Consider the following 48,384-nt stretch of genomic DNA (forward strand, 5'->3'; position numbering starts at 1 on the left):
TTCGAATCCTCCTGAGTGCGCCATATACCGAAAGGGCCTGCAGAAATGCAGGCCCTTTTTCTTTGCCTTCGAAAAAGCTCGGTTGCTCATCGCTTCGCCTTGCCCATCACGCAGCCGTCCTCATCGAAAGTGACGACGCGAGCGCCGTGTTTCTTATCCGCTTCGTAGTGATAGCGCAGCGTCTCGTTGTGCTGGCTGACCCTGTCGGGTCGTCCCAGGGCGCTCTCCACGTCGCTGCGCGTCATGCCTGTCCTGATGCGCCCCTCGATGATCGCCTTGCGCCGAGCGCTGCCGGTGACGCGGTTGCCGCAGCCGTTCTGCTGCTCGCCGACCACCACGACGGACGCTCGCTCGACTACCTTGCTCGCGCCTCTGCTGCGCGCCACAGGCTTCTGCACGACGATTTTCTGCGGGATCGCCGTCGGTACCGATTCGCCGCTGCCGGGTGTGGGATTGCTTGCTTCCTGGATTTCCTGCTGGCGCTCCACGGGGCAGCCATACTGGCTGAACAGCACGCTGCCATCGGCCGCCGTGCAGCGGAACACCGAGGCCGCCTCGCTGGTCGGTACCAGAGGAATCAGGAGTGAGCAGAGCAAGGCGGGCAGGCGCATGGTTTCCTCCGGGATGGCGGGCCTGCCTGGAGCCTAGGAGTGGAATTTGTCAGTCGGGGCCGGGTGTCCTGTGGGAGCTTTCGGGCGTCGAACCGGGCAGTGATTCAGCAGTGAACTTTCGCCTGCAAGCGATTGTTCTTGCCGCCATTTTGTAACGCCTAATACACCCCGGAGTGTTATCATTTCCCGCATCTGCCCTCGATGGGCGCATGGGACACCACCATGGACTTACCCAGTAGTTACTCAGAACCCCGATTGCGTACACACGACCTGATGTATTGATCCCCTCTGGCCCGTTCTGCCACTGGGGGTGGAGCGTGCTATGACCGAAGTAGAAGCCAAGAAGCCGCAGGAAAGCCTGCAGGACCGCCTCAACCAGGTGGTCGACCTGCTGCACAAGCACAAGCTGGTGGAAGACCTGACGCACCGTCAGGAAGGCCAGCATCAAGACCTCGTCGAAAACCTCGTGCACCGCCAGAACCTGGCGGAGCTCCAGCGCAAGCTGGACGAGCTGCACCCGGCCGACATCGCCCATATCCTCGAATCCCTTCCGCTGGACGACCGCCTGACGGTCTGGCAGTTGGTCAAGGCCGAGCGCGACGGCGACATCCTTCTCGAAGTATCGGATTCCGTGCGGGAAACCCTGATCGCCGACATGGACGATCACGAGATCCTTGCCGCAGCCAGGGAGATGGACGCCGACGAACTGGCGGACCTGGCGCCGGAACTGCCTCGCGACGTCGTTCATGAGCTCATGGAGACCCTCGATCAGCAGCAGCGCGAGCGTGTTCGTTCAGCTCTGTCCTACGAGGAGGATCAGGTCGGCGCGCTGATGGACTTCGAGATGGTCACCATCCGCGATGACGTCAGCCTGGAAGTGGTGCTGCGCTACCTGCGCCGCCTGAAGGAACTGCCTGGCCATACCGACAAGCTCTTCGTGGTCGACTATGACGGCGTGCTCAAGGGTGTGTTGCCGATCAAGCGCCTGCTGGTAAACGATCCGGACAAGGACGTAGCCGAAGTCATGGCCACCGACCCGGTGACCTTCAGCCCCGACGAAGACGGCTACGACGCCGCCCAGGCGTTCGAACGTTACGACCTGATTTCCGCCCCGGTGGTGGACAAGAACGGCAAGCTGATCGGCCGACTGACCATCGACGAGATGGTCGACCTCATTCGTGAGGAAAGCGAAAGCGAAGTCCTCAACATGGCCGGTCTGCGCGAGGAGGAAGACATCTTCGCCTCGGTGTGGAAGTCGGTCGGCAACCGCTGGGCCTGGCTGGCCACCAACCTGGTGACCGCCTTCATCGCTTCGCGGGTGATCGGCCTGTTCGAAGGATCGATCGAGAAACTGGTGGCGTTGGCCGCGCTGATGCCCATAGTCGCCGGCATCGGCGGCAACTCCGGCAACCAGACCATCACCATGATCGTCCGTGCCATGGCTCTGGACCAGATCCAGACCAGCAGCGCCAACCGCCTGCTGCGCAAGGAGCTCGGTGTAGCGCTGGTGAATGGCCTGGTATGGGGCGGTGTGATCGGCCTGGTTGCGTTCTACCTGTACGGCAACTGGGAACTGGGCGCGGTCATGACCGGCGCCATGACGCTGAACCTGCTGCTCGCGGCGCTGATGGGCGTGTTGATTCCGATGACACTGCTGCGTCTGGGGCGCGATCCGGCGATGGGTTCCAGCGTGATGATCACCGCCATGACCGACAGCGGCGGTTTCTTCATCTTCCTCGGACTGGCCACGCTGTTCCTGATGTGACGCCAGCTCCGCCGAAAAGCCGCCTGCCAGGCGGCTTTTTTGTGCCTCGCGTTCCCGTGGCAGCCGTAAACCGCGAGCATGAAAAAGCCGGCTCGAGGCCGGCTGTTTCGAGTGTCGCGAAGGACTCAGGCGTCGTTCTGTGCCATTTCGGCATCGTGCGCGATCAGGGCGATCAGCGCGTTCTGCTGGCGGTGGGTCAGCTGGCGGAAGCGTTGCAGCAGTTCACGTTCGTGCAGACTGAGTTCGGGGCTGTCCAGACGGATACCGAGGTTGTCCTGCAGCGCGCCTTCCTGCAGCAGGCTCTGTTCGAGACGCGCAATGATCTCGGAGTTCATGCTGCGGTGGTGGCTGCGAGCGACGTCGGCGATACGCTCACGCATGCCTTCGGGCAGACGTACGACGAATTTGTCAGCAGTACGGCTGGAGTAGGTGGGGGTTGCCTGTTTCAATGGGCGCATACTTTAAACCTGTAAGTCAGGGAGGCCGATGCCATGGGTCAGCGTTGGTTCAGGCCCTTTGACAGCGATTTCCAATGGCCGTTCAGCGCGTCGTCAAAGCTTTTGAAAAATAATCCAATAACTTGACGTCAAACCTTCGGCATATTGTGTCTCGGGTGAAGGCTAAATGCCAGCACCAATCGTCCGAAATGAGACCGCTTAGGCAGACCCTTCTTTGGATGGGACCTGAAGGGAAAAATGGCGATATGCCGCTTCCCTCAGCGTAGTCGATAGGTGTAAAGCCCCTGTCTGCCGTTGGGCAGTCTGATAAGGGTATTTCGTCGCGGATGGGCATGATGGCACAGCTCGAAACAGCGAGGTGGGCAGCCATTCGAAGGGGGATTTGGCAGGATGTTTTCACCGATATCGCACAAGGCGCGGAGTATTATCCCCCGCGCGGGTCAGAATTGAAGTAGTGCCGAGCCGCCGGCGAACCGAGAGTCATATGATCCCTGGCAGACTGATTTACCTGATGGGCCCTTCCGGCTCCGGCAAGGACAGCGTGTTGCAAGCCGCCAGCGTTCCGCTGGCGCAGATGGATTGCCGGATCGTCCGACGTGTCATCACCCGCTCTGCCGAGGCGCGCGGGGAAGAAGCGCATTCGGTGAGCGCCGAAGAATTCAACGCCCTGGAGCGCTCCGGCGCCTTCGCCATGAGCTGGCGCGCCAACGGCCTGCACTATGGCATTCCTCGCGACATCGACGACTGGCTCGCCGCGGGCCACGACGTGCTGGTCAATGGCTCGCGGAAATACTTGCCCGAGGCGCGCCGTCGTTACCCACAGTTGATCGCGGTGCTGCTGAGGGTCGATTCCGCAGTGTTGCGTCAACGCCTGATCAGGCGAGGCCGGGAGACGCCGGTGGAAATCGAAGAGCGCCTCGCGCGCAATGCGCACTTCGCCGATGGCCTGCCCGGGCCGCTGGTGGAGTTGGACAACTCGGTGTCCCTGCAGGTGACGGTCAGCCATTTGCTCGATCTGCTCGCCCCGCCGGACGCCCAGGCCGGCTGAGGTCAGCCCAGGCTCAGCGACAGACTGACGCCGTGGGGCTCGAAACCCATCGCTGCGTAGAAGCGGTGCGCCATTTCCCGGTCCTGGTGGCTGGAAAGCGCCAGCTTGTAGCACTTCCAGTCCCGCGCCCATTCCACGGCCCGGCCAATGAGCGCCTGGCCGATGCCCTGGCCGCGCGCGCGGCTGTCCACCACCATGTCCTCGAGGATCGCCGAGCGGGCGAAACCGTGGGCGATGTGTTCGATCAGGTGCAGGGTGCAGGTGCCCAGCAGGGCGCCATCGCGCTCGGCGACCAGCGTCACCCGCGACGGCTGTTGGTTGTCCAGCGCAAGCGCCAGCAGTGCGGTGTCGGGCAGCGGGTCGCTCGTGCCCAACTGCTGGAGCAGCGGCGCGAGGGCCGCCGCATCACCGGCCGAAGCGACGCGTACATCGAAGGTGGCAAAGGGGGAATCGGGCAGGACGCCGTCGTCTGTGGTCATGGTCTTTCTCCGGCTGACGGCGAAATTATGAACCGGGTCGGTGGCGGCGGCATGACAAATCGTCCGTCGGTGGTTAACATGCCGACCCGATTGTCCCGGTAGCTCAATTGGATAGAGCGTCCCCCTCCTAAGGGGAAGGTTGGAGGTTCGACCCCTCTCCGGGACACCAGAACGCCAAGGCCCGCATCTGCGGGCCTTTGTCGTTTCCGGCTGTCGCTCAAGGCGAGTAGGTCACCCGGTTGCGCCCTTTGTGCTTGGCCTCGTAGAGCGCCTGGTCGGCCTTGATCAGGGCCTGGCTCAGGGTTCCATCGGCCGTGACATGGGCCAGGCCCAGGCTGATGGTGACCTTGGGCGTGCCGGGCAGCTCGGCTGTGAGGCGGCGCAATTTCTCGACCCGCGACTGTGCGTCCTCCGCGCTGATCCCCCACAGGTACAGGCCGAACTCCTCGCCGCCCAGGCGCGCGAACTCGAAGTCCTGCATTTCCTCCTTGATGGTGCGCGCGACCCGGGCAAGCACTTCATCGCCTACGTCGTGCCCATAGGTGTCGTTGACCCGCTTGAAGTGGTCGATGTCGACCATCGCCAGGTAGCGCTGCTCGCCGTCACCCTCCAGGCGCTGGCCTACGCGAGTCAGGAAGGAGCGGCGGTTGGGGATGTTGGTGAGCACGTCGAGGTAGGCCTGATCCAGCAGCAGCCTTGCCATGGCGTAGTTGTACAGCTTGGCCTTGCTCAGGTGGTGGAAGATGTAGATCGACAGCGCACTGATGAACAGCGGGTAGCAGACCAGCATGCTGCGCCGTGCGTCCAGGGCCGGCACGTCGCCCAGCAGTGGGTTGAGGAAGGTCCAGGTCACTGCCAACACCGAGTAGAAAGCGACAGCGTTGAGTGGCATAGCGGTGGCGCTATAGAGCACCGTGGCGGCGGCGATCACCAGCCAGGCCGGCCGGAGGATTTCCGGCAGGCCGTCGATCACCAGCCGCGCGCCGAAGCTGAAGGTGATGACGAAGGCCAGGTTGAGCCAATGGAAGTGCGTGGCCTTGCGCACGAAACTGGCCATCACGGTGATGAGGAAGAACATGCCGAGGAAGATCACCGAGACATAGGTGAAGCCCTGGCCGGCCTGGAAGCTCACGATGAGGTCGAAGAGCAGCCACATGCCGGCGCTCACGGCAAAGATCAGCAGGCTGAGCCCATGGAGTCGCTCGAAATCGTGCTGAAGGAATTCAGCCCTGATCCCGGCCGGGACGCTTTGCTTGAGTACTTCGGATTCAATGGTCTTGAACATGAACCGCCCTGGGGGTGTGGGGTCGCTGGCGCGAGCATAGCCGAACCCCAATCGCCCCGCCCAAGCGGGCGGGGCGAATCGTGGGGGCAATTTTTCGGCAATGTTTCAGGGCGTGGCGGAAGGACTGGGGTGGGCGCGCTGGTTGTCCAGCAGCACCTTGCCCCAGGGCCGGTAGCGCACCTCGAATACGGCGCTGGCGTGGCAGCCGGTGGACGCGCTGGAAGGCGCGGCAGGCTCGGCGCGGAACGGCTGGTCGGCGGTGCTGGTCTGGCGGAAGGCTTCGCGGACGATGCCGACCGAGCAAGGCAGGGCACCGGCGTAGGCCTGGCGCACGCGCTCGGGCAGCGCACCGGTGCCGGCGCCGTCCTGCCACAACACCTGCACGCCAAGCCCGGCGATCTGCCCCAGCCAGTCGCCATACACCTGCGGCGCCAGTTTGCCGCCGGAGAACGCGCTCAATTGCAGCGGCGCCTTGAGTTGTCCGGCGAAGTCCTTGAGCTGACGCTGCAGGGCCTGGCGGCGCTCGACGGCCTGGAAGTTCCAGTCGTCCAGCTCCATCGGCAGGTACCAGGCGGAAACCGGCAGTTTCCATTGCTCGCTGATCTTGCGCTGCTGCGCCAGGGAGCGGCCCAGCTGGTGCTGCCAGTAGGCTTCCAGGCTGGGCGTGTCCAGCTCGCTCTGGCGCTGGTAGTAGGCCGGATCCATGTACAGCCCGAGGACCAGTTGCAGGCCGTTGTCGTGGGCGCTTTTCAGAGAGCGTGCGAGCCAGCCGTTGGCGCCACCGAAGTCGGAGTCACCATAGGCGGTCCATTGCACGATCAGGGTCTTTGCACCCTGCGCCGCGCTGGCGCGCCAGACCTGCTGCCACTGCGTGTCGCTCAACGCGGCATCGACATTCAGCGGCTGATAGAACAGGCGTTCATCGGCCTGCGCCGAGACAGTGGAAAAGAGCAGGGCGAGCGCGAAAATCAGACGGCGCATCAGAAGTTCACCTCCAATCCCACCAGCCAGCCGTTGGCCTGTTCATAGAGATTGCCGGCCATGCCCAGCTGGTATTCGGTGCGCACGGTGACGTGGGCGCGGTAGGCGTTGTAGCGGTCCTCGCCGTACCAGTACTGCCAGCGCAGGCCGACGCCGCTGCGCAGGTCCTGGCGCCAGTCGTTGCTCGGGTCCTGGGCGGAGAATTCGGCAAAGCCGTAGGGCATGATCGTCTGCGGCGAATCCACGGGCAGCTTCCAGGTGTGGCCCTGCTGGTAGCGCGAGACCCACTGGTGATCGCCGGCATGGGTCCACCAGGCGAAGTCGGTGTAGAGGAAGCGCTCGCCCCAGTCGCTCTCGTCCACGCGCCAGTCGTTGCGGTACTCGCCCTGATCGAGGAAGGAGGCGGTGGCGCGCAGCAGGAAGTCGGTGGAGGTCTGGCCGTACTTGTCACGCTGGCGTACGTAGCGCTCGAACTTCTCCGGCGTACCGATCTCGTGCAGGCGGATGCCGTCGAAGGCGTCTTCGGAGTCGCCGTCGTTCTTCACCGTATTCTGCTTGTACAGCTCGCTGTAGAGGTTGAGGTTGTAGTCGCCGAAGGGCTTGTAGCGCAGGCCGAAACCGGCGGCGAGGGTCTGGGTGTATTGCTTGCGCCCTTCATTTCCGGCAATCGCCCGGCCATACACCGACAGGGTGCTGCCATTGCGGGTCGGTTCCTCGCCCAGCGCATGATCCCAGATGAACGTCTGCAGGTTCTGCGATTGCGCGCGTCGGCGGTCGCCGGTCTGGTTATCGCCATAGAGGATCGGCACCGTGGTGACGCCAGCGGGCGACCAGGTGCTGGCAATAGTCAGGTTGTCGCGCTGGGACATCACCTGGTGTGCGCGGCGCTGGCGGAAGCGACGGGCTTCCAGGCTGCCATATTCGTCGTCGGCGGCGACCGGGTCCTGTTCCAGGTCGATCACCCGGCGCAGTTCACGCCGGGCGGCGAAGCTGTCCTCAGCCTCGTCGTAGCGCCAGGCGAGGGTTTCGCCCAGGCGGAAGTCCTCGGGGTAGTCGCGGGTGGCGCGCTCCAGATAGGGGATTGCGGTACGCCGCTCTTCCGGCGTGTCGGTGCCGGCCAGGCGCATGCCGTAGTCGGCGCGGAAACGTGGGTTGTCCGGTTCGCGGCGTACTGCCTCGGCCAGCCAGAGCTTGCTCTGCTGCTTGTCGCCGGCCTTCTGTGCGCTGCCGGCGGCGTTGTAGAAATGCTGGCCGCCGGGCTCGTGTTTGAGCGCCTCGCGGTGTCGCGAAAGTGCCTGAGAATAGTCGCCGCGGGCGTCGGCGATGTTGGCGCCCAGGGCCCAGTCATCCGCGCTGCCCTTCTTCGCCTGCTGCCAGTAGCGCTCGGCGCCGGCATTGTCGTGGGTGAGCAGCGCGGCGCGGCTGGCGGTGAGGCGCGCGTTGTCGTTGAGTTCGTTGGCGGGCAGGGCGTTGAAGATGCGCAGCGCACCGGCCGGGTCACCGGCGGCTTCCAGGGCGTAGGCCAGTGGCAGCTGGCTTTGTTTGTCGCCGTGGGCGAGGGCGGCCTGGTAGTAGACCACCGCTTCGCCGGGGCGCGCGGGCATGGAACAGCGGCCCAGGGCTCGCAGTTCGCCGGGGGTGTTCGAATCCGGGCTCAGATAGCGTTGCAGGGCGTCGCAGCGCCCGGCTTCGGCCAGACGACCGAGCAGGTAGCCGCGCGAGACCGGGTCGGCCTTGGGCAGCAGGGCTTCGATGCGCGCGACATCCAGAGGTGTCTCGCTGCGCGCGTGGATGCTGGCCAGGCGTTGCAGCAGCGCAGGCGGCAGGTTGCCGCCGCGGCGGTCGTAGGCGCTTTCCAGCAATTGCCTGGCGCGCTCGGTTCGCCCGGCGTTGAGGGCGAGGTAACTGGCCTGATCAAGCGCCTTGAGGTCGCCGGTCTGGCGGTAGCGTTGCTCCCACAGTGCCGCTGCTTCGCCGGTGCGGCCACGGGCCTGCAGTAGCTCGGCGCGCTGGCGTACGGTATCGGGTGTCTGCGGCTGGCGCGAAAGCCAGGCCAGTGCCAGGTCGGTGCGCCCCTGGCGGCGCCAGGAGTCCACCAGTTGGTTGCGCCGGGTCGTGTCCCAGGGCTCGGGCAGGCGGGTGGTTTCCAGCAGGCCGGTAGCGTCCAGGCGTTGGGCCAGCACCAGCCAAGTCTTCGGGTCGTCAGCGGGCTTGCACTGCGCAAGTTTCTGCAGCGCTGCGGCCTGGTCATGGCGCGACAGCCATTCGGTGGTTTCCAGACAGGGGCGGTTCTGTGCGTCACTGAGTTTTTCCACCAGCGCCGTGTCGCTGCTGTCACGGGCGACCTCCAGCAGTTGCGCCTGGCGTGCCGGGTCGTTGCGGTCCTGCTCGGGCAGGGTGAGCAGCCAGCGCTTGGCGACCTCAGTCTGCTCGACGGCGATGGCCCGGTCGATGATCGCCAGTCGCGCCTGGCGTGCGGCCTTGGCATCCGGAGCCTGCTGGATCAGCTGCTCCAGCGCTTTTTCATCCAGGCGCTGGGCGTAGGCATTGGCCAGGCGCCGCCAATCCTCGGTCGAAAGCTGATGGGCCGTGGCCAGCGGGGCGAGCTGGGCGATGGTGGTGTCCCAGTCGCGCAGCTGTTCGGCCCAGTTGGCGCGGGCCTCGCGCAGCACCCGACCGTCGTTGCCCGGCGGCAGGGTGCCGAGCCAGTCCAGCGCCTTGGCGGCGCCCTGGGTCTGGCCGAGCTTGAGGCTGTAGGCCTGCCACAGGCGCACACGCTCATTGGCGTTGCTGGTGTGAGCCAGCCACTGGTTGACCTGGGCTTCAGGCGGCGGGCCGTTCTCGATCAGGTCCAGGCGCAGTTCGGTCAGGGCTTGCGCGCCAGTGACGGTGCCGGCCAGGGACTGGGCTTCCTGCTCGGCCTCGGCGAAACGCTGCTGCTTGGCCAGGGATTGGATCAGAAGGGAGCGCGCCTCGGTGTTGTTCGGCACACGGTCCAGCAGGTGGCGCATCAGGCGTTCGACTTCCGCCCAGTTGTTCTTCTTCGCTTCCTTGTAGCCCTTGTCGAGGTAGGGAAAGCTGCGGAAACGCTGGAATTCGCTGAGCTGATCGTCGGCGGCCTGCGCCAGTGGCGCGGCGATGCTCGCCAGGATCAGGCAATAAAGCAGGGGATGTTGCGGTTTCACACGGCCTCCCGGGCGATGCGATAGGCCTCGTGCTGCTCGCTGGCCTGTTCCTGGAGCGCTTCCTCGAGCACCTGCTGGGTAATCATTCCGCGCCTGATCAGGTGCTCGCCAAGGGAGTCCTGCTCCGGGTCGAAGTCGATCAAAGCCTGGTTGAACAGGCTGGGCGGGACCATCCCGCGCACCTGCAGCAGGGCGCCGAACATCACCACGTGCCCGCTGAGGCGCTCCATCAGGGCTTCGTCGCCCTGGCGCTGCCTGAGCACGTCGATGATGGCGCGGGTTTCGTCGGTCTGGTTACGGCCGCCGTACCAGTGCCGCAAACCGAGGGTGACGCGCCCCTGGGGAGCCAGGCGGCCGCGTACCGGGCGCTTGAGCTGACGACTGATGGCGCCAAGTGAGACCTGGCTGATCTGCTGTTCGCTGGCCAGCACCAGGGTGTCGCCTTCGATGGCCACCGGCAGCACCGCGTAGCGCAGGGCCAGCTTGCGCGGCAGCGCCTGGATCAGCTTCTCGTCGAGGGTGAAGGGGTTGAGGGGCGCCCATTCCTCGCCCAGTTCCTCAGCCAGGGTTTCCACCAACTGGGTGCTGGTGATCAACTCGCGCAGCAGCAGTTCGCGGCCCAGGCGCCGGCGCACCGGGCTGGTCAGTGCCGATTGCAGCTGTTCCTCGGTGATCAGCCCCTGCTGGATCAGGCGTTGGCCCAGCGGCGTGCGCTGTGGGCCGGCGAGCGCGGGGAACTCGTGGGTGGTCTTGTCCCAGGCCACCCGGCGCGAGTCGCCCATTTCCATCACCTGCTTGAGGGCGCGCAGGTTGGCGAAGAAGTTGACGAAGTTGCTCCACATCATCCGCGGCGCCGACAGCAGCCCCTCGAAGATGCCGTAGAAGCGGGTGACGAACCAGAAGCGCTGGAACAGCCGGTTGAGCAGCATCAGCCCGTTGAGGAACAGCAGTACCACCAGCAACCGGCTGCCCTCGAGGATCGACGGGAAGTGCCAGGCGTTGGGCGCCAGGGTGGTGATCAGCCACAGGGTGATCAGTACCAGGAACAACAGGTTGACCAGGAAGCTCAGCAGATAGGCGATCAGCCCTCGGCGGTCGCGCCAGAGGAAGTAGTTGAGCATGGTCTTGCTGCTCCAGCCCAGGTTGCGCGTGCCCTGGAAGACGATGCCGGTGATCCACCGGGATTTCTGCCGGATGGCGTGCTGCCAGGTGCGCGGGAAGTGTTCGCGCACGCAGATGACCTGGGAGAAACGCCGGTCCATGCCCGGCACCCAGTCGCTTTTCAGCGCCAGCTGCGGGTCGGTGATGGAGTAGCGGGCGAAGATGCACTTCATGCCCTTCTGCTTGAGGCGGAAGCCGATGTCGTAGTCCTCGGTGAGACTCTGCACGTCGAAGGCAATGCCGTCGCCATCTTCCAGCAGCGCGGCGATGGCGCGGCGACTGAAGCAGGTACCGACGCCGGCGCTGGGCACCTGGCCGGTCAGCGCCTCGCGCACCGGCACGTCCTTGCCGTGGTTCTCGGCGAACTCGTCGACGTAGTGGCCGGCGGTGAAGCCGGTCCACTCCGGGGCATAGGGGTACACCGGGATCTGGATCAGGTCCTTGGCCGGCAACAGGTAGTTGAACAGGCGCAGTTCCAGCGGCGAGATGACGTCTTCGGCGTCATGCAAAATGAAGCCGGAGAACTCGATGCGGGCATCGGCCTCGAAGCGCAGGATCGCGTCGATGATGTTGTTCAGGCAGTCCGCCTTGCTGGTGGGCCCGGGGCGCGCGCAGACCACCTTGTGCACGTTGGGGTAGTGCAGGCACACCGCGTCCACGTCGGCCTGGGTCTGCGGATCGTTGGGGTAGGTACCGACGAAGATCTGGTAGTTCTCGTAGTCCAGGGTGGAGGCCGCCAGGCGGGCCATCTCGCCCACCACGCCGACCTCGTTCCAGGCTGGCACCATGATCGCCAGCGGCTTCTCCGGGGCGGCAAAGAGACGTTCCTCGTCGGCCCGGTCGAAACGGTTGTAGATGCGGAAGCGCCGCACCAGCACCCGGCCCCAATACACCAGGTCGATGAACAGGTCGTCCAGGCCGAGCAGGAACATCAGCGCGGCCAGGATGATCGCCAGGTACTTCAGGGCATAGAGAACGTAAGTGAGGATATCGACCAGTTCCAGGCTCATTCGAACTCGCTTGCTGTGCGCGTTTCACCGAACCAGGAGAGCAGCCGGGCAACGATCTTCTCGCTGGCGTGGCCGTCGCCGTAAGGACTGAAGACCCGGCTCATCTGCTCGTAGACTTCCTCGTCGCGCAGCAGATGGCTGGCTTCGCTGACGATGCGGCTGGTGTTGGTGCCCACCAGCACCACGGTGCCGCCTTCCAGCACGGCCGGGCGCTCGGTGACGCGGCGCAGTACCAGCAGCGGTTTGCCCAGCGCCGGGGCTTCTTCCTGGATGCCGCCCGAGTCGGTGAGGATGATGTAGGCGCGGTCCATCAGCCAGACGAAGTGCTGGTAGTCCTGCGGGGCGATCAGGTGGATGTTGGGCTTGTCCGAGAGCAGGCCGTAGACGGCTTTCTGCACTTGCGGATTGAGGTGTACCGGATAGACGAAGTCCACGTCGGGGAAGCGCTGGGCAAGCTCGGCCAGGGCCTGGCAGATGCGTTCGAAACCCTTGCCGAAGTTCTCCCGGCGGTGGCCGGTGATCAGCACCACGCGGCGATCCCCGGTGAACTGGGCCAGGGGCGAGTCGGCAGCAGGTGTCCACTGGGTTTCGTGCAGGTGCTCGCGCATCCACAGCAGGGCGTCGATCACCGTGTTGCCGGTGACCTCGATCTGGTCGATGTTCACCCCTTCGCGCAGGAGGTTGTCGCGCGAGGCCTTGGTCGGCGGGAAATGCAGGTCGGCGATCACCGCGGTGAGGCGGCGGTTGGCTTCTTCCGGCCAGGGCTGGTGGATGTTGCCGGTACGCAGGCCGGCCTCGACGTGCCCCACCGGGATCTGCCGGTGAAAGGCGGTGAGGGCGGCGATGAAACTGGTGGTGGTATCACCGTGGACCAGCACGATGTCCGGCCGATGACGGTCGTAGCTGTCGTCCAGCTTGCCCATCATCTGCAGGGACAGGCTATTGAGCGTCTGCCCCTGGGTCATGACGTCGAGGTCTTCGTCCACCTGCAGTTCGAAGGAGTCCAGCACTTGCTGTAGCATCTCGCGGTGCTGGCCGGTCGAACAGATGCGCAGTTCGATTTCGGGAGTGCGGCGGAGGACGCGGGCGAGGGGGGCCATCTTGATGGCTTCCGGGCGGGTTCCGAAAACCATGGTGACTTTGTACTTCATCAATTGCTCCTTGGGCGCACCCTTGTGAGGCCGCCTTCGGTTTTCCGTGTGGGATTTTTCCAAGGGCAATGAAAGTCGCTCAAGTCCGGGCTGTCCAGCCGCAATGGAGCGCGCCAGTGATTCAGGTCAGGTATATTGACCTTTCAAGGTCTTCTGTCGCCCCGCTGCAGGCCCCGTCGTCAGTGGGCTGGCGCCGAATTTCCGCCGTCGTGCAGGAAAATTATGGGCAAATTTTTCGAGAGGCCGGTCAAGTAGATGCTCAGCGCGGAACTGAAGGCGTTTTATCGAGTTGCAAAGCTCGGAAGTATCACTCAGGCGGCAAAGAAGCTCGGTCTCAGCCAGCCGACCGTGACCACGCAGATCCGCAACCTGGAAAGCCAGTACGCGGTGGAGCTGTTCTATCGCGGCGGACGACGCCTGACCCTGAGCGACGAGGGTGTGCGCCTGTTGCCAATGGTCGAGGCGTTGCTGCAGCAGGAAGCCGACATCGAGTTCTACCTGCGCAACTGCGGGCAGTTGCAGGGGGCCCTGCGCATCGGCGCCACCTCACCTTATTACGTGCTCGGGCTGATCAAGAGCTTCCGCGAGCGCTTCCCGCAGATCGAAGTGTCGGTGGAGATCGGTAACTCCCAGCAGGTGCTCGAGTCGCTGATCGAATGCCGGGTGGACCTCGCCGCTTCCTCGCAGCAGGTGGACGATGCGCGCCTGACCCGCGTGGTGCTGGGGAGCGATCCGCTGGTGCTGGCGGTGCACCGCAGCCATCCGCTGGCGGCGCTGCAGTCGGTGTGCCTGGGCGACTTGCGCAATCATTGCCTGCTGATGCGCGAGGCGGGCTCGACGACCCGTCAGCTGACCGAGGCGATGTTGCAGCAGGCGGGGGTGACGCCGGCGTCCATGCTGGAGATCGGCAGCCGCGAGTCGATCCGCGAGGCGGTGATCCGCAACCTCGGCGTGAGCATCATCGCCCGCCAGGAGGTGCCGGATAACCCGCAGTTGTGCGTGCTTCAGATCAAGGGCGCGAGCCTGATCGATGAGTACCTGTATTGCCTGAAGGATCGGCGACAGGCGCGGTTGCCGAGTGCGTTTCTGGCGTTGGCGCAGGTGTAGAGGCTGATTCCTGGCACAGGCCATACCCCCGATTCGTTGGCGGAGCCGGTGCGTGCCCACAGGCTTTCCTGCTTCGGCTTTTGTATTTCAGCGCCGCTTTGGCGTCCGCGGTGAGATCTTGTTTCGCCCCCTCGGGCGACCTCCTTTGGAAAGATCCAAAGGAGGCAAAGGTCTTGCCCCTGTCATCCGGTTTTTCGCCTAGGCGAAAAATTCTCTCGTTGAACGGGGCGGTCCGGAGTGTGCGGCTGTTTCTCTGGAAGTCTTTTATAAGCCGTAGCCGGAGCATGTCTTTCCTGTAGGAGGGACTCCTGGGCGAGGCGCATCTACGAAAATTTTTTCACCCCCATACCCAAATCTGCCTATGGATCTATCGGCGCACTTGGCCCTTTGGCAATAGTGCCGTCGCAATCCGTCCCTAGCATGGACCTCGTTCCTTCACGCCATGGCTCACGCGGCGTGGACCACAAGAAGACGAGGTACCGCCATGCATCCCACCCTCACCGGCACACCGCTCAGCGTGCGCCACATCCGCAAGCGCTTCGGCCAGTTCGTCGCCCTCGCCGGCGTGTCGCTGGACGTCAAGGCCGGTGAGCTGGTCTGCCTGCTCGGTCCTTCCGGGTGCGGCAAGACCACGCTGCTGCGCTGCATCGCGGGCCTGGAGCAACAGGACGATGGCAGCCTGCATCTGGGCGAGCGCGATGTCTCGAACTTGCCGCCGCAGGCGCGGGACTACGGCATCCTGTTCCAGTCCTATGCACTGTTCCCCAACCTCACGGTCGAGCAGAACATCGCCTATGGCCTGACCAACGCCAGCAAGGACGAAGCGCGCCGCCGTGTTGCCGAGATGCTCGAACTGGTCGGTCTCACCGGCAGCGAGAAGAAGTACCCCGGCCAACTCTCCGGCGGCCAGCAGCAGCGCGTTGCCATGGCCCGTGCGCTGGCGCCGAGCCCTTCGTTACTGCTGCTCGACGAACCCATGTCGGCGCTGGACGCCCGTGTCCGCGAGCACCTGTGCGGCGAGCTGCGCCAGCTGCAGAAGCGCCTGGGCATCACCACCGTGATGGTCACCCACAACCAGGACGAGGCCATGCTGATGGCCGATCGCATCGCGGTGATGAACCACGGGCGCATCGAGCAGTACGGCACTGCCCAGGAAATCTACAGCACCCCGAGCACACCCTTCGTCGCCGAGTTCGTCGGCCAGGGCAACTGGCTGCCGTTCGAGCGCGGCAGCGATGGCCATGCTCGTGTTGGCAGCCTCAACCTGCGCCTGCACAGCCAGGCGTCGAGCGCCTCGGGCCGGCTGTTCTGCCGCCCGGAGGCGATCAGCGTGAACCCCGCCGTGCATCAGGAAAACCTGTTCCGCGCGCAGGTCCGCGAGATCACCTTCCTCGGTAACCGTTGCCGCATGAGCTTCGAGCTGGAGCAACTGCCCGGCCACGCGTTGCTGGCGGAGCTCGCGCCCGAAGACATGCCGCGCCTGGGCACGCCGGACATCTGGGTGTCGCTGCCACCGCGCAGCCTGCAGGTGTTCGCCTGAGATGGAAGCGGTGGTGAAACACAGCCCGGCGTTGACCGCCGGCAAGATTCGCGGCGATCTGGGGGATCGCCTGTTCGTCCGGGGCGGCAAGTACCTGCTGCTGGTCCTGCTGACGCTCGCGGTATTGATGCCGCTGCTGGCCATTTTCTGGCGCGGCTTCAGCGGCGAAGCGGGGCAGGGCGGTGGTGTCGGCGCCATGGGCGAGTTGCTGCGCAGCGACAACTTCCACTGGCTGCTGGGCAACAGCCTGAAGGTTTCGCTGAGCGTAGCGTGCATCGTCGTGCCGGCGGCGTACCTGTTCGCCTACGCGCTGCAACGCACGCTGATCCCGGCCAAGGGCCTGTGGCGCGGGATTTCCCTGCTGCCGCTGCTGGCGCCGTCGATGCTGCCGGGCATCGCGCTGATCTACCTGTTCGGTAACCAGGGCCTGCTGCGCCATCTGCTGCCGGACAATATCTATGGTTTCTGGGGCATCGTCCTCGGCGAGGCCATCTACACCTTCCCCCATGCGCTGATGATCCTGTTGTCCGCGCTGTCGCTGGCCGATGCGCGCCTGTTCGACGCTGCCTCCAGCATGGGCGCCGGTCCGTGGAAAGCCTTCCGCAGCATCACCTGGCCGGCGTCGCGCCAGGGCGTGTTCGCGGCCTTCTGCCTGGTGTTCACCCTGACCATCACCGACTTCGGCGTGCCGGTCGTGGTGGGCGGCGACTATCAGGTGCTGGCGCTGGAAGCCTACAAGGCGGTGGTCGGCCAGCAGCAGTTCGGCCGTGGCGCGCAGATCGGCATGATCCTCCTGCTGCCGGCGCTGCTCAGCTTCGCCGTCGACACCTGGCTGCGCCGCCGCCAGGGCGACGCCATGAGCGGCCGTGCACAGGTCTACCATCCCAAGCCGTCGCGTCGCCGCGATGCCGCCTTCCTCGCCATCGTCGCGCTGATCAGCGCGGTGCTGCTGGGCGTGCTGGGCATGGCCGTGTACTCCTCGCTGGTGAAGTTCTGGCCCTACAACCTCTCGTTGTCGCTCAACCACTACGACTTCAACACCACCGCCGGCGGCGGCTGGCTGGCCTACCGCAACAGCCTGACCCTGGCCGCGTGCACCGCGATCATCGGCAGCGCGCTGATCTTCACCGGCGCCTACCTGATCGAGAAGACCCGCGAGCAGCGCTGGCTGAGCCAACTGCTGCGCATGTTGTGCTTCGTGCCGATGGCCGTGCCGGGCCTCGTGCTGGGCCTGGGCTACGTGTTCTTCTTCAACCTGCCGGGCAACCCGCTGCATGTGTTCTACGGCAGCATGGCGCTGCTGGTGGTGTGCACCATCGCCCACTACCTGACCACCGCGCAGATGACCGCCACCGCCGCGCTGCGCCAGCTCGACGGCGAGTTCGAGGCTGCCGCGCTGTCGCTGAAGATGCCGCTGTGGCGCCACTACCTGCGCGTCACCGTGCCGATCTGCCTGCCGGCGCTGCTGGACATCACCCGCTACCTGTTCGTCTCGGCGATGACCACGGTGTCGGCGGCGATCTTCCTCTACAACCCGGACACCATCCTCGCCGCCGTCGCCGTGCTGAACATGGACGACTCCGGCAACGTCGGCGGCGCCGCCGCCATGTCGACCCTGATCCTGCTCACCTCCGCGGCCGTGTCGCTGCTGCTGGCCGGCACCTCGCGCGGCCTGTTGCGCCGCTCCCAGGCCTGGAGGAAGGGCGCGAACCCGTAACACCGCTGGACGCTGTCGCCTGGCATCCACTCTGCCGGGCTCAACCCCTGACAAACCCGCCCCGAGCGGGAGACCCACACTGCCAAGGAGCTCCACATGTTCAAACGTCTTGCCCTCGCCGCCGCCGTGGTGGCCGGTTTCGCCGCCCAGGCCCACGCCGCCGACACCGAACTGACCGTCTACACCGCCCTGGAGCCGGAACAGCTGACCGCCTACAAGCAGGCCTTCGAAGCCGAGAACCCGGACATCAAGATCAAGTGGGTGCGCGACTCCACCGGCATCGTCACCGCCAAGCTGCTGGCCGAGAAGGACCGTCCGCAGGCCGACGCCGTCTGGGGCCTGGCTGCTTCCAGCCTGGCCATCCTCGATCAGCAGGGCATGCTGGAGAAATACGCGCCCAAGCACCTGGACGCCATCGGCAAGAACTACCGCGACCCGGCCAACCCGCCGGCGTGGGTCGGCATGGACGTCTGGGCCGCGACCATCTGCTTCAACACGGTCGAGGCCGAGAAGCTGGGCCTGGAGAAGCCGGTGAGCTGGCAGGACCTGACCAAGCCCGAGTACAAGGGCAAGATCGTCATGCCCAACCCGGCGTCCTCCGGCACCGGCTTCCTCGATGTCTCCGCCTGGCTGCAGACCTTCGGCGAGAAGCAGGGCTGGGCCTACATGGACGCCTTGCACGAGAACATCGGCCAGTACGTCCACTCCGGCTCCAAGCCGTGCAAGCTGGCCGCCGCCGGCGAGTTCCCGATCGGCATCTCCTTCGAGTACCCGGCCGTGCAGCTCAAGCGCCAGGGCGCGCCGCTGGACATCGTCCTGCCCAAGGAAGGCCTGGGCTGGGAAATCGAAGCCACGGGTATCGTGAAAGGCACCCAGCATGAAGCCGCCGCGAAGAAACTCGCCGACTTCTCCGCCAGCCCGAAAGCCATGGAGCTGTACAAGGAAAACTTCGCCGTGCTGGCCCAGCCGGGCATCGCCAAGCCGCAGACCGAACTGCCGGCCGACTATGAGCAGCGCCTGATCAAGAACGACTTCGCCTGGGCCTCGAAGAACCGCGACGAGATCCTCGCCGAGTGGCGCAAGCGCTATGACGGCAAGTCGGAGAAAGTGGCGCAGAAGTAAGGTTTGACACCGATGGCTCCCTCTCCCCAACCCTCTCCCTGAAGGGAGAGGGGGCTGTTCGGTGTGTTGGTTCGGTTTCAGCGTCTGCCTGTGCCTTTGATGGTTTCAGGATGAACTCAGGGTTTCTCTTCGCAGAGGAGAGCTCCCTCTCCCTTCAGGGAGAGGGCGGGGGAGAGGGGCTCTTCGCCACGCAGGAAATACCCCCATGAGCCACACCCACTGCGACGTCGCCATCGTCGGCGCCGGTATCCTCGGCCTTTCCCACGCCTATGCCGCCGCCCGTCGCGGGCTTTCCGTGCGTGTCTTCGAACGCACCGCCACTCCCCTGGGCGCCTCGATACGCAACTTCGGCCAGGCGCTGGTCACCGGCCAGCCGCCGGGCGTGATGTCCGACCTGGCACGGGCCAGCCGGCCGATCTGGGCGCAATGGGCGGAAGGCGCCGGGTTCTCCCTGCGGCGCAACGGTTCGTTGCTGTTCGCTCGCACCGAGGCCGAAGAGCATCTGCTGGAAGCCTTCTGCGCCGGCCGCGCGAAGGCGCTGGACTACCGGGTGGGCCTGCTGCGCGGCAGCGAGCTGAACGACCTCTACCAGGGGCACTTCCGCCATCACCGCGCCGCGCTGCTCGGCTTCGACGACCAGCAGCTGTATTCCCGCGAGGCGCTGCCAAGCTTGATCGACTACCTGCGCCGCGAGTATGGCGTGGCGTTCCACTTCTCCACCCTGGTGCGTGACGTCGACACCGGCGTGCTGCGCACGACGGCGGGCACCTTCACCGCCGGGCAGGTGATCGTCTGCTCCGGGCATGACTACCAGACGCTGCTGGCCGAGGCCATCGCGCCGCTGGAACCGCAGGTGTGCCGCCTGCAGATGCTGCGCGCCCGTCCGCAGGTCGACTTCGGTCTCGCCCATTCGATCCTCACCGGCCTGAGTTGCGTGCATTACGGCGCCTTCTCCGATCTGCCCGAAGCCGAGGCGGTGCGCGAGCAGATCCGCCGCGAGACACCGGAGCTGGAAGAGCAGGGCATCCACCTGCTGATCAGCCCGACGCCCCATGGCGAGCTGATCATCGGCGACTCCCACCACTACGGCAGCGATGCCGCGCCGTTCAACGCCGAGTTCGTCGACCGGCTGCTGCTGGAGCTGGCCGAGGACACCCTGGGCATGCGTGTGGAGGTGGTCGAGCGCTGGCAGGGCGTGTATGGCTCACGCGGGCCGGGGCCGTTCTCGGTGCTGCAGGCCGCCGACCGCGTCACCGCCGTGCTGATGCATACCGGCGTGGGCATGAGCATCGGTCCGGCGCTGGGCGAACGGACTGTCGCCGGCCTGTTTGGCGGAGGCCTGTCACATGGCTGTCATCCGTCGGTCATGGGCCTCTGATAACACCAGAGGGCGGGCGTGATCTGCTCTTCGTAGGAGCGAGCTTGCTCGCGAACAGTCCGTGCCGTGCGGGTTCGCGAGCTAGCTCGCTCCTACAGGGCCGGTTTCAAGCCCGCATTACGGCCTCCAGAACCGCAGCCCCATGAACCACAGCATCGTCCAGAGCCATCAGGATTCCGACCTGTTCGGCCTGCTTTATGGCTTCAGCTTCCGCCCCGACCAGCCCGGCCTGGAGATCGACTCACCCACCGCCCTGCAACGCCTGCGGGAGCCACGCGCGGCAGATGAATTCCTCTGGCTGCATTTGAACCTCGCGCACGCGGCCTGCGAGCGCTGGATGAAGTCGCACCTGGAGCTGCCCGACTACTTCTTCGAGACCCTGCGCGAAGGCTCGCGTTCCACCCGCATCGAGCATGTGGATGGCGCGCTGCTGGCGGTGGTCAACGATGTGGTGTTCGATTTCGGCAGCCGCATGTCCTCGGACGTCGCCACCCTCTGGGTCTGCGCCCGTGGCCGCCTGCTGGTCACCGCCCGTGCGCAGCCGCTGCGCTCGGTGGATACGCTGCGCTCCTCGGTGAAGCACGGCGAGCGCTTCAATTCGCCGCTGGAGCTGCTGGTTCACCTGCTGCGCGACCAGGGCGAAATCCTCACCCGCATCGTCCGCGAGACCAGCATCAGCGTGGACCGCATCGAAGACCAACTGCTGTCTTCCCGCCTCTCCGCCAGCCGCGCCGACCTGGGCGCCATGCGTCGCGTGCTGGTGCGCCTGCAACGCCTGCTGGCGCTGGAGCCGGGCTCGCTGATGCGCCTGCTCAACCGCCCGCCGGTGTGGCTGACGGAGGACGACGTGCGCGTGCTGCGCGAGGCCACCGAGGAGTTTTCCCTGGTGATCAACGACCTTACCGCGCTGGGCGAACGCATCAAGCTGCTGCAGGAAGAGATCGCCGCGAAGATCAACGAGCAGAGCAACCGCACGCTGTTCACCCTCACCGTGGTCACGGTGCTGGCGTTGCCGATCAATATCATCGCCGGCTTCTTCGGCATGAACGTCGGCGGTATTCCCTTCTCCAGCGACCCGGAGGGGTTCTGGATTCTGGTCGTGCTGGTGGCCAGCTTCACCGCCCTGGCCGGGCGCTGGGCGTTCCGCAAGCGCGACGATTACTGACCAGCGTCGGCAGGGGCACTTTGCAGGAGCAAGCGTGCTCGCGAACAACCCCGGCACCAGAGCAGCCGGTTGATACCGTTCGCGAGCAAGCTCGCTCCTACAGGTAAGGCAGGGCCCCGATTTCCGGGCAAAAAAAGACCGGCCCAATGGCCGGTCGAGGGGGAAGAATTCGTCGTCAGCGGCAGACGCGGGCGATGGCTGCCGCCAGGTGATCCAGGCGCTCGCCGTCGAGCCCGGCGATGTTGGCGCGGCCGCTGCTCACCAGGTAGATGCTGTGCTCCTCGCGCAGGATGCGCACCTGCTCGGCCTGCAGGCCGGTGTAGGAGAACATGCCGCGCTGGAGGGCGATGTGTGCGAAGCGCTCCGCCAGCCCGTGGGGGCGCAGGGCTTCCACCAGGCCGACGCGCAGGTCGGCGATGCGCCCGCGCATGCCGTCCAGCTCGTCCAGCCAGAGGTTCTTCAGTTCCGGGTCGCCCAGGATGGTGGCGACCACTTCCGCGCCGTGTGCCGGCGGGGTGGACCACAGGTTGCGGGCGAACAGCGCCAGCTGGCTGCGGATGTCGGTGAGCTTGTCGGCGTTCTCGGCGCAGACGATCAGCGCGCCGACGCGGTCGCGGTAGAGGCCGAAGTTCTTCGAGCAGGAGCTGGTGATCAGCACCTCCGGCAGGCTCTGGGCGAACAGGCGCACGGAGTAGGCGTCCTCTTCCAGCCCGTCGCCCAAGCCCTGGTAGGCGAAATCCAGCAGCGGCAGCAGTTCGCGGCGGCGGACGATCTCCAGCACGCGCTGCCACTGCGTGTGATCGAGGTCGAAGCCGGTGGGGTTGTGGCAGCAGGCATGCAGCAGCACCACGTCGCCCTGGGGGATCTTCTCCAGCATGGCGAACATGGCGTCCGCGTCGAGGCGATTGTCCGCGCCGACGTAGGGGTAGTGCTTGATCGGCACGCCGGCGGCGGCGAACAGCGTTTCGTGGATCGGCCAGGTCGGGTCGCTCAGCCAGATGTTCTTGCCCGGCAGGCAGTGGGCGATGAACTCCGCCGCCAGGCGCAGGGCGCCGGTGCCGCCGGGCGTCTGCGTGGCATCGGCGCGGGAGTCGGCCAGCAGCGGCGAGGTGACGCCCAGTACCAGCTCGCACAGGCGCGCGGCGAACAGTGCATCTCCGTGGCTACCGACGTAGCTCTTGGTCGTCTCGCTGTCCACCAGGCGCTGTTCGGCGAGCTTCACCGCGCGCGGGATCGGCGTGAGGCCCTGGGCGTCCTTGTAGACGCCCACGCCAAGGTCGAGCCGCGCGGGATTGGGGTCCGCCCGGTAGGCTTCGAGCAGGCCCAGGATCGGGTCGCCCGGTACGCGGGTGACCTTGGCGAAATGGCTCATTTGCGTCCCTCTGCTTTCGCGGCCAGCTCGTCGGTGCGTGCGGCCATGATGAAGTCGTTACGGTGCAGGCCCTTGAGCTCGTGGCTCCACCAGGTGACGGTGACCTTGCCCCATTGGGTCAGCAGGTCGGGGTGGTGGCCTTCTTCCTCGGCAATGGCGCCCACCGCGTTGGTGAAGGCCAGGGCGTGCCTGAAGTTCTTGAACAGGAAGACCCGCTCCAGTTCCATGTGATTGTCGCGGACCTCGATGTTCCAGTCCGGAATCTGCTTGATCAGCACCGCCAGTTCTTCGTCGGACACCTTCGGGGCGTCGGCGCGGCAGGCTTCGCAATGGGCTTGGGTGAGTGCGGTCATCAAAGGTTCTCCTTGTCGTGGGGTGGCATAGGAGTGCGCCCGCGAACCATCTTAGGCTCGCGAGCCTGTCTCATCCTAGGCACAGATGGGATCGATTGCAGCGGATCAGGCGGCCTGCTTCGGCGGAAACTTCGGCGCGTGCAGGCCCAGGCGCATGGCTTCGCGCACCAGCGCCATGATGTCCTCATGGGCCAGGTCGAACAGGCGCTTGAGCTCGGGCAGCACGAAATACAGGGGCTGCAGGATGTCAATGCGGTACGGCGTGCGCATGCATTCCAGCGGGTCGAAGGCCTTGTGCTCGGGTTCGCCGGAGAGGCTGTAGACCGTCTCCTTGGGCGACGAGAGGATACCTCCGCCGTAGATGCGCAGGCCCTGCGGGGTATCCAGCAGGCCAAATTCGATGGTCATCCAGTAGAGGCGGGCGAGGAATACCCGTTCCTCCTTGCTGGCGGCCAGGCCGAGCTTGCCGTAGGTGTGGGTGAACTCGGCGAACCAGGGGTTGGTGAGCAGCGGGCAGTGGCCGAATATCTCGTGGAAGATGTCCGGCTCCTGCAGGTAGTCCAGCTCTTCCGGGGTGCGGATGAAGGTGGCGACGGGGAACTGCTGGCTGGCCAGCAGTTCGAAGAAGGTCTGGAAGGGGATCAGCGCCGGCACCCGCGCCACACGCCAGCCGGTGGCGGCCTGGAGCACCCGGTTGACTTCGCCCAGTTGCGGGATGCGCTCATGGGGCAGTCCGAGCTGCTCGATGCCGTCCAGGTATTCCTGACAAGCGCGGCCCTCGATCACTTTCAATTGACGGGTGATCAGGGTGTTCCAGACCTGATGCTCGGTTTCCGGATAGTGGATGAAACCGTCTTCGTCAGGTTGGCGGGCCACGTACTGCGTTGTCTTCATGGAGCCTCCGGCGTCGAGCTGCCTGTTCTTGTGATGACTCACAAATAGCGCGGCGCGTGCCGGCGAACAGCCCCCTCGGTGCGGCTCTGGCAAGCACCATGCGCGGTAATTCGTAAAGAAATAATTACGCTGCGCGGCGAGCGCACCCGGCAATGGCTTGAAGGTGCGGTCATCTGTCACATATTCTTGACGGTAAATTCCGGCCAACTGGCGAAAATCCGTGCCGGAGCGCCCACCACAATGACAACCACGGGCCCGCCATGCGCATCAAAGTGCACTGCCAGAACCGCGTCGGCATCCTGCGCGACATCCTCAACCTGCTGGTCGACTACGGCATCAACGTCAATCGCGGCGAGGTCGGCGGCGAGCAGGGCAACGCCATCTACCTGCTGTGCCCGAACCTCATCAACCTGCAGTTCCAGTCGCTCAAGCCCAAGCTCGAAGCGGTGCCCGGTGTCTTCGGCGTCAAGCGCGTCGGCCTGATGCCCAGCGAGCGCCGTCACCTGGAATTGAATGCGCTGCTGGCGGCGCTGGAATTCCCGGTGCTGTCCATCGACATGGCCGGGCAGATAGTCGCGGGCAACCGCGCCGCCGCCCAGTTGCTGGGCGTTCGCGTCGACGAAGTGCCGGGCATACCGCTGTCGCGCTACGTCGAGGACCTCGACCTGCCGGAACTGGTGCGGGCCAACAAGGCACGCATCAATGGCCTGCGGGTGAAGGTGAAGGGCGATGTGTTCCTCGCCGACATCGCGCCGCTGCAGACTGAACACGACGAAAGCGAAGCATTGGCCGGCGCCGTGCTCACCCTGCACCGTGCCGACCGCGTCGGCGAGCGCATCTACAACGTACGGCGCCTGGAGCTGCGCGGCTTCGACAGCATCTTCCAGAGTTCGCGGGTGATGGCTGCCGTGGTGCGCGAGGCACGTCGCATGGCGCCGCTGGACGCGCCACTGCTGATCGAAGGCGAGACCGGCACCGGCAAGGAGCTGCTGGCCCGCGCCTGCCACCTCGCCAGCCCGCGCGGGCAGTCGCCATTCATGGCGCTGAACTGCGCCGGCCTGCCCGAATCCATGGCCGAGACCGAACTGTTCGGCTACGGCCCCGGCGCCTTTGAGGGCGCGCGCCCGGAAGGCAAGCTCGGCCTGCTGGAGCTGACCGCCGGCGGCACGCTGTTCCTCGACGGTGTCGGCGAGATGAGCCCGCGCCTGCAGGCCAAGCTGTTGCGCTTCCTGCAGGACGGCTGCTTCCGCCGCGTGGGCAGCGACGAGGAGGTGTACCTGGATGTGCGGGTGATCTGCGCGACCCAGGTGGACCTGTCCGAGCTCTGCACCAAGGGCGAATTCCGCCAGGACCTCTACCACCGTCTCAACGTGCTGTCGCTGCACATTCCGCCGCTGCGCGAATGCCTGGACGGCCTGGAGCCGCTGGTGGAGCACTTCCTCGACCAGGCCAGCCGGCAGATCGGCTGTGCGCTGCCCAAGCTCTCGCCGCAGGCACTGGATCGCCTGGGCCGCTACCACTGGCCGGGTAACGTACGGCAGCTGGAGAACGCGCTGTTCCAGGCGGTCTCGCTGTGCGAAGGCGGCACCATCCGCCCCGAGCACATCCGCCTGCCGGACTATGGCGCACCGCATCCGCTGGGGGATTTCTCCCTGGAAGGCGGGCTGGATGCCATCGTCGGGCGGTTCGAGAGGGCCGTTCTGGAGCGGCTCTATCGAGAACATCCGAGCAGCCGGCAACTGGGCAAGCGCCTGGGGGTGTCGCACACCACCATTGCCAACAAGTTGCGGCAGCATGGGTTGGGACAGAACGAGGAGTCCTGACCGCGCTCCCCTGTAGGGGCGAGCCCTGCCTGCGATCCGCCGGAAAGGCCAGCGCACTGTGACTTGGGTGTTTCTGCGTCGCTTCGGCGTACGCATGACCTTTGTGTTTCGCCCCCTCGGGCGAGTTACTTTGCCAAGCGACGCAAAGTAACCAAAGGTCTTGCCCCTCCATCCGGTTTTTCGCTTAGGCGAAAAATCCCCTCGTTGGATCGAAGTTTCAGGGGCACGCCACGACGGGCCATCCCTGGCCCATCGTGGATCTCGCGGCATCCATGCCGCTCAACCCCTGAAACTCCAATCCAACGAGGCCTCCTGAAAGGGGCCGTCTGGTGCGTGCGGATGTTTCTCTGGAATACTTCACGTGGCAGCATGACGTACTTCGCGTAGAGATCTTATCCGCGATCCGTTCTTAGGGTTGCGGGACTTCTGTCACCAGGTCCTGGGCCGGTACCCCTTCACGCAAGCCCGTACCTCATCGTCGATCACATTCCCCGGCTTGATGCAGTCGGACAGCTTACGTGGGCTGTCGCTATAGGGCGAGGCCGCGGGCGCCGCGCCGACTTCGGTCGGAGAAAGGCCCAGCCGGCTTTGCAGCACCACCCAGCGCTCCGCCAGCCAGGCATGGCTGGCCGGATCGCGCCACAGGGCGGTGCCGGCGGCGAGGATCAGCAACGGAACGAGAAACCACAGCAGCGGCTTGACCAGCATCCGCCAGTTGCGTTTCGGGCCTTCGGGCGGCGTCTGCCGGTTCTGTTGCCGGACCTGCTCCCAGTAATAGTCGCGATCGCGGTCGCTCATCGAATGTCATTCCGCCGGGTGGATGACTGAAGAGTAATGGCTGGCGCGGCCCGCGGCGAGGCGCGATCAGCGGTCCTTGTGACGGGCTTCGCGCAGCACCATATTGGTCTGCATGACTGCCCCTCGAACCTCTTCCCGCGCCCGGCGAGCCGATGTGCTGACCGCTTTCCATCCGGCGGTGGCCGGCTGGTTCCGTGCGCACTTTTCCGCGCCGACCCAGGCGCAGATCGAGGCCTGGCCGGCGATCCAGGCCGGGGAATCGACGCTGGTGGCGGCGCCCACCGGGTCAGGCAAGACGCTCACGGCGTTCCTCTCGGCCATCGACGCGCTGGTTCGCGAGGGACTGGCGAACGGCGGTGCGCTGCCGGACCGGACCACGGTGGTCTATGTCTCGCCGCTCAAGGCGCTGTCCAACGATATCCGCATCAACCTCGAAGAACCCCTGGCGGGCATTCGAGCGTCCCTCGTGGAGCGGGGCCTGCCGGAAGTGGACATCCGCACCGCGGTGCGTACGGGCGACACGACGTCCAGCGAGCGCGAGGCCATGCGCCGGCGCGTGCCGCACATCCTGGTCACCACGCCGGAATCGCTCTACGTACTGCTCGGCTCGGAATCCGGCCGGGCCATGCTGGCCGGCGCGCGCAGCGTGATAGTCGATGAAATCCATGCCATCGCCGCGAGCAAGCGCGGCAGCCACCTGGCGCTGTCGCTGGAGCGCCTGCAGGCGCTGTGCGAGGGGCCGCTGGTGCGGATCGGCCTGTCTGCCACGCAGAAGCCCATCGAGGCGGTGGCGCGCTTCCTCGTAGGTCGTCACCAGGCCTGCCGCATCGTCGACATCGGCTATACCCGCCAGCGCGACCTGGGTCTGGAAGTGCCTGCGGCGCCGCTGGAAGCGGTGATGTCCCACGATGTCTGGGACAAGGTCTATGACCGCCTGGCCGAGCTGGCCAACCAGCACCGCACCACGCTCATCTTCGTCAACACCCGGCGTCTGTCCGAACGCATCACCCGGCACCTGGCCGAGCGCATCGGTGCCGGCTGGGTGGCGGCGCACCATGGCAGCCTGTCCAAGGAGCAGCGCCTGGGAGCCGAGCGGCGGCTCAAGGCCGGTCAGCTGCGCGTGCTGGTCGCCACCGCCTCGCTGGAATTGGGCATCGATATCGGCGACGTGGAGCTGGTCTGCCAGATCAGCTCGCCGCGCTCCATCGCGGCCTTCCTGCAGCGTGTCGGACGCTCCGGCCACAGTGTCGGCGGGACGCCCAAGGGGCGGCTGTTCCCGACCTCGCGGGACGACCTGATCGAGTGCGTGGCGCTGCTCGACAGCGTCCGTCGCAACGAGCTCGATACGTTGAGCATTCCCCATGCGCCGCTGGATGTCCTGGCCCAGCAGATCATCGCCGAGGTGGCCTGCCGGGAATGGCAGGAGGATGCGCTGTTCGTACTTTTCACCGCGGCGCAGCCCTATGCCGACCTCGACCGGGAAAGCTTCGACGCCCTGCTGCGCACCCTGGCCGAGGGTTACGCCAGCCGCAGCGGCCAGCGTGGCGCCTATCTGCACCGCGACGCCGTGCACCAGCGCCTGCGTGGCCGACGTGGCGCCAGGCTGGCGGCCGTGACCTCGGGCGGCACCATCCCCGAGTCGGGTGATTACAGCGTGGTGCTGGAACCCCAGGGGCTCAACGTCGGCACGGTGAACGAGGACTTCGCCGTGGAAAGCCTGGCCGGCGACGTGTTCCAACTGGGCAATGTCTCCTATCGCATCATGCGCGTCGAGCCGGGGCGGGTGCGGGTCGAGGACGCCCACGGCCAGCCGCCGAACATTCCTTTCTGGCTCGGCGAGGCGCCTGGGCGCAGCGACGAGTTGTCGGCCAGCGTTGCACGCCTGCGCGGACAACTGGACGAACTGCTTGCGCAGGGGCAGGACGAAGCCGAACCGCTGGCACGCGCCATCGACTGGCTGCAGGGCCAGTTGGGCCTCGGCGAGGGCGCGGCGCGGCAGTTGGTGGAGTACCTGGCGCGCGCCCGTCACGCCCTGGGCGCGCTGCCCACGCGCAGGACGCTGATTCTGGAGCGTTTCTTTGACGAGTCCGGCGGCATGCAGCTGGTTCTTCATTCGCCCTACGGCAGTCGTGTGAACCGCGCCTGGGGCCTGGCACTGCGCAAGCGCTTCTGCCGCACTTTCAATTTCGAGCTTCAGGCCGCTGCCACCGAGGACGCCATCGTTCTCTCCCTGGCCACCAGCCACAGCTTCGCGCTGGACGAAGTGTGGCGCTACCTGCACTCCCATACTGCCGAGCAGGTACTGATCCAGGCGCTGCTCGATGCGCCGCTGTTCGGCGTGCGCTGGCGCTGGAACGCCGCCACCGCGCTGGCCTTGCCGCGGTTTTCCGGTGGCCGCAAGGTACCGCCGCCGCTGCAGCGCATGCGCAGCGAAGACCTGCTGGCCTCGGTGTTCCCCGATCAGGTCGCGTGCCTGGAGAACATCGTCGGCGAGCGCGAGATTCCCGATCATCCACTGGTGGCGCAGACCCTCGACGACTGCCTGCACGAGGCCATGGACAGCGAAGGCTGGCTGGCGCTGCTGCGGCGCATGGAGCGTGGCGAAATCACCTTGTTGGCGCGCGACCTGCCGGCGCCGTCGCCGCTGGCGGCGGAAGTGTTGTCGGCCAGTCCCTACGCTTTTCTTGACGATGCGCCGCTGGAAGAGCGCCGCACCCAGGCCGTGCAGAGCCGCCGTTGGACCGACCCGGAAAGCGCCGATGACCTTGGCGCGCTGGATGCCGAAGCCATCGCCGCGGTGCGCGCCGAGGTCTGGCCGCAGGCGCGCGATGCCGATGAAATGCACGAGGCGCTGACCGGCCTGGGCGGTATCCGCGATAGCGAAGCACAGGCCAATGAGGGCTGGCCGCGGCTGCTCGACGGGTTGACCAAGGCCGGCCGGGCGACTTGCCTGCAGTTGCCCGCCGGCGCCGTTTGGGTGGCAGCGGAGCGGGTGAGCCAATGGCATGCAATACATCCGCAGGCCACGGCCGAACCCGTGCTCGACCTGCCGCCAGCGCTGCGGGAAACCTGCACGGCCGACGAGGCGCAAGTCGAACTGGTGCGGGCGCGCCTGACCGGTTTCGGCCCGCGGCGGGTGCATGAACTGGCGCAGGACCTGGGCATTTCCGCAGGCGATGCCAGCTTCGCCCTGGCCAGCCTGGAGCGGGAAGGCTACGTGCTGCGCGGGCGCTTTACACCCGGCGCCGCCGAGGAAGAATGGTGCGAGCGCCACCTGCTGGCGCGCATCCATCGTTACACGGTCAAGCGTCTGCGCCGGGAGATCGAACCGGTGGCGCGGGCGGATTTCATGCGCTTCCTGTTCGACTGGCAGCGCGTCTCTGCCGGAACGCGGACTCGCGGGGCGGAGTCGCTGGCCGGTGTGCTCAGCCAGCTGGAGGGCTTCCAGGCCGCCGCCAGCGCCTGGGAAAGCGACATCCTGCCCAGCCGTGTGGCCGACTACGGGATCAACTGGCTGGACGACCTGTGCCGCGCCGGTCGTATCGTCTGGGTGCGCCTGCCGGGCCGAACGGCGGTGAGAGGGCGGGGAGGGCCGCTGAAGAGCACGCCCATCGTGCTGCTGCCGCGCGCGCAGATGGCGCAATGGAGCATGCTTTGCGCGGGTCAAGCGGATGCCGGGCTTTCCGCCAAGGGCCACAAGGTACTGGACGTGCTCAAGGAGCACGGCGCGTCCTTCTTCGAAGAGCTGGCCAGCGACAGTCACCTGTTGCGCACGGAGCTGGAAACCGTACTGGGCGAGTTGGTAGCGGCGGGGCGGGTGAATGCCGACAGCTTCGCCGGCCTGCGCGCGTTACTGATGCCGGCGGCGCGGCGTCATCCGCAACGGCGCTCGCGCACGCCGCTGTTCGGCATGGCCGACGCCGGGCGCTGGGCTCTGCTGCGCCGCGCTTCGCTGGAGCCGGGCGCTCGGTTGCCTGTGGAAGTGCTCGAACACGTCGCCATGACCCTGCTGCGCCGCTACGGTGTGGTCTGCTGGCGCCTGCTGGACCGCGAGGCCGACTGGCTGCCGCCCTGGCGCGACCTGCTGCGGGTCTACCATCGCCTGGAAGCGCGCGGGGAAATCCGTGGCGGGCGCTTCGTCGCCGGGCTGACCGGCGAGCAGTTCGCCCTGCCCGAAGCCGTCGGCCTGCTGCGCGAGGTGCGTCGCCGCGAGGCGAACGGCGAATGGGTGGTGGTCTCCGCGGTCGACCCGCTGAACCTGGCTGGCACGCTGCTGCCGGGGCGCAAGGTGCCGGCGGTGAGCGGCAACCGTGTGCTCTACCGCGATGGCACGCCGGCGGGCGCGTTGATCGCCGGCGAAGTGGAGCTGTTCGCGGAGCTGGCGTCGGACGACCAGGCCCGCGCGCGGGAACTGCTGATTCGCCGCTGAAACCTCAGAAGCGAATACGCCCGGTGAACGCATCCTTGAGCATTACCCAGTCGCCCATCAGCGACCACAGCGGATATTTGAAGGTGGCCGGGCGGTTCTTCTCGAATACGAAGTGGCCCACCCAGGCGAAGCCGTAGCCGGCCAGCGGCATGGCCAGCAGCCACAGCCAGTGCCCGCTGAACAGGGCATAGGCGAGGATCGACAGTACCAGCAGGCTGCCCACGTAATGCAGGCGCCGGCACACGGCATTGCTGTGTTCCTGCAGGTAGTAGGGGTAGAACTCGGCAAAACTCTGGAATCGATCGGCGGTCTGGGTGCTCATGGCGCACCTCCTGTTGTTGTGATGACGCCAGTGTAGGCCGTGTCCTTCGGACTTGCGGATGACATAGGGTGCCAGTTTAGTATCCCCGTGCGCCGCACGCGCCCGAGCGAGGCGGCGCGCAAGTCCACCATAACCAGAAGAAAACGCATGCCTGAGCGTACAACCCTGTCCAGCTGGGTGCGGGGAATCGTCCAGTCCCTGGAACTGGAGGGTCTCGACAGCCGAGCGCTGTTCGCCGAACTGGGGCTGGATTTTGCTGCCCTCGACGACCCTGATGCGCGCTTTCCGCAGGATGCCATGAGCCGCCTGTGGAACCGCGCCGTGGAGCTGTCCGGCAATACGGCCATCGGCCTGAACATCGCCCGCGTGCATACCCCGGCATTTCCCGTGGTGGGCTATGCGCTGATGTCCAGCCGCAACCTGGGCGAGGGCTTCGAGCGCCTGGAGCGCTACCAGCGGATCATCGCCGAGGGCGCGGACCTGACCTTCCGCCGCCTGCCCGAGGGCTGCCTGTACCGTATCGTGGTGCATGGTGATCGCCTGCCGGTGCCACGCCAGAGCGCGGAGTGCTCGCTGGCGAGCCTGATCGCGATGCTGCGCTGGATCACCGGGCGGACGATCAAGCCGCTGCAGGTGCGCCTGGCGGGCGAGGCACCGCCGGACAGTGAACCCTACCGCGAGCTGTTCCAGGCGCCGCTGAGCTTCGGCCATGCGGACTGCGCGATGCTGTTCTCCCACGAGGACATGAGCGCGCCACTGCCCACTGCCAATGAGGAGCTGGCGCGCCTGCACGACCGTTTTGCCGGGGAATACCTGGCGCGCTTCGTCAGCAGCCGCTTCAGCCACCAGACGCGCCAGGTGCTGTGCCGCCTGCTGCCCCAGGGCGAGCCCAAGCGCGAGAGCGTGGCGCAGGCGCTGCACCTGTCCGAGCGAACCCTCCAGCGCCGTTTACAGGAAGAGGGCACGAGCTACCAGCAACTGCTCGACGATACCCGCCGCGAGCTGGCCCAGCAGTACCTCGCCACGCCGCGCATGACGCTGCTGGAGATCGCCTACCTGCTGGGGTTCTCGGAGCCAAGTAACTTCTTCCGCGCCTTCCGCCGCTGGTTCGGCAAGACGCCGGGGGAGTATCGGGAAGGGTTGTAAGCGGGCGCAACGCTCCGGCGGCTCTTCGTAGGAGCGAGCCTGCCGCAGCCGGCTAGCGTAGACGGCGCCTGGGAATGAGGGGTATCGCTGCGCTCCACACCATCCTATGGCGTATTCATCCTGCAAATTTTGTGGCAGGGACGATCAATGCCGCCAGAACGCCGGGGTGAACAGCACCAGCACGGTGATGATCTCCAGACGCCCCAGCAGCATGCCGCCGCAGAGCAGCCACTTGGCGGCATCCGGCAGCGAGGCGAAGTTGCCCGAGGGGCCGATGATCGGGCCCATGCCCGGGCCGACGCCGGCTACGGTGCTGGCCGCGCCGGTGAGCGAGGTCATCCAGTCCAGGCCGAGGAACGACAGGCCCAGCGCCAGGCCGCCGACGGTGGCGCCGAAGAAGAACGAGAAGGTCAGGATCGAGCGCACGATCTCTTCGTCCAGGCGATGGCCGTTGTAGCTCTGCTTGAGCACCGCGCGCGGGTGGATCAGCTGGTACAGGCTGGCGCGCAGCAGGGTGTAGGCCACCTGGAAGCGGAATATCTTGATACCGCCGGCGGTGGAGCCGGAACAGCCGCCGATGAAGCCCAGGTAGAAGAACAGCATGATCGAGAAGTGACCCCAAAGGCCGTAGTCGCCCAGGGCGAAACCGGTGGTCGTCATCACGGAGGTCACGTTCACCGCCACGATACGGAAGGCGTCGAACCAGGCCAGGCCCGAATTCACCGAATACCAGGTGCCCATCACCAGCCAGGTGAACACCAGCAGACCGAGGAAACCATGCACCTGGTGGTCGCGGATCAGTGCCCTGCGATTGCCGCGCAGGGTGGAGACATAGAGCACGAAGGGAATGCTGCCCAGGATCATCACCATCACCGCGACCCAGTGGACCGCCGGTTGGTGCCACTTGGCCAGCGACTGGTCGGAAGTGGAGAAGCCGCCGGTGGAGATCGCCGACATGGCGTGGTTGAGCGAGTCGAACAGGCCCATGCCGGCCCACCAGAAGGCCAGGGTACCCGCGATGGTGATGGCGACGTACACCCCGACTATGTACTTGGCCACCATGTGCGAGCGCGGCATGACCTTGTCGGAGCGGTCGGAGGATTCGGTCTGGAACAGGCGCATGCCACCGATGCGCAGCATGGGCAGGATCGCCACCGCCATGGCGATGAAGCCGATACCGCCCAGCCAGTGCAGTAGCGAGCGCCAGATGAGGATGCCCGGCGACATCTTGTCCAGCCCGGATAACACGGTCGAGCCGGTGGCGGTGATGCCCGACATGCTCTCGAAGATCGCGTCGGTGAAGCTGATGTGCCTCGCGAACATGAAGGGCAGGGAGGAGAAGAAGCAGACGATCACCCAGCTCGACACCGTGAGCATGTACATGTCCCGCGGGCGCAGGTGTACTTGCTCCGGGCGGCCGGGGATGACCAGGCCCAGGCCGCAGGTGAAGGTGATGATCGCCGACCAGATGAACGGGTGCAGCTCGTTGGCGCGGCCGTAATACAGCAAGGTGGCCATGGGGACCAGCATGGCGACCGCCAGCGTGATCACGAAGATGCCGATGATGAATCCGAGAGTACGAAGTGTCGGCAGGGCCATGCGCTGAGGTCTGAATCCTGTGGGAATCGACCATTTTACCTGCCGCCTGCCGAGAGTAAACCGCGTGACGCCGTTCCCCTTTACAAGATGCGCGGCGAGCGCGGGCTTGGTCTTTCCCGGACAAATGCGAACCCTTTGCGTCTACAATGGCGGCTTTCGAGATTGACTGGAGGCAGCCCATGGAGGCTCTCGACGCGTTGCTCAACCGTGTGTCCCATGCCCGCCTGAGCGAGCCGGCGCCGTCCGCCGAGCAACTGGACCGCCTGTTCCGCAGTGCCTTGCGCGCCCCGGACCATGGGCAACTGCGCCCCTGGCGTTTCCTCACCGTGGAAGGCGAGGCGCGCAAGGAACTGGGCGAGTTGTTCGCCCGCGCCGTGGCGGCCAATGAGCCGGACGGCAAGCCCGAGGCGCTGGACAAGGCGCGCGCCATGCCGCTGCGCGCGCCGTTGCTGGTGGTGGCCGTAGCGCGGCTGCAGGATCACCCCAAGGTGCCGGAAATCGAGCAGTGGCTGGCAGCGGGTTGCGCCGCCCACGGCATCATCCAGGCGGCCTACGTCGAAGGATTGGGCGCGATGTGGCGCACCGGCGCCATGGCATTCGATCCGCTGGTGCGCGAAGGCCTGGGCCTGGCCGAGAACGAGCGCATCGTCGGTTTCATCTACCTCGGCACGCCGGTCGGCGAGCTGCGCCGCCCGGCGCCGCTGGACCCGGCCGGGTTCGTCAGCGCCTGGCGGGGCTGAGCGGCAGTTCCAGGCGCACCGTCCAACCGCTGGCGCGGGCGCGCCAGAGCAGTTGGCCGCCCTGCCAGGCGGCCAGGCGTCGTGCCGCAGGCAGGGCGTCTGGCAGCCAGACCCGCGCCTGCGGGTCGTAGCCTTGCAATTCCAGGCGCAGTTCGCCGTGCGCGGAGCTGAGCGACAGTTCCAGCGCAGCATGCGGATGGCGCCTCAGCGCCCCTTCCAGCAAGGCATCCAGTGCTTCGCCCAGCGCATCCGGCCAGCTTTCCAGCGGCCAGGTGCCGCTCAGCGGCAGGCTCAGCGTCAGGCCCGGCCAACGTGCCCGCCACTGAGTGGCGAGGCGCGCCAGTTCAACCGCCAGCACCAGGTATTGCGGATCGTCATAGGGTTCGCTGCGCAGCAGGGCGGCCGGCAGTAGCGGCCGTTGCAGGGCGGGAATCGGGGTAGCGAAGGCGGGAAGGCTCATGGTGCTCTCCGAAAGTGCGCTCAATTCAGGCGGCCTGGCGGTGCAGCGGCAGGTCGATGCTGGCCAGGAAACCGCCGTCGGGATGGTTGCTCAAGCGCAGCCGACCGTGGTGGCGCTCGATGGCGCGGCGGGCGATGGCCAGGCCCAGGCCATGGCCGGGGCTGCTCTGGTTGGGCGCGCGGAAGAAGGGTTCGCCCAATTGCGCCAGGTGATCTTCGCCGGCGCCGGGGCCGTGGTCGCGCACGCTGATGTGCAGGCGTTCGCCATCGATCCGCGCCTGCACCTGAAGCGGCTGCTCCGCCGGGTTGAAGCGCAGGGCGTTGCGCAGCAGGTTGTCGAGGGCGCGTTCGAGCATGTCCGGCCAACCATCGAGCGCCAGCTGCGGGGCGACGTCGAGCTGGATGTCCTGTTCCGGGTAAAGCAGTTGTGCGTCGTTGCGCAGACGCTCGAACAGCGGCAGCAGGTCGATGCGGCTGGTCGGACCGGGTTCGGCGTCGAGGCGGGCGAGGGCGAGGATTTCGCCGATCAACGCTTCCAGGCGGTCGCATTCCTGCTCCAGGCGCGGCCACATGGCGGCGCGCTGCTCCGGGTCTGCGCGTTCGGCCAGGGCCAGGGCGATACGCAGGCGCGCCAGCGGTGAGCGCAGTTCGTGGGACACATCGCGCAGCAGCTGGCGCTGGCTGCCGATCAGGCCCTGCAGGCGGGCGCCCATTCGGTTGAAGTCGCGGGCCAGCACGCCCAGCTCGTCGCCACGACGAGAGAGGCGAGCCAGGCTGTCCTGTTGATAACTGGTCTGGCCCAGGTCATGCACCGCGCGGCGCAGGCGATTCAGCGGGCGGGTGATGGACAGTGTTACCAGCAGGCTGAACACCGTCAGCACTACCAGGGCGATGCCCAGGGCGCTCAGCGGCCAGAGCAGGCTGCTGCGGTGCCAGGCCTGCAGCGTCGGGTGCGGGATGCGGTAGATGAACAGGTAGGTCTGGTCGGTGCGGCTGCTGGTGTATTCCTGGCTCAGCTGGCGCCAGGGGAAGCGCGGCAGGTTCTCGCGGTCGAAGTTGCCGTGCGGACGCGGCGGGCGGGGCAGGTAGGTGCCGTTGACCAGGCGCTGGCCGGTCTCGTCGAGTACCTGCACCGAGAGTTCGAATTGCTGCCGCCGGCTTTCCAGTAACTGTTGCGCGGCGGCGGGCCCTTGCGTTTCGTAGAGCAGCGTCCACTGCTTGGCGATGTCGTGCAGCCCGGGATAGCGGGCGATGACCCAGGTGTCCTGGTTCAGGGCGCGGCCCAGCAGGATCGACAGTCCGGCCACCAGCAGCAGGGCGAGCCAGAAGGCGGCGAGGATCCGCCAGAAGAGTGAGCGCATGGTCTTCCTGTTCAGCCGCATGGTCTATCCGTTGTCAGGGGCTCCACGGCAAGGCGCCGGGTAGAACCCGGCGCCTGCGCTCTGCGGAGCGAATCAGTTGGTCTTGGCGCCGTCCTTCTGGGCCTTCCAGCTCTGGAATTCAGCCCATTCGGCCTTGCGCTGCTCGCGCTGCTGCTTCAGCTCGTCGAACTTTTTCTGCTGTTCGGGAGTGAGGATGCCGCGGATGCCGGCATCGGCCTTGTCGCGGTTGGCCTTGAGTTCTTCCTGCATGGCCTTGCGGTCGGCCTCGGGCAGCTTGTTCCAGTACTTCTCGGTGATCGCGCGGCGATCCTTCATCGAGTCGCCCATCAGCTTGCCGACCTGCTGGCGCTGCTCCTGGGTCAGGTTCAGCTCGCGCAGCGCGCCACCGTGTTCGCCGCGGTGCATGCCCGGGCCGTGGTCTTTCATGAACGGGGCCGGCGGCGGAGCGTCGGTCGGCGCCGGAGTGGCTGCCAGCGCGACGGTCGGCAGGGCGGCAGCGATCAGCAGGGCGGTCAGGGTCTTGCGCATGGTGTTTCTCCTTTCAGGGGCCGGTCGTTACCGGATGAGCCCAGTCTAGGGTCGGCAAGGTCAAGGGCGGTCAGGCCCACGTAAAGCTTGGGTAAAGATTACGTGAGGCCCTGCCGGAACATTTACGAAGCCCGGGCCAGAGCGGCCCGGACGTCCTGCAGGGCGAGGTTCAGGCCGCGTAGAAGTAGCCGCGCCCGCGCAGGGCGAGGATGCGCGGGCGGCCATCGGGGTGGCTGCCGAGCTTCTTGCGCAGGTTGCTGACGTGCATGTCCAGGCTGCGGTCATATAGCGTCAGCTTGCGGCCCAGCGCGAGCTGCGCCAGGGCCTGCTTGTCCAGCGGCTCGCCCGGCTGGCGCAGCAGGGCTTCGAGGATGCGGCTCTCGGAGAGGGTCAGGCTGATTTCCTCGGCGCCGATGGTGGCCACGCCGCGCGACAGGTTCAGCGCCAGGTCGCCCAGCTCCAGCTGCGCGGCAGGTTGCGCCGGGTGGCTGCGGCGCAGCACGGCGCGCAGGCGTGCGGTCAGCTCGCGTGGGTCGCAGGGTTTGGCCAGGTAGTCGTCGGCGCCCAGTTCCAGGCCTAGGATGCGATCCAGCGGCTCGCCGCGGGCGGAGAGCATCAGTACGGGCAGGTCCGGGTGGTCGCTGCGCAGTGACTTGAGCAGTTCCAGGCCGCTGCCGTCGGGCAGCATGACGTCGAGCACGACTGCGTCCGGCGCGTGGCTGCCCAGCGCGGCGCGGGCCTGCGCGCCATCGTGGGCGGCGCGGATGCTGAAGCCTTCCTGGGTCAGCCAGGTGGTCAGCAGTTCGCAGAGTTCGACATCGTCGTCGATCAGCAGCAGTTCACTCATGAAGAGGCTTCTTTCAGTTGATCCATTCTCGGCGCGAGCGGCGGCGACCGCGGCTCAACATGCCCAGGACGAACGCCAGCAGGGCGGTGCCGGCACCGCTCACGTACCAGGTCTGCTGCTCGGTGAGCAGGCGTGGCGGCTGGTTGGCCTGGGCCTCGCGCAGCTGCAGTTTCAGGCGCTGGTTTTCCTGGGTCAGGCGGGCGATGCGGGCTTCGTCCTGGCTGTTATCCGGGTTGGCCAGTTGTGCGGCCAATTCGGCACGCTGCCGTTCACTTTCGGCCAGGCGCAGTTCCAGTTCGGAGGGGACGGCGGGCGCCTGGGCAAGGGGCTGGACAGCGCTTGGCGCCGGTTGCTCCGCGACGGGCTCTTCGGCGAGGGCGGCCAGCGGCAGGGCGAGGCAGGCGAGCAGGGGCAAACGGCGCATCGGGACTCCTTGTTCGATGATGTGCCGCCGTCCATGGCCATCCCGGCGCTGTCCGGCTGCGATGCCCCGTGGCGCTCCGTGCCGCGGGGTGCAACGCTTGCGCGCTGTTAGGGCAGGACTTTCTTGAATGGCTTGACCACGACTTCGGCGTAGACGCCCGCGGCGCGGTACGGGTCGGTGTCGGCCCAGGCCTGCGCGGCGGCCAGGGAGTCGAACTCGGCAACGATCAGGCTGCCGGTGAAGCCGGCGGCGCCCGGGTCGTTGCTGTCGATGGCCGGGTGCGGGCCGGCCAGCACCAGGCGGCCTTCTTCCTTCAGTTGCTCAAGACGAGCGATGTGCGCGGGACGGGCGGCCAGGCGGCGTTCTTGGGATGCGGTGATATCACGGGCAATGATCGCGTAGAGCATGTCAGTCCTTGGGTTTTTCGCCGGTAGGCTCATCGTGCATGTGGCGGGCCAGGAACACGCCCTGGCCGATCAGGAACAGCAGGGTCATGCCCAGGCTGCCGAACACCTTGAAGTCCACCCAGTAGTCCTGGAAGGTGAAGGCGACGAACAGCTGGACGCAACCGCAGATCAGGAAGAACAGTACCCAGGCGAGGTTCAGTTTCGCCCAGAGGGAATCGCTCAGGTGCACCGCGTGGCCCATGATGCGCTGGATCAACGGCTGGCCGCCAATGAAGTGACTGCCGGCGAAGGCCAGGGCGAACAGCCAGTTCACCACCGGCGCCTTCCATTTGAGGAAGGTTTCGCTGTGGAAGGCCAGGGTCATGCCGCCGAACACCAGGCAGGCGGCGAGCGTCACCCACTGGCCCTTGTCCAGCTTGCGCTGCTTGATCAGCAGGGCGCCGTAGACCACCACGGACGCCGCGATCAGTACGGCCGTGGCGCTGTAGATTCCCCCGACCGAGAAGCTCTGGCCGGCGAGTTCGACGTTGCGCGGGTCGAGCTTGTAGACGATGAAGAAAAGGATGAGGGGGATGAAATCGATGAATTGCTTCATTACGGCAGCCAGAGCCCAGTAGAGCCGGCATAATACCAAGCCGCGGATGAACTGAAAGAGCCATCCGCCCAACGCTGCGTCAGATCATGGTTTCAATGCATTGCCGCGGGAGCGGTGGCACAGAAGCGTCTATACAGAAAGCTATCCCGACACAAAGCTGCTCCGACACAAATTCATCCTGCATCCCCTGGGAGCCCCATGCGAGTCGACCTGCACTGCCACAGCACCGCGTCCGACGGACAGCTCAGCCCGACGGCCCTGGTCGAGCGTGCCCATGGGCGCGGCGTGCGCGTGCTGGCGCTGACCGACCACGACACCCTCGATGGCCTGGCGGAGGCCCGCCGCGCCGCGCAGGCGCTGGGCATGGAGCTGGTGGACGGGGTCGAGGTGTCCTGCACCTGGGGTGGGGCGACCATTCACGTGCTGGGCTACGGCTTCGATGTAAAAGCCGAGCCGCTGGTCAGGGCGTTGGACGACCTGCACCGCGCCCGCTGGACCCGTGCCGAAGAGATCGGCCGGCGCCTGGAAGCCAAGGGCATGCCCGGCGCCTTCGAGGGTGCGCGGGCGATCCAGGCCGAGCTGGGCGACAGCGAGAACGCCCCGGCGCGCCCGCACTTCGCCGAGTTCCTGCTGCGCCAGGGCCATGTCAAGGACCGCGCCGAGGCCTTTCGCAAGTGGCTGGGCGCCGGCAAGCTGGGCGACGTCAAGCAGCACTGGCCGAGCCTCGCCGACGCCGTCGGCACCTTGCGAGCGGCAGGCGCCTGGATCAGCCTGGCGCACCCGTACCAGTACGACTTCACCCGCACCAAGCGGCGCAAGCTGGTGGGCGACTTCATTGCTGCCGGCGGCCATGCGCTGGAAGTCTGCAACGGCCCGCAACCGGCCGAGCAGGTCGGCGTGCTGAGCATCCTTGCCCGTGAGTTCGGCCTGATGGTCACCGCCGGCAGTGACTTCCACGGCCCCAGCGACTGGTCGGAGCTGGGCCTTTACCGGAGCGTGCCGGACGACCTGGCGCCGCTCTGGCCGCGCTTCGCCAGCGCCGAGAACGCCATCGGGATCAAGGAGACTCCATGAGCCAGTTCTTTCAGATCCACCCGGAAAATCCCCAGCCGCGCCTGATCAAGCAGGCGGTGGAGATCGTCCGGCAGGGTGGGGTAATCGCCTATCCCACCGACTCGTCCTACGCCCTGGGTTGCCGCATCGGCGAGAAATCGGCGGTGGAGCGCATCCGCCACATCCGCCGGCTGGACGACAAGCACAACTTCACCCTGGTCTGCCGCGACCTGTCCGAACTCGGCCTCTACGCCAAGGTCGACACCGGCCTGTTCCGCCTGCTCAAGGCGCACACGCCCGGCCCGTACACCTTCATTCTCAACGCCACCCGCGAAGTGCCGCGCATGCTTTTGCATCCCAAACGGCGCACCATCGGCCTGCGCGTGCCGGCCTGCCCGATCGCCCTGGCGCTGCTGGAAGAACTGGGCGAGCCGCTGATGAGCGTCAGCCTGATCCTGCCCGGTCAGAGTGAGCCGCTGAACGATCCGTACGAGATGCGCGATTCGCTGGAGCACCTGGTCGACCTGATCATCGATGGCGGTTTCGGCGGCGGCGAGGCCTCCACCGTGATCGCCCTGACCGATGAAGACCCGGTAGTGGTACGCGTCGGCTGTGGCGACCCGGAACCCTTCATGGTCAACGCCTGAACCCGCCCGGCGTGCTGGCTATACTCCCTCGTTCCATCGCTGAACCCGCGAGGTTGACCGCTTGACCAGCGTCGAATCCCTGCGCCGTGTGCTGTCCGGCATGCGCCCCACCGGGCGCCTGCACCTGGGGCATTACCACGGTGTGCTGCAGAACTGGGTGAAACTGCAACACGAGTACGAATGCTACTTCTCCATCGTCGACTGGCACGCCCTGACCACCGAGTACGACGAGACCGCCAGCATCCGCCAGCACGTGCGCGACATGGCCATCGACTGGCTGGCGGTGGGCGTCAGCCCCAGCGCCGCCACGCTGTTCATCCAGTCCCAGGTGCCCGAGCACGCCGAGCTGAACCTGCTGCTGTCGATGATCTGCCCGCTGTCCTGGCTGGAACGCGTGCCCACCTACAAGGAACTGCAGGAGAAGCTCAGCCACAAGGACCTCTCCACCTTCGGTTTCCTCGGCTACCCGCTGTTGCAGGCCGCGGACATCCTGATCTATCGCGCAGGCCTGGTGCCAGTGGGCTCGGACCAGTTCCCCCATGTCGAATTCACCCGCGAGATCGCCCGCCGCTTCAACCACCTGTACGGCGGCGAGGTGGACTTCGAGGACCGCGCCCAGACCGCCATCGCCCGCCTGGGCAAGAAGACCGGCAAGCTCTACAGCAATCTGCGCCGCGCCTGGCAGGAACAGGGCGACGCCCAGGCGCTGGAAACTGCCCGCGCGCTGCTCATGGAGCAGCAGAGCCTGACCCTGGGTGACCGTGACCGCCTGTTCGGCTATCTCGAAGGCAGCAGCCGGATGCTGCTGCCCGAGCCGCAGACCCTGACCAGTCACGCGCCGAGGATGCCGGGGCTGGATGGGCAGAAGATGTCCAAGTCACACCACAACACCATCGCCCTGCGCGACAGCCCGGCAGTGATCGAAGAGAAGATTGCACGCATGCCCACCGACCCGGCGCGCGTGCACCGCCGCGATCCCGGCGAGCCGGAGCGTTGCCCGGTGTGGCAGTGGCACCTGATCTACTCCGACGACGGCTGCCGCCAGTGGGTGCAGGAAGGCTGCCGCAGCGCCGGGATCGGTTGCCTTGACTGCAAGCGGCCGGTGATCGAGGCGATCCTCCACGAGTTGGCGCCGATCCAGGAGCGGGCGCTGGACTACGAGGACAACCCCGAGCTGGTGCGCAGCATCCTTGCCGAAGGCGCCGAGCGCGCCCGCGAGGCGGCGCGGGAGACCTTGGTGGAAGTGCGGCATGCGATGGGGCTGTCGTACCGCTGATCATGCGGCCTTGCCGATTCCGTAGGAGCGGACTTCGTCCGCGATCGGCCATCGGCGCGATTCGGACCTATCGCGGACAAAGTCCGCTCCTACCCCAAGGCATGCCGCGTGCGATGCAAATCCGCCAAAACCCCCTCGCGCCGCCGGCAAAAGCAGGGATAATGCCGCCTTCCAACCCCAGCGCCTGACGAGTGGCCGATGAGTGACCTGACCGAGCCGGAAGCCCCCGCCGCTGCCCCTGAATACCAGGTGCCGGTGCAGCTGGCGCTCGTCTACGGCGAGGCCCTGACGGAGATGCCGCAGGACCTGTACATTCCGCCGGACGCCCTGGAGGTTTTCCTCGAAGCCTTCGAAGGCCCGCTCGACCTGCTGCTTTATCTCATCCGCAAGCAGAACATCAACATCCTCGACATCCCCGTGGCGGAGATCACCCGCCAGTACATGGGGTACGTCGAGCTGATGAAATCCGTGCGCCTGGAACTCGCCGCCGAATACCTGGTGATGGCCGCCATGCTCGCCGAGATCAAGTCGCGCATGCTGCTGCCGCGCTCGGCCGAGGCCGAGGAAGACGAGGAAGACCCGCGCGCCGAGTTGATCCGCCGCCTGCAGGAGTACGAGCGCTTCAAGAAGGCCGCCGAGGACCTCGACGACCTGCCGCGCCTGGGCCGCGACTACGTGGTCCCCACCGTCGCCGCACCGGATGCGCGGGCGCGCCGGCTGCTGCCGGAAGTGGACATGCAGGAGCTGATGCTGTGCATGGCCGAGGTACTGCGCCGCGCCGACCTGTTCGAAAGCCACCAGGTCACCCGCGAGATGCTGTCCACCCGCGAGCGCATGACCGAAATCCTCGAACGCCTGAAGGGCGAAGGCTTCGTGCCCTTCATCACGCTGTTCCGTGTCGAGGAAGGCAAGCTCGGCGTAGTGGTGACCTTCATGGCGGTGCTGGAACTAGTCAAGGAACAACTGGTGGAACTGGTGCAGAACGAAGCCTTCGCGCCCATCCACGTCCGCGCCCGCACGGAAGTGCAGGAAGGCGCCGCACGTTTCGGGGAAGCATCGGAAGACGTGCTGGAAGAGGGCGACGAAGACGTCTTCGAGCCGCGCGAGGAGCCGCCGCCCGAGCTGACCTTCGAGGACGGTCATTTCGACGGCCCCGAAGGCGAGGCGGCGCTCGACCAGGCACTGGATGGCGAGCCGGACGACGAGTCGCTCTGATCGTTGCCCTGGCGGCGCGCTTTGAGTAGCTTTCCCGGCTGAACCGCTTAACCTTCAACTCCGACCCGAGCCACCGATGAATCTCTCCGACCCGCAAGAACTGGCGACCCTGCTCGAAGGCATCCTCCTGGCTGCCGGCAAGCCCATGTCGCTGGAGCGCCTCGGCGAGCTGTTCGAGGAGGCCGAGCGCCCCGAGCCGCAGCAGTTCCGCGATGCGCTGGCGGTGCTGAGCCTGTCCTGTTCCGGACGCGCCTTCGAGTTGAAGGAAGTCGCCACCGGCTACCGCCTGCAGGTGCGCGAGAAATTCGCCCCGTGGGTCGGCCGGCTCTGGGAGGAGCGCCCGCAGCGCTATTCCCGTGCACTGCTGGAAACCCTGGCGCTGATCGCCTACCGCCAGCCCATCACCCGTGGCGAGATCGAGGAAATCCGTGGCGTCGCGGTGAACACCCAGATCGTCAAGACGCTCATGGAGCGCGAGTGGATCCGCATCGTCGGTTACCGCGAAGTTCCCGGTCGCCCGGCCATGCTCGCCACCACCCGCACCTTCCTCGACTACTTCAACCTGAAAAGCCTGGAGGACCTGCCGCCGCTGGCCGAGCTGAAACTGATGGAGCCCGAGCCGCAGCCGATCCTCGAGGACATGGCGCCGGTGGCCAGCCTGCCGGACCCCGAGGAGTACGACGAGGACTACATCCCGCCATCGCTGCAGGCGCTGGCCGACCAGGCAGTGCGCGACGCCGGCGAGGAACCGGAACCCGCGCCGCCGGAAGAGCCGAAGGAGGAGACCAGCTTCCGCAGCCTGCTCGCCGAGCTGGACGAAATGGAGCAGGGGCTGAAAACCGACTTCGACGATCTGATCGATCGTCCGCCGAGCGACGACGAGGACACCGGCGTGGATGCCGACTTCAGCGGCGTGCATGGGCTCCCGGAAGTCGAGCCGCAGGACGAAGCCCGAGTGCCTGTCCAATCCGGTGCGCAAGGCCAGCCTGAAACGGAGGCCATGCCTGACCTGCCCGCGCCACCGACGGCCCCCGCACCGCCTGTACCGGCGCAAGACGAATGGGACGAGGAGCGTGCCCTGCGCGAAGCCATGCTCGAGGAAATGGAGTTCAACGCGCGCAATCGCGACCATTGATACCAGGCTCTGGCGCATTTGCCCCAGGCTTTCCAGCCGTTCGGTGATTGACTTCCGCCCGCGGCGCGACGACCTTATGTGCCGCGTTCGCAAGGCGCTGGCGGCAACACCCGGGGATGCCGCCCGAACAACCGCCCTGACGACGCCTCTTAACCACATTCCACAGTGAGCTGGCGCCTCGCGCAGGCTGCTGAGTACCCATATGAAAAGAACTCCAATCAGCCGTATCTGCTGGCTCGGCCTCCTGCTGGGCCTGAGCAGCGCTTCGCTTTCCGCCGCCCAGGCGCCCGCCGCCGCACCTGCCGTGCCGCTGGCCGGGCAGTCGAAGGACGCCTTCATCGACAGCCTGATGCAGCGCATGACGCTGGAAGAGAAGATCGGCCAGCTGCGCCTGGTCAGCGTCGGACCGGACCATCCCAAGCCGGTTTTGCTGAAGGAAATTGCCGAAGGCACCACGGGCGCGGTGTTCAACACCGTCGTCCGCCCGGGCATCCGCGACCTGCAGGATGCGGCCATGAAGAGCCGGCTGAAGATTCCGCTGTTCTTCGCCTATGACGTGGTCCACGGCCATCGCACCGTGTTCCCCATCGGCCTGGGCCTGGCGGCGAGCTGGGACCTGGCGGCCATCGAGCGCAGCGCCCGCGTCTCGGCCATCGAGGCCAGCGCCGACGGCCTCAACCTGACCTATTCGCCCACCGTCGACATCGCCCGCGACCCACGCTGGGGCCGGGTTTCCGAAGGCTTCGGCGAAGACGCCTGGCTGACCAGCAAGGTCGCCGCCGCGGTGGTCAAGGGCTACCAGGGCAAGGGGCTGAACCAGCCGGAAACCATCATGGCCGGGGTCAAGCACTTCGCCCTGTATGGAGCCGGCGAAGGCGGACGCGACTACAACACCGTGGACATGAGCCCGCAGCGCATGTTCCAGGACTACCTGCCGCCGTACCGCGCGGCCATCGACGCCGGCGCCGGCGCGGTGATGGTCTCGCTGAACAGCATCAACGGCGTGCCGGCCACCGCCAACAAGTGGCTGCTGCAGGACCTGCTGCGCGGCCAGTGGGGCTACAAGGGCCTGACCCTGAGCGACCACGGCGCGGTGCTGGAGCTGATCAAGCACGGCGTGGCCGCCACCGAGCGCGACGCCACCCAGGCGGCGATCAACGCCGGGGTCGAGATGAACATGAACGACGACCTCTACGGCAAGCACATGCCCGAGCTGCTCAAGGCCGGGCTGATCAGCCAGGACGAGATCGACCGTGCCTGCCGCGACGTGCTCGCCGCCAAGTGGGACATGGGCCTGTTCCAGGACCCGTACCGCTACCTGCAGGGCAAGGACCCGGTGGACACCGACGCCGAGGAGCGCCTGCACCGCGCCGACGCCCGCGAGATCGCGCGCAAGGGCATGGTCCTGCTGAAGAACGAAGGCGGCGTGCTGCCGCTCAAGCGTGACGGCGTGATCGCCCTGATCGGTCCGCTGGCCGACAGCAAGCGCGACGTGATGGGTAGCTGGTCCGCCGCCGGTAAGGCCTTCCAGGCCGTGACCGTGCTCGAAGGCATGGGCGCCGCCACCCGCGGCCACGCCGCGCTGCTGTATGCCAAGGGGGCCAACGTCACCGACGATCCGGAAATCGTCAAATACCTCAACGAGTACAGCGAAGACGTCAAGGTCGACCCGCGCAGCCCGCAAGCCATGATCGAGGAAGCCGTCGAGAAGGCGAAGCAGGCCGACGTGGTGGTGGCTGTGGTCGGCGAATCCCAGGGCATGGCCCACGAGGCGTCGAGCAAGACCAACCTGCACATCGCGCAGAGCCAGGTCGAGCTGCTCAAGGCCCTCAAGGCGACCGGCAAGCCCCTGGTGCTGGTGCTGATGAACGGCCGGCCGATGGACCTGCGCTGGGAAAGCGCCAACGCCGACGCCGTGCTGGAAACCTGGTTCAGCGGCACCGAAGGCGGCAACGCCATCGCCGATGTGCTGTTCGGCGACTACAACCCCTCGGGCAAGCTGACCATGACCTTCCCGCGCTCGGTGGGCCAGGTGCCGATCTACTACAACCACCTGAACACCGGCCGCCCGTTCGATCACGAGCACCCGAACAAGTACACCTCGCGCTACTTCGACTCGCAGAATGGCCCGCTGTACCCCTTCGGCTACGGCCTGAGCTACACCGAGTTCAGCGTCTCGGACGTGACGATGTCGGGCAGCAAGCTGAAGAAGGGCGACCAGCTGACCGCCAGCGTGACCGTGAAGAACACCGGAAAGCTCGCCGGCGAGACCACCGTGCAGCTCTACCTGCGCGACGTCGCCGCGTCCATCAGCCGCCCGGTCAAGGAGCTCAAGGGTTTCGAGAAGATCATGCTCAAGCCGGGAGAATCGAAGGTAGTGCAGTTCCCGATCCGCGAGGAAGACCTGCGCTTCTACGACAGCCAGCTGCGCTACGCTTCCGAGCCGGGCGAGTTCAGGGTCTACGTCGGCCTGGATTCGGACAACGTGAAGGAGCAGAGCTTCACGCTGCTCTAAGTGCTACCGACGGGTTGCAACAGAAAACGCCACGGCTGACCCAGCCGTGGCGTTTTGCTTTCAGGCGGTTTTGGCTGTCCTGCGGGAGCGAAGCCCGATCAGCCAACGCACTGCGGCTTGTACCAACACGGCAAGCAGCGCCGCCTCGGCAAAGCTGGGCAGGGTGTCATTGTCCGGCAAGCGCAGCGCCAGCCACAGGCAGAACGCCGCGAAGGCCGGTCGCCCGCTGACCATGCCGCGCAGCAGGGCGATGACGAAGCCTGCGCCGTGCAGCCGCTGCGACGACACGCAGAGCACGATGGAGAGCAGCGGAAACACGGCCAGCAGACCGCTCCAACTCGGTCCGGCCCAGCCGGCGAGCGCGGTGACGGCCAGGGTGAGCAGCGCGCCGGCGAGCATGCGCAGGCCCAGTTCCAAGCGGCCCAGTGCGGCGACGCTGGCCGGCAGTTCGGCGCGGGGCATGAACAGCTGGCTGGTCAGCGTACCCAGGGCCGCAGCGGCCAGTGCCCAGATGGGGAGGGCTGGCAGTTGCGTCAGCCCCCAGGCGGCGACCAGCCAAGCCAGCATTGCGCCGCTCAGGGCCAGCGGCCAGGCATGTCCTCGGCACAGCCAGGCATAGGCGAAGTTGAACGCTTCCGAAGCGAAGATCGCTGCCAGCGCCAGCACTGCGGCCTGTGCGCCGAACGCATGGCCGTGCGCCACGGTGATCAGGTAGAGGATCGGCCCCGCGATGGCGGGCAGGGCGGCGAGACAGCCGGCAACGGTCGGCCCCCACCAGCGCCCGGAAAGGGAGACCAGCAGCAGGAATAGCGGAACCAGGGTGAGCTTGAGGGCGAGCATGGGCGCAGTCGGAAAGCGTGGAGGGCGGATTCTAGCGCTTCGATTGCCTGGGTCGATGGCACCGATGGGCAAATCGAGTTGGACCTTGGCGCCGCGCGGGTGTCCATTGTCCAGGCCCACTGACGCTCATCCACCCCGTCGAGAGGAAGTCCGTGAAGAGTCCGTGCATCAATATTTGCGAGTTCGAAGAAGGCATCTGCCTGGGCTGCGGCCGCAGCCGCGAGGAAATCAAGGCGTGGAAGCGCGTCGATCACCTGGGCCAGGAGGCGATCCGGGCCGAGGCGGACATGCGCCTGCTGGTGCTGGAGGCGCAGGGGAAGCGGCTTTATCGCTGAGCGGCGTTCGGCGTGGCGGCTGTTCGCGAGCAAGCTCGCTCCTACGAAGAGCCAGCGCTCCGCCCCCTGTAGGAGCGAGCTTGCTCG

41 protein-coding genes and 1 tRNA gene are annotated in these 48,384 nt (G+C 66.4%); 20 read left to right on the forward strand and 22 right to left on the reverse strand.

Translation table 11 applies throughout. The annotated features are described in order from the left end of the window. Positions 1–86: 86 nt before the first annotated feature. Complete coding sequence (gene bamE, locus C167_RS0105175; protein WP_017517194.1) at positions 87–611, reverse strand: outer membrane protein assembly factor BamE domain-containing protein; 525 nt, start codon at positions 609–611, stop codon at positions 87–89. 322 nt (positions 612–933) lie between these two features. Between bamE and mgtE the strand changes: the two genes are divergently transcribed. Beyond that, positions 934–2,376 carry a magnesium transporter gene (gene mgtE, locus C167_RS0105180; protein ID WP_017517195.1) on the forward strand — a complete coding sequence of 481 codons (1,443 nt, stop codon included), beginning with the start codon at positions 934–936 and terminating at the stop codon, positions 2,374–2,376. Positions 2,377–2,501: 125 nt separating this feature from the next. On the opposite strand, the gene amrZ is transcribed toward mgtE, so the two are convergent. Further along, positions 2,502–2,834 (reverse strand): transcriptional regulator AmrZ, encoded by a 333-nt coding sequence (amrZ, locus tag C167_RS0105185; RefSeq protein ID WP_017517196.1) that lies wholly within the window; start codon positions 2,832–2,834, stop codon positions 2,502–2,504. Positions 2,835–3,321: 487 nt separating this feature from the next. Here amrZ and phnN point away from each other — a divergent pair, with 487 nt between their 5' ends. Continuing rightward, complete coding sequence (gene phnN, locus C167_RS0105190) at positions 3,322–3,882, forward strand: phosphonate metabolism protein/1,5-bisphosphokinase (PRPP-forming) PhnN (protein WP_026078817.1); 561 nt, start codon at positions 3,322–3,324, stop codon at positions 3,880–3,882. Positions 3,883–3,884: 2 nt separating this feature from the next. On the opposite strand, the gene C167_RS0105195 is transcribed toward phnN, so the two are convergent. Beyond that, the gene (locus tag C167_RS0105195; protein WP_017517198.1) at positions 3,885–4,361 is read right to left on the reverse strand and encodes a GNAT family N-acetyltransferase; all 477 of its coding nucleotides are present in this window, start codon (positions 4,359–4,361) and stop codon (positions 3,885–3,887) included. Positions 4,362–4,453: 92 nt separating this feature from the next. On the opposite strand from C167_RS0105195, the gene C167_RS0105200 reads away from it, so the two are divergent. Further along, a tRNA-Arg gene (locus tag C167_RS0105200) sits at positions 4,454–4,530 on the forward strand. A gap of 48 nt (positions 4,531–4,578) precedes the next feature. Here the strand turns inward: C167_RS0105200 and C167_RS0105205 are convergent. The 5 genes from C167_RS0105205 to wecB form a co-directional block, all read right to left on the reverse strand. Then, a complete protein-coding gene (locus C167_RS0105205; protein WP_017517199.1) occupies positions 4,579–5,646 on the reverse strand; it encodes a sensor domain-containing diguanylate cyclase in 1,068 nt (355 codons plus the stop codon). Between the two features lie 105 nt (positions 5,647–5,751). Beyond that, complete coding sequence (locus tag C167_RS0105210) at positions 5,752–6,627, reverse strand: DUF4434 family protein (protein ID WP_017517200.1); 876 nt, start codon at positions 6,625–6,627, stop codon at positions 5,752–5,754. Next, the gene (locus tag C167_RS0105215; protein ID WP_017517201.1) at positions 6,627–9,812 is read right to left on the reverse strand and encodes an NfrA family protein; all 3,186 of its coding nucleotides are present in this window, start codon (positions 9,810–9,812) and stop codon (positions 6,627–6,629) included. The genes C167_RS0105210 and C167_RS0105215 overlap by 1 nt, the downstream gene beginning before the upstream one ends. Then, on the reverse strand, positions 9,809–11,983 hold the full coding sequence (nrfB, locus tag C167_RS0105220) for a cyclic di-3',5'-guanylate-activated glycosyltransferase NrfB (protein WP_017517202.1): 2,175 nt from the start codon (positions 11,981–11,983) through the stop codon (positions 9,809–9,811). Before nrfB ends, C167_RS0105215 begins: the two co-directional genes overlap by 4 nt. Further along, positions 11,980–13,134 (reverse strand): non-hydrolyzing UDP-N-acetylglucosamine 2-epimerase, encoded by a 1,155-nt coding sequence (gene wecB / locus C167_RS0105225; protein ID WP_017517203.1) that lies wholly within the window; start codon positions 13,132–13,134, stop codon positions 11,980–11,982. Before wecB ends, nrfB begins: the two co-directional genes overlap by 4 nt. A 255-nt stretch (positions 13,135–13,389) precedes the next feature. On the opposite strand from wecB, the gene C167_RS0105230 reads away from it, so the two are divergent. The 6 genes from C167_RS0105230 to C167_RS0105255 all read left to right on the forward strand — a co-directional run bounded on the left by C167_RS0105230 (position 13,390) and on the right by C167_RS0105255 (position 21,163). Continuing rightward, the gene (locus C167_RS0105230) at positions 13,390–14,241 is read left to right on the forward strand and encodes a LysR family transcriptional regulator (protein WP_017517204.1); all 852 of its coding nucleotides are present in this window, start codon (positions 13,390–13,392) and stop codon (positions 14,239–14,241) included. 484 nt (positions 14,242–14,725) lie between these two features. After that, positions 14,726–15,781, forward strand: a complete 1,056-nt coding sequence (locus C167_RS0105235; protein WP_017517205.1) for a putative 2-aminoethylphosphonate ABC transporter ATP-binding protein — start codon at positions 14,726–14,728, stop codon at positions 15,779–15,781. Between the two features lies 1 nt (position 15,782). Next, the gene (locus C167_RS0105240) at positions 15,783–17,498 is read left to right on the forward strand and encodes a putative 2-aminoethylphosphonate ABC transporter permease subunit (RefSeq protein WP_017517206.1); all 1,716 of its coding nucleotides are present in this window, start codon (positions 15,783–15,785) and stop codon (positions 17,496–17,498) included. A 96-nt stretch (positions 17,499–17,594) separates the two neighbouring features. After that, the gene (locus C167_RS0105245; protein ID WP_017517207.1) at positions 17,595–18,620 is read left to right on the forward strand and encodes a putative 2-aminoethylphosphonate ABC transporter substrate-binding protein; all 1,026 of its coding nucleotides are present in this window, start codon (positions 17,595–17,597) and stop codon (positions 18,618–18,620) included. 205 nt (positions 18,621–18,825) lie between these two features. Beyond that, complete coding sequence (locus C167_RS32235) at positions 18,826–19,998, forward strand: TIGR03364 family FAD-dependent oxidoreductase (protein WP_017517208.1); 1,173 nt, start codon at positions 18,826–18,828, stop codon at positions 19,996–19,998. A gap of 142 nt (positions 19,999–20,140) precedes the next feature. Next, entirely contained in the window at positions 20,141–21,163 is a 1,023-nt protein-coding gene (locus C167_RS0105255; protein ID WP_017517209.1) for a transporter, read from the forward strand. A 175-nt stretch (positions 21,164–21,338) separates the two neighbouring features. On the opposite strand, the gene C167_RS0105260 is transcribed toward C167_RS0105255, so the two are convergent. The 3 genes from C167_RS0105260 to phhA all read right to left on the reverse strand — a co-directional run bounded on the left by C167_RS0105260 (position 21,339) and on the right by phhA (position 23,782). Then, positions 21,339–22,535, reverse strand: coding sequence for an amino acid aminotransferase (locus C167_RS0105260; RefSeq protein ID WP_017517210.1), 1,197 nt, complete (start codon positions 22,533–22,535; stop codon positions 21,339–21,341). Continuing rightward, the gene (locus C167_RS0105265; RefSeq protein WP_017517211.1) at positions 22,532–22,888 is read right to left on the reverse strand and encodes a 4a-hydroxytetrahydrobiopterin dehydratase; all 357 of its coding nucleotides are present in this window, start codon (positions 22,886–22,888) and stop codon (positions 22,532–22,534) included. The genes C167_RS0105260 and C167_RS0105265 overlap by 4 nt, the downstream gene beginning before the upstream one ends. Positions 22,889–22,993: 105 nt before the next feature. Further along, a complete protein-coding gene (gene phhA, locus C167_RS0105270; RefSeq protein WP_017517212.1) occupies positions 22,994–23,782 on the reverse strand; it encodes a phenylalanine 4-monooxygenase in 789 nt (262 codons plus the stop codon). A 260-nt stretch (positions 23,783–24,042) separates the two neighbouring features. On the opposite strand from phhA, the gene C167_RS0105275 reads away from it, so the two are divergent. After that, positions 24,043–25,605, forward strand: a complete 1,563-nt coding sequence (locus tag C167_RS0105275; RefSeq protein WP_017517213.1) for a sigma-54-dependent phenylalanine hydroxylase transcriptional regulator PhhR — start codon at positions 24,043–24,045, stop codon at positions 25,603–25,605. Positions 25,606–26,034: 429 nt separating this feature from the next. On the opposite strand, the gene C167_RS0105280 is transcribed toward C167_RS0105275, so the two are convergent. Continuing rightward, on the reverse strand, positions 26,035–26,403 hold the full coding sequence (locus C167_RS0105280) for a hypothetical protein (RefSeq protein WP_017517214.1): 369 nt from the start codon (positions 26,401–26,403) through the stop codon (positions 26,035–26,037). 112 nt (positions 26,404–26,515) lie between these two features. Between C167_RS0105280 and C167_RS0105285 the strand changes: the two genes are divergently transcribed. Beyond that, positions 26,516–30,832: a DEAD/DEAH box helicase gene (locus C167_RS0105285; protein ID WP_026078819.1), complete on the forward strand. Its 4,317-nt coding sequence runs from the start codon at positions 26,516–26,518 to the stop codon at positions 30,830–30,832. Positions 30,833–30,836: 4 nt separating this feature from the next. Here the strand turns inward: C167_RS0105285 and C167_RS0105290 are convergent, their stop codons facing one another. Next, entirely contained in the window at positions 30,837–31,154 is a 318-nt protein-coding gene (locus C167_RS0105290; protein ID WP_017517216.1) for an Mpo1-like protein, read from the reverse strand. 147 nt (positions 31,155–31,301) lie between these two features. On the opposite strand from C167_RS0105290, the gene C167_RS0105295 reads away from it, so the two are divergent. Next, positions 31,302–32,300, forward strand: a complete 999-nt coding sequence (locus C167_RS0105295; RefSeq protein WP_017517217.1) for an AraC family transcriptional regulator — start codon at positions 31,302–31,304, stop codon at positions 32,298–32,300. A gap of 144 nt (positions 32,301–32,444) precedes the next feature. On the opposite strand, the gene C167_RS0105300 is transcribed toward C167_RS0105295, so the two are convergent. Next, entirely contained in the window at positions 32,445–33,899 is a 1,455-nt protein-coding gene (locus C167_RS0105300) for a TrkH family potassium uptake protein (RefSeq protein ID WP_017517218.1), read from the reverse strand. Between the two features lie 179 nt (positions 33,900–34,078). On the opposite strand from C167_RS0105300, the gene C167_RS0105305 reads away from it, so the two are divergent. Then, entirely contained in the window at positions 34,079–34,639 is a 561-nt protein-coding gene (locus tag C167_RS0105305; RefSeq protein WP_017517219.1) for a nitroreductase family protein, read from the forward strand. Here C167_RS0105305 and C167_RS0105310 read toward each other — a convergent pair. The 7 genes from C167_RS0105310 to C167_RS0105340 all read right to left on the reverse strand — a co-directional run bounded on the left by C167_RS0105310 (position 34,620) and on the right by C167_RS0105340 (position 39,281). Next, positions 34,620–35,099, reverse strand: coding sequence for a hypothetical protein (locus C167_RS0105310; protein ID WP_017517220.1), 480 nt, complete (start codon positions 35,097–35,099; stop codon positions 34,620–34,622). The genes C167_RS0105305 and C167_RS0105310 overlap by 20 nt on opposite strands. 25 nt (positions 35,100–35,124) lie before the next feature. Then, positions 35,125–36,459 carry a sensor histidine kinase gene (locus C167_RS0105315; protein ID WP_017517221.1) on the reverse strand — a complete coding sequence of 445 codons (1,335 nt, stop codon included), beginning with the start codon at positions 36,457–36,459 and terminating at the stop codon, positions 35,125–35,127. Between the two features lie 93 nt (positions 36,460–36,552). Further along, positions 36,553–37,008 carry a Spy/CpxP family protein refolding chaperone gene (locus tag C167_RS0105320; protein WP_017517222.1) on the reverse strand — a complete coding sequence of 152 codons (456 nt, stop codon included), beginning with the start codon at positions 37,006–37,008 and terminating at the stop codon, positions 36,553–36,555. Positions 37,009–37,177: 169 nt separating this feature from the next. Continuing rightward, positions 37,178–37,855, reverse strand: coding sequence for a response regulator transcription factor (locus C167_RS0105325; protein ID WP_017517223.1), 678 nt, complete (start codon positions 37,853–37,855; stop codon positions 37,178–37,180). Positions 37,856–37,868: 13 nt separating this feature from the next. After that, complete coding sequence (locus C167_RS0105330; protein WP_017517224.1) at positions 37,869–38,279, reverse strand: hypothetical protein; 411 nt, start codon at positions 38,277–38,279, stop codon at positions 37,869–37,871. A gap of 107 nt (positions 38,280–38,386) precedes the next feature. After that, entirely contained in the window at positions 38,387–38,686 is a 300-nt protein-coding gene (locus C167_RS0105335; protein WP_017517225.1) for a YciI family protein, read from the reverse strand. Between the two features lies 1 nt (position 38,687). Then, positions 38,688–39,281, reverse strand: a complete 594-nt coding sequence (locus C167_RS0105340) for a septation protein A (protein ID WP_017517226.1) — start codon at positions 39,279–39,281, stop codon at positions 38,688–38,690. Between the two features lie 198 nt (positions 39,282–39,479). Here C167_RS0105340 and C167_RS0105345 point away from each other — a divergent pair, with 198 nt between their 5' ends. From C167_RS0105345 to bglX, 6 genes are all read left to right on the forward strand, one after another. Beyond that, on the forward strand, positions 39,480–40,355 hold the full coding sequence (locus tag C167_RS0105345) for a PHP domain-containing protein (protein ID WP_017517227.1): 876 nt from the start codon (positions 39,480–39,482) through the stop codon (positions 40,353–40,355). Next, the gene (locus C167_RS0105350) at positions 40,352–40,981 is read left to right on the forward strand and encodes an L-threonylcarbamoyladenylate synthase (RefSeq protein WP_017517228.1); all 630 of its coding nucleotides are present in this window, start codon (positions 40,352–40,354) and stop codon (positions 40,979–40,981) included. The genes C167_RS0105345 and C167_RS0105350 overlap by 4 nt, the downstream gene beginning before the upstream one ends. Positions 40,982–41,042: 61 nt before the next feature. Further along, complete coding sequence (locus tag C167_RS0105355; protein WP_017517229.1) at positions 41,043–42,257, forward strand: tryptophan--tRNA ligase; 1,215 nt, start codon at positions 41,043–41,045, stop codon at positions 42,255–42,257. Positions 42,258–42,584: 327 nt separating this feature from the next. Continuing rightward, complete coding sequence (locus tag C167_RS32240) at positions 42,585–43,472, forward strand: segregation and condensation protein A (protein WP_085988837.1); 888 nt, start codon at positions 42,585–42,587, stop codon at positions 43,470–43,472. A gap of 76 nt (positions 43,473–43,548) precedes the next feature. Beyond that, entirely contained in the window at positions 43,549–44,607 is a 1,059-nt protein-coding gene (scpB, locus tag C167_RS0105365) for an SMC-Scp complex subunit ScpB (protein ID WP_017517231.1), read from the forward strand. Between the two features lie 217 nt (positions 44,608–44,824). After that, a complete protein-coding gene (gene bglX / locus C167_RS0105370; protein ID WP_026078820.1) occupies positions 44,825–47,122 on the forward strand; it encodes a beta-glucosidase BglX in 2,298 nt (765 codons plus the stop codon). Between the two features lie 60 nt (positions 47,123–47,182). On the opposite strand, the gene C167_RS0105375 is transcribed toward bglX, so the two are convergent. Then, positions 47,183–47,962: a hypothetical protein gene (locus C167_RS0105375; RefSeq protein WP_017517233.1), complete on the reverse strand. Its 780-nt coding sequence runs from the start codon at positions 47,960–47,962 to the stop codon at positions 47,183–47,185. 152 nt (positions 47,963–48,114) lie between these two features. On the opposite strand from C167_RS0105375, the gene C167_RS0105380 reads away from it, so the two are divergent. Further along, positions 48,115–48,297 (forward strand): DUF1289 domain-containing protein, encoded by a 183-nt coding sequence (locus C167_RS0105380; protein WP_017517234.1) that lies wholly within the window; start codon positions 48,115–48,117, stop codon positions 48,295–48,297. The last annotated feature ends 87 nt before the right edge of the window (positions 48,298–48,384 follow it).

The sequence above is a fragment of the Pseudomonas nitroreducens TX1 genome (genome assembly GCF_000313755.1).
GTDB lineage: Bacteria > Pseudomonadota > Gammaproteobacteria > Pseudomonadales > Pseudomonadaceae > Pseudomonas > Pseudomonas nitroreducens_A.

Coding starts and splice junctions, on each gene's coding strand:
- C167_RS0105195 (WP_017517198.1), bottom strand. CDS start 4,361: ATGACCACAGACGACGGCGTCCTGCCCGATTCCCCCTTTGCCACCTTC.
- nrfB (WP_017517202.1), bottom strand. CDS start 11,983: ATGAGCCTGGAACTGGTCGATATCCTCACTTACGTTCTCTATGCCCTG.
- bamE (WP_017517194.1), bottom strand. CDS start 611: ATGCGCCTGCCCGCCTTGCTCTGCTCACTCCTGATTCCTCTGGTACCG.
- scpB (WP_017517231.1), top strand. CDS start 43,549: ATGAATCTCTCCGACCCGCAAGAACTGGCGACCCTGCTCGAAGGCATC.
- mgtE (WP_017517195.1), top strand. CDS start 934: ATGACCGAAGTAGAAGCCAAGAAGCCGCAGGAAAGCCTGCAGGACCGC.
- C167_RS0105275 (WP_017517213.1), top strand. CDS start 24,043: ATGCGCATCAAAGTGCACTGCCAGAACCGCGTCGGCATCCTGCGCGAC.
- C167_RS0105245 (WP_017517207.1), top strand. CDS start 17,595: ATGTTCAAACGTCTTGCCCTCGCCGCCGCCGTGGTGGCCGGTTTCGCC.
- C167_RS0105320 (WP_017517222.1), bottom strand. CDS start 37,008: ATGCGCAAGACCCTGACCGCCCTGCTGATCGCTGCCGCCCTGCCGACC.
- C167_RS0105300 (WP_017517218.1), bottom strand. CDS start 33,899: ATGGCCCTGCCGACACTTCGTACTCTCGGATTCATCATCGGCATCTTC.
- wecB (WP_017517203.1), bottom strand. CDS start 13,134: ATGAAGTACAAAGTCACCATGGTTTTCGGAACCCGCCCGGAAGCCATC.
- C167_RS32235 (WP_017517208.1), top strand. CDS start 18,826: ATGAGCCACACCCACTGCGACGTCGCCATCGTCGGCGCCGGTATCCTC.
- C167_RS0105210 (WP_017517200.1), bottom strand. CDS start 6,627: ATGCGCCGTCTGATTTTCGCGCTCGCCCTGCTCTTTTCCACTGTCTCG.
- phhA (WP_017517212.1), bottom strand. CDS start 23,782: ATGAAGACAACGCAGTACGTGGCCCGCCAACCTGACGAAGACGGTTTC.
- C167_RS0105260 (WP_017517210.1), bottom strand. CDS start 22,535: ATGAGCCATTTCGCCAAGGTCACCCGCGTACCGGGCGACCCGATCCTG.
- C167_RS0105280 (WP_017517214.1), bottom strand. CDS start 26,403: ATGAGCGACCGCGATCGCGACTATTACTGGGAGCAGGTCCGGCAACAG.
- C167_RS0105315 (WP_017517221.1), bottom strand. CDS start 36,459: ATGCGCTCACTCTTCTGGCGGATCCTCGCCGCCTTCTGGCTCGCCCTG.
- C167_RS0105265 (WP_017517211.1), bottom strand. CDS start 22,888: ATGACCGCACTCACCCAAGCCCATTGCGAAGCCTGCCGCGCCGACGCC.
- C167_RS0105375 (WP_017517233.1), bottom strand. CDS start 47,962: ATGCTCGCCCTCAAGCTCACCCTGGTTCCGCTATTCCTGCTGCTGGTC.
- C167_RS0105235 (WP_017517205.1), top strand. CDS start 14,726: ATGCATCCCACCCTCACCGGCACACCGCTCAGCGTGCGCCACATCCGC.
- C167_RS0105335 (WP_017517225.1), bottom strand. CDS start 38,686: ATGCTCTACGCGATCATTGCCCGTGATATCACCGCATCCCAAGAACGC.
- C167_RS0105345 (WP_017517227.1), top strand. CDS start 39,480: ATGCGAGTCGACCTGCACTGCCACAGCACCGCGTCCGACGGACAGCTC.
- C167_RS0105240 (WP_017517206.1), top strand. CDS start 15,783: ATGGAAGCGGTGGTGAAACACAGCCCGGCGTTGACCGCCGGCAAGATT.
- C167_RS0105350 (WP_017517228.1), top strand. CDS start 40,352: ATGAGCCAGTTCTTTCAGATCCACCCGGAAAATCCCCAGCCGCGCCTG.
- amrZ (WP_017517196.1), bottom strand. CDS start 2,834: ATGCGCCCATTGAAACAGGCAACCCCCACCTACTCCAGCCGTACTGCT.
- C167_RS0105290 (WP_017517216.1), bottom strand. CDS start 31,154: ATGAGCACCCAGACCGCCGATCGATTCCAGAGTTTTGCCGAGTTCTAC.
- C167_RS0105285 (WP_026078819.1), top strand. CDS start 26,516: ATGACTGCCCCTCGAACCTCTTCCCGCGCCCGGCGAGCCGATGTGCTG.
- C167_RS0105255 (WP_017517209.1), top strand. CDS start 20,141: ATGAACCACAGCATCGTCCAGAGCCATCAGGATTCCGACCTGTTCGGC.
- C167_RS0105330 (WP_017517224.1), bottom strand. CDS start 38,279: ATGCGCCGTTTGCCCCTGCTCGCCTGCCTCGCCCTGCCGCTGGCCGCC.
- C167_RS0105305 (WP_017517219.1), top strand. CDS start 34,079: ATGGAGGCTCTCGACGCGTTGCTCAACCGTGTGTCCCATGCCCGCCTG.
- C167_RS0105310 (WP_017517220.1), bottom strand. CDS start 35,099: ATGAGCCTTCCCGCCTTCGCTACCCCGATTCCCGCCCTGCAACGGCCG.
- C167_RS0105230 (WP_017517204.1), top strand. CDS start 13,390: ATGCTCAGCGCGGAACTGAAGGCGTTTTATCGAGTTGCAAAGCTCGGA.
- C167_RS0105325 (WP_017517223.1), bottom strand. CDS start 37,855: ATGAGTGAACTGCTGCTGATCGACGACGATGTCGAACTCTGCGAACTG.
- C167_RS0105340 (WP_017517226.1), bottom strand. CDS start 39,281: ATGAAGCAATTCATCGATTTCATCCCCCTCATCCTTTTCTTCATCGTC.
- C167_RS0105205 (WP_017517199.1), bottom strand. CDS start 5,646: ATGTTCAAGACCATTGAATCCGAAGTACTCAAGCAAAGCGTCCCGGCC.
- C167_RS0105295 (WP_017517217.1), top strand. CDS start 31,302: ATGCCTGAGCGTACAACCCTGTCCAGCTGGGTGCGGGGAATCGTCCAG.